General features: G+C 65.6%; 54 protein-coding genes and 1 tRNA gene (2 of these 55 only partly in view). 26 read left to right on the forward strand and 29 right to left on the reverse strand.

The genetic code is table 11. The annotated features are described in order from the left end of the window. Both ACERIM_RS07915 and ACERIM_RS07920 read left to right on the forward strand, forming a co-directional pair. Positions 1–699 carry the 3' portion of a phosphoglycerol geranylgeranyltransferase gene (locus ACERIM_RS07915; protein WP_006179938.1) on the forward strand. The gene continues 3 nt to the left of window position 1, outside the view, so only the last 699 of its 702 coding nucleotides appear in the window; its start codon lies off the left edge, out of view; it ends in the stop codon at positions 697–699. A gap of 73 nt (positions 700–772) precedes the next feature. Then, positions 773–1,423 (forward strand): helix-turn-helix domain-containing protein, encoded by a 651-nt coding sequence (locus ACERIM_RS07920; RefSeq protein WP_373631953.1) that lies wholly within the window; start codon positions 773–775, stop codon positions 1,421–1,423. Between the two features lie 17 nt (positions 1,424–1,440). Here ACERIM_RS07920 and ACERIM_RS07925 read toward each other — a convergent pair whose 3' ends face one another. Continuing rightward, a complete protein-coding gene (locus ACERIM_RS07925; RefSeq protein WP_373631954.1) occupies positions 1,441–2,247 on the reverse strand; it encodes an NAD-dependent deacetylase in 807 nt (268 codons plus the stop codon). 86 nt (positions 2,248–2,333) lie between these two features. Between ACERIM_RS07925 and aspS the strand changes: the two genes are divergently transcribed. Then, a complete protein-coding gene (aspS, locus tag ACERIM_RS07930; protein WP_373631955.1) occupies positions 2,334–3,638 on the forward strand; it encodes an aspartate--tRNA(Asn) ligase in 1,305 nt (434 codons plus the stop codon). A gap of 451 nt (positions 3,639–4,089) precedes the next feature. On the opposite strand, the gene ACERIM_RS07935 is transcribed toward aspS, so the two are convergent. Next, positions 4,090–4,923, reverse strand: a complete 834-nt coding sequence (locus tag ACERIM_RS07935) for an alpha/beta hydrolase (RefSeq protein ID WP_373631956.1) — start codon at positions 4,921–4,923, stop codon at positions 4,090–4,092. Between the two features lie 324 nt (positions 4,924–5,247). Between ACERIM_RS07935 and ACERIM_RS07940 the strand changes: the two genes are divergently transcribed. From ACERIM_RS07940 to ACERIM_RS07960, 5 genes are all read left to right on the forward strand, one after another. After that, a complete protein-coding gene (locus ACERIM_RS07940; protein ID WP_006649691.1) occupies positions 5,248–6,075 on the forward strand; it encodes a pantoate kinase in 828 nt (275 codons plus the stop codon). A 450-nt stretch (positions 6,076–6,525) separates the two neighbouring features. After that, positions 6,526–9,429 carry a DUF1508 domain-containing protein gene (locus tag ACERIM_RS07945; protein WP_373631958.1) on the forward strand — a complete coding sequence of 968 codons (2,904 nt, stop codon included), beginning with the start codon at positions 6,526–6,528 and terminating at the stop codon, positions 9,427–9,429. A 122-nt stretch (positions 9,430–9,551) separates the two neighbouring features. Continuing rightward, complete coding sequence (locus tag ACERIM_RS07950; protein WP_006649688.1) at positions 9,552–10,331, forward strand: 4-phosphopantoate--beta-alanine ligase; 780 nt, start codon at positions 9,552–9,554, stop codon at positions 10,329–10,331. Positions 10,332–10,556: 225 nt separating this feature from the next. Beyond that, positions 10,557–11,552 carry a tyrosine--tRNA ligase gene (locus tag ACERIM_RS07955; protein WP_373631959.1) on the forward strand — a complete coding sequence of 332 codons (996 nt, stop codon included), beginning with the start codon at positions 10,557–10,559 and terminating at the stop codon, positions 11,550–11,552. 97 nt (positions 11,553–11,649) lie between these two features. Further along, positions 11,650–12,588: a biotin--[acetyl-CoA-carboxylase] ligase gene (locus ACERIM_RS07960; RefSeq protein WP_373631960.1), complete on the forward strand. Its 939-nt coding sequence runs from the start codon at positions 11,650–11,652 to the stop codon at positions 12,586–12,588. Positions 12,589–12,645: 57 nt separating this feature from the next. On the opposite strand, the gene ACERIM_RS07965 is transcribed toward ACERIM_RS07960, so the two are convergent. Next, a complete protein-coding gene (locus tag ACERIM_RS07965; RefSeq protein WP_006649685.1) occupies positions 12,646–13,122 on the reverse strand; it encodes a universal stress protein in 477 nt (158 codons plus the stop codon). 156 nt (positions 13,123–13,278) lie between these two features. Here ACERIM_RS07965 and ACERIM_RS07970 point away from each other — a divergent pair, with 156 nt between their 5' ends. Next, positions 13,279–13,746, forward strand: a complete 468-nt coding sequence (locus ACERIM_RS07970) for a DUF5799 family protein (RefSeq protein WP_049966124.1) — start codon at positions 13,279–13,281, stop codon at positions 13,744–13,746. Positions 13,747–13,856: 110 nt separating this feature from the next. Here the strand turns inward: ACERIM_RS07970 and ACERIM_RS07975 are convergent, their stop codons facing one another. Next, positions 13,857–14,000: a hypothetical protein gene (locus tag ACERIM_RS07975; protein WP_006179925.1), complete on the reverse strand. Its 144-nt coding sequence runs from the start codon at positions 13,998–14,000 to the stop codon at positions 13,857–13,859. 124 nt (positions 14,001–14,124) lie between these two features. Here ACERIM_RS07975 and ACERIM_RS07980 point away from each other — a divergent pair, with 124 nt between their 5' ends. Next, positions 14,125–14,415 carry a hypothetical protein gene (locus ACERIM_RS07980; RefSeq protein WP_006179924.1) on the forward strand — a complete coding sequence of 97 codons (291 nt, stop codon included), beginning with the start codon at positions 14,125–14,127 and terminating at the stop codon, positions 14,413–14,415. Positions 14,416–14,497: 82 nt separating this feature from the next. On the opposite strand, the gene ACERIM_RS07985 is transcribed toward ACERIM_RS07980, so the two are convergent. After that, positions 14,498–18,943: a CARDB domain-containing protein gene (locus ACERIM_RS07985; RefSeq protein ID WP_373631961.1), complete on the reverse strand. Its 4,446-nt coding sequence runs from the start codon at positions 18,941–18,943 to the stop codon at positions 14,498–14,500. 409 nt (positions 18,944–19,352) lie between these two features. Between ACERIM_RS07985 and ACERIM_RS07990 the strand changes: the two genes are divergently transcribed. The 4 genes from ACERIM_RS07990 to ACERIM_RS08005 all read left to right on the forward strand — a co-directional run bounded on the left by ACERIM_RS07990 (position 19,353) and on the right by ACERIM_RS08005 (position 23,009). Beyond that, entirely contained in the window at positions 19,353–19,937 is a 585-nt protein-coding gene (locus ACERIM_RS07990) for a biotin transporter BioY (protein WP_373631962.1), read from the forward strand. Positions 19,938–19,956: 19 nt separating this feature from the next. Beyond that, entirely contained in the window at positions 19,957–20,661 is a 705-nt protein-coding gene (locus ACERIM_RS07995) for an energy-coupling factor ABC transporter ATP-binding protein (RefSeq protein ID WP_373631963.1), read from the forward strand. A gap of 49 nt (positions 20,662–20,710) precedes the next feature. After that, complete coding sequence (locus ACERIM_RS08000) at positions 20,711–21,415, forward strand: energy-coupling factor transporter transmembrane protein EcfT (protein WP_373631965.1); 705 nt, start codon at positions 20,711–20,713, stop codon at positions 21,413–21,415. 307 nt (positions 21,416–21,722) lie between these two features. Then, a complete protein-coding gene (locus ACERIM_RS08005) occupies positions 21,723–23,009 on the forward strand; it encodes a polysaccharide deacetylase family protein (RefSeq protein WP_373631966.1) in 1,287 nt (428 codons plus the stop codon). 51 nt (positions 23,010–23,060) lie between these two features. Here ACERIM_RS08005 and ACERIM_RS08010 read toward each other — a convergent pair. Both ACERIM_RS08010 and ACERIM_RS08015 read right to left on the reverse strand, forming a co-directional pair. Continuing rightward, positions 23,061–23,134: transfer RNA gene (locus tag ACERIM_RS08010), tRNA-Thr, on the reverse strand. Between the two features lie 92 nt (positions 23,135–23,226). Next, positions 23,227–24,216 (reverse strand): class I SAM-dependent methyltransferase family protein, encoded by a 990-nt coding sequence (locus tag ACERIM_RS08015; protein ID WP_373631967.1) that lies wholly within the window; start codon positions 24,214–24,216, stop codon positions 23,227–23,229. Positions 24,217–24,357: 141 nt separating this feature from the next. Between ACERIM_RS08015 and ACERIM_RS08020 the strand changes: the two genes are divergently transcribed. From ACERIM_RS08020 to ACERIM_RS08030, 3 genes are all read left to right on the forward strand, one after another. Next, positions 24,358–24,768 carry a Rieske (2Fe-2S) protein gene (locus tag ACERIM_RS08020; RefSeq protein WP_373631968.1) on the forward strand — a complete coding sequence of 137 codons (411 nt, stop codon included), beginning with the start codon at positions 24,358–24,360 and terminating at the stop codon, positions 24,766–24,768. Positions 24,769–24,842: 74 nt separating this feature from the next. Further along, the gene (gene dph5, locus ACERIM_RS08025; RefSeq protein WP_373631969.1) at positions 24,843–25,682 is read left to right on the forward strand and encodes a diphthine synthase; all 840 of its coding nucleotides are present in this window, start codon (positions 24,843–24,845) and stop codon (positions 25,680–25,682) included. A gap of 59 nt (positions 25,683–25,741) precedes the next feature. Continuing rightward, positions 25,742–26,578: a hypothetical protein gene (locus ACERIM_RS08030; protein ID WP_373631970.1), complete on the forward strand. Its 837-nt coding sequence runs from the start codon at positions 25,742–25,744 to the stop codon at positions 26,576–26,578. Positions 26,579–26,601: 23 nt separating this feature from the next. Here the strand turns inward: ACERIM_RS08030 and ACERIM_RS08035 are convergent, their stop codons facing one another. The 11 genes from ACERIM_RS08035 to ACERIM_RS08085 all read right to left on the reverse strand — a co-directional run bounded on the left by ACERIM_RS08035 (position 26,602) and on the right by ACERIM_RS08085 (position 38,690). Continuing rightward, the gene (locus tag ACERIM_RS08035; protein ID WP_373631971.1) at positions 26,602–27,687 is read right to left on the reverse strand and encodes an alpha/beta fold hydrolase; all 1,086 of its coding nucleotides are present in this window, start codon (positions 27,685–27,687) and stop codon (positions 26,602–26,604) included. A gap of 153 nt (positions 27,688–27,840) precedes the next feature. Next, positions 27,841–29,100, reverse strand: coding sequence for an MFS transporter (locus tag ACERIM_RS08040; protein ID WP_373631972.1), 1,260 nt, complete (start codon positions 29,098–29,100; stop codon positions 27,841–27,843). A gap of 48 nt (positions 29,101–29,148) precedes the next feature. Further along, positions 29,149–30,129, reverse strand: coding sequence for a 3-isopropylmalate dehydrogenase (gene leuB / locus ACERIM_RS08045; protein WP_373631973.1), 981 nt, complete (start codon positions 30,127–30,129; stop codon positions 29,149–29,151). A 92-nt stretch (positions 30,130–30,221) separates the two neighbouring features. Next, positions 30,222–31,136, reverse strand: a complete 915-nt coding sequence (locus ACERIM_RS08050) for a DMT family transporter (protein WP_373631974.1) — start codon at positions 31,134–31,136, stop codon at positions 30,222–30,224. A 176-nt stretch (positions 31,137–31,312) separates the two neighbouring features. Next, positions 31,313–31,948, reverse strand: a complete 636-nt coding sequence (leuD, locus tag ACERIM_RS08055; protein ID WP_373631975.1) for a 3-isopropylmalate dehydratase small subunit — start codon at positions 31,946–31,948, stop codon at positions 31,313–31,315. Then, positions 31,948–33,372, reverse strand: a complete 1,425-nt coding sequence (gene leuC / locus ACERIM_RS08060) for a 3-isopropylmalate dehydratase large subunit (protein WP_373631976.1) — start codon at positions 33,370–33,372, stop codon at positions 31,948–31,950. The genes leuD and leuC overlap by 1 nt, the downstream gene beginning before the upstream one ends. Next, a complete protein-coding gene (locus ACERIM_RS08065; protein ID WP_006649619.1) occupies positions 33,369–33,647 on the reverse strand; it encodes a hypothetical protein in 279 nt (92 codons plus the stop codon). The genes leuC and ACERIM_RS08065 overlap by 4 nt, the downstream gene beginning before the upstream one ends. Before the next feature lie 10 nt (positions 33,648–33,657). Next, positions 33,658–34,704: a ketol-acid reductoisomerase gene (gene ilvC, locus ACERIM_RS08070; protein ID WP_006179906.1), complete on the reverse strand. Its 1,047-nt coding sequence runs from the start codon at positions 34,702–34,704 to the stop codon at positions 33,658–33,660. After that, on the reverse strand, positions 34,697–35,356 hold the full coding sequence (ilvN, locus tag ACERIM_RS08075) for an acetolactate synthase small subunit (protein ID WP_006649618.1): 660 nt from the start codon (positions 35,354–35,356) through the stop codon (positions 34,697–34,699). The genes ilvC and ilvN overlap by 8 nt, the downstream gene beginning before the upstream one ends. Further along, positions 35,353–37,167 (reverse strand): biosynthetic-type acetolactate synthase large subunit, encoded by a 1,815-nt coding sequence (gene ilvB, locus ACERIM_RS08080; RefSeq protein WP_373631977.1) that lies wholly within the window; start codon positions 37,165–37,167, stop codon positions 35,353–35,355. The genes ilvN and ilvB overlap by 4 nt, the downstream gene beginning before the upstream one ends. A gap of 317 nt (positions 37,168–37,484) precedes the next feature. Beyond that, positions 37,485–38,690: a LeuA family protein gene (locus ACERIM_RS08085; protein WP_373632018.1), complete on the reverse strand. Its 1,206-nt coding sequence runs from the start codon at positions 38,688–38,690 to the stop codon at positions 37,485–37,487. A gap of 461 nt (positions 38,691–39,151) precedes the next feature. Here ACERIM_RS08085 and ACERIM_RS08090 point away from each other — a divergent pair, with 461 nt between their 5' ends. Both ACERIM_RS08090 and ACERIM_RS08095 read left to right on the forward strand, forming a co-directional pair. Beyond that, complete coding sequence (locus tag ACERIM_RS08090; RefSeq protein ID WP_006649615.1) at positions 39,152–39,607, forward strand: ferritin-like domain-containing protein; 456 nt, start codon at positions 39,152–39,154, stop codon at positions 39,605–39,607. A 265-nt stretch (positions 39,608–39,872) separates the two neighbouring features. Beyond that, a complete protein-coding gene (locus ACERIM_RS08095; RefSeq protein WP_006179899.1) occupies positions 39,873–40,163 on the forward strand; it encodes a DUF5779 family protein in 291 nt (96 codons plus the stop codon). A 31-nt stretch (positions 40,164–40,194) separates the two neighbouring features. Here ACERIM_RS08095 and ACERIM_RS08100 read toward each other — a convergent pair whose 3' ends face one another. Further along, positions 40,195–40,881, reverse strand: a complete 687-nt coding sequence (locus ACERIM_RS08100) for a VOC family protein (protein WP_373631978.1) — start codon at positions 40,879–40,881, stop codon at positions 40,195–40,197. A gap of 124 nt (positions 40,882–41,005) precedes the next feature. Between ACERIM_RS08100 and ACERIM_RS08105 the strand changes: the two genes are divergently transcribed. Both ACERIM_RS08105 and ACERIM_RS08110 read left to right on the forward strand, forming a co-directional pair. Beyond that, entirely contained in the window at positions 41,006–41,689 is a 684-nt protein-coding gene (locus ACERIM_RS08105) for a hypothetical protein (protein ID WP_006649613.1), read from the forward strand. Between the two features lie 53 nt (positions 41,690–41,742). Then, positions 41,743–42,165, forward strand: a complete 423-nt coding sequence (locus ACERIM_RS08110; RefSeq protein WP_006649612.1) for a hypothetical protein — start codon at positions 41,743–41,745, stop codon at positions 42,163–42,165. A gap of 68 nt (positions 42,166–42,233) precedes the next feature. Here the strand turns inward: ACERIM_RS08110 and ACERIM_RS08115 are convergent, their stop codons facing one another. Next, positions 42,234–42,365 (reverse strand): hypothetical protein, encoded by a 132-nt coding sequence (locus tag ACERIM_RS08115; RefSeq protein ID WP_373631979.1) that lies wholly within the window; start codon positions 42,363–42,365, stop codon positions 42,234–42,236. 126 nt (positions 42,366–42,491) lie between these two features. Further along, positions 42,492–42,701: a ribbon-helix-helix domain-containing protein gene (locus tag ACERIM_RS08120; RefSeq protein ID WP_006186097.1), complete on the reverse strand. Its 210-nt coding sequence runs from the start codon at positions 42,699–42,701 to the stop codon at positions 42,492–42,494. Between the two features lie 150 nt (positions 42,702–42,851). On the opposite strand from ACERIM_RS08120, the gene ACERIM_RS08125 reads away from it, so the two are divergent. Beyond that, entirely contained in the window at positions 42,852–43,181 is a 330-nt protein-coding gene (locus ACERIM_RS08125; protein ID WP_006649611.1) for a hypothetical protein, read from the forward strand. A gap of 95 nt (positions 43,182–43,276) precedes the next feature. Here the strand turns inward: ACERIM_RS08125 and aglJ are convergent, their stop codons facing one another. From aglJ to ACERIM_RS08160, 7 genes are all read right to left on the reverse strand, one after another. Beyond that, the gene (gene aglJ, locus ACERIM_RS08130) at positions 43,277–44,284 is read right to left on the reverse strand and encodes an S-layer glycoprotein N-glycosyltransferase AglJ (RefSeq protein ID WP_006179893.1); all 1,008 of its coding nucleotides are present in this window, start codon (positions 44,282–44,284) and stop codon (positions 43,277–43,279) included. Positions 44,285–44,514: 230 nt separating this feature from the next. Next, positions 44,515–45,855, reverse strand: a complete 1,341-nt coding sequence (gene aglM, locus ACERIM_RS08135) for a UDP-glucose 6-dehydrogenase AglM (RefSeq protein WP_373631980.1) — start codon at positions 45,853–45,855, stop codon at positions 44,515–44,517. 76 nt (positions 45,856–45,931) lie between these two features. After that, the gene (gene aglF, locus ACERIM_RS08140) at positions 45,932–46,663 is read right to left on the reverse strand and encodes a UTP--glucose-1-phosphate uridylyltransferase AglF (protein ID WP_006649609.1); all 732 of its coding nucleotides are present in this window, start codon (positions 46,661–46,663) and stop codon (positions 45,932–45,934) included. A gap of 75 nt (positions 46,664–46,738) precedes the next feature. Continuing rightward, positions 46,739–48,193, reverse strand: coding sequence for an oligosaccharide flippase family protein (locus tag ACERIM_RS08145; protein WP_049905712.1), 1,455 nt, complete (start codon positions 48,191–48,193; stop codon positions 46,739–46,741). A 169-nt stretch (positions 48,194–48,362) separates the two neighbouring features. After that, complete coding sequence (locus ACERIM_RS08150) at positions 48,363–49,160, reverse strand: hypothetical protein (protein ID WP_006649607.1); 798 nt, start codon at positions 49,158–49,160, stop codon at positions 48,363–48,365. Positions 49,161–49,413: 253 nt separating this feature from the next. After that, a complete protein-coding gene (locus ACERIM_RS08155) occupies positions 49,414–50,475 on the reverse strand; it encodes a glycosyltransferase family 61 protein (RefSeq protein ID WP_241429930.1) in 1,062 nt (353 codons plus the stop codon). A gap of 160 nt (positions 50,476–50,635) precedes the next feature. Then, complete coding sequence (locus ACERIM_RS08160) at positions 50,636–51,025, reverse strand: hypothetical protein (protein WP_373631981.1); 390 nt, start codon at positions 51,023–51,025, stop codon at positions 50,636–50,638. 649 nt (positions 51,026–51,674) lie between these two features. Between ACERIM_RS08160 and ACERIM_RS08165 the strand changes: the two genes are divergently transcribed. The 4 genes from ACERIM_RS08165 to ACERIM_RS08180 all read left to right on the forward strand — a co-directional run bounded on the left by ACERIM_RS08165 (position 51,675) and on the right by ACERIM_RS08180 (position 56,243). Further along, a complete protein-coding gene (locus ACERIM_RS08165) occupies positions 51,675–52,613 on the forward strand; it encodes a hypothetical protein (RefSeq protein ID WP_373631982.1) in 939 nt (312 codons plus the stop codon). A 141-nt stretch (positions 52,614–52,754) separates the two neighbouring features. Further along, positions 52,755–53,771, forward strand: coding sequence for a hypothetical protein (locus ACERIM_RS08170; protein WP_373631983.1), 1,017 nt, complete (start codon positions 52,755–52,757; stop codon positions 53,769–53,771). 102 nt (positions 53,772–53,873) lie between these two features. Further along, a complete protein-coding gene (locus tag ACERIM_RS08175; protein WP_373631984.1) occupies positions 53,874–55,004 on the forward strand; it encodes a glycosyltransferase family 4 protein in 1,131 nt (376 codons plus the stop codon). Positions 55,005–55,076: 72 nt separating this feature from the next. Beyond that, positions 55,077–56,243, forward strand: a complete 1,167-nt coding sequence (locus tag ACERIM_RS08180; RefSeq protein ID WP_006649599.1) for a glycosyltransferase — start codon at positions 55,077–55,079, stop codon at positions 56,241–56,243. 15 nt (positions 56,244–56,258) lie between these two features. On the opposite strand, the gene aglG is transcribed toward ACERIM_RS08180, so the two are convergent. Next, on the reverse strand, positions 56,259–56,743 hold the 3' portion of the coding sequence (gene aglG / locus ACERIM_RS08185; RefSeq protein ID WP_373631985.1) for a glucosyl-dolichyl phosphate glucuronosyltransferase. The gene runs 475 nt beyond the window's last position; only the last 485 of its 960 coding nucleotides appear in the window; the start codon falls outside the window, past its right edge; its stop codon occupies positions 56,259–56,261.

A 56,743-nucleotide genomic window follows, 5' to 3' on the forward strand; every position in this document is an offset into this window, starting at 1 on the left:
ACTGCCCCCTGGGACGATTGGAACCACGTTCTCAAGCTCGATCCGGACAAGGAGCTGCCCGAGGGCGTGACCTACGGTGACCTCTGTGCGACCGGAACGGACGCCATCGAGGTCGGCGGGACCATGGGTATCACTGAAGAGAACATGAGCGCCGTCATCGAGGCCTGTGCCGAACACGACGTTGCTCTCTATCAGGAGCCGTCCAACCCCGAAGTCGTCCTCGAGGACGACGCGCTGGACGGCTATCTCATTCCGACTGTGTTCAACGCCGGCTCGCCGTTTTGGATCACCGAAGCCCACAAAGAGTGGGTCCGCCTCGAGGGCGAACTCGATTGGGAGCGGACGACGACGGAGGCCTACATCGTGATGAACCCCGAGGCCGACGTCGCGGAGCTGACCGAGGCCAACTGCGACCTGGGTGCCGACGACGTCGCCGCCTACGCGACCGTCGCGGAACACATGTTCGGCCAGGAGATCGTCTACGTCGAGTACTCGGGCACCCTCGGCGACGAGGGCGTCGTCCAGGCCGCCGGCGAGGCGACCGACGAGTCGACGCTGTTCTACGGGGGCGGCATCCACGACTACGACTCCGCGTACTCGATGGCCCAGTATGCCGACGTTATCGTCGTCGGCGACCTCGCACACGACGAGGGGATCGAGGCGGTCCGCGAGACCGTCGACGCGGCCAACGACGCGTAACGACACACCGGACCGGTTGGTAAACCCGACAGTAGCCTCAACTGTTTTATCGCTTCGCGGTGGACGACCCCGCATGAGTCTCCACGTCGCCTTCGAGGCGTCGTCGCCGTCGCTGGTCCTCGGCCCGACCTTCGACGCCCTCCCCTCGCTCGAGGTCGCCCTCGAGCGCCAGTACGCGCTCGATCCCGCACGCCCGATCGCGTTTTGCTGGACTCGCTGTCGGAACCGAAAGCGACTCGAGCGGGCGTTGGCCGCCGACCCGACGGTCGCTCGGTTCGACAGGATCGCCAGCGGGGATGACCGCGACCTCTACCGATTACAGCGAAGCGAGACGAACGTCGTGGGGGCGTACCGCCAGTGGGTCGCTGCCGGCGGCGAGTTGCTCGAGTGCCGGGGCACGGACGGTCGCTGGAACGTCGAGATGCGGTTTCCCGACCGGGCATCGTTCGGCCGGTATCACGACTTCCTCGTCGACGAGGGCGTCTCCGTCGAACTCCGCCGACTCGCCGAGACCGACGCTCGCTCGCGGCGGGCCGGCGACCCCACGCTGACGGACCGCCAGCGGGAGGCACTGTCGCTGGCCCACGAACGCGGCTTCTTCGAGGTCCCCCGCGAGACGGACTTAGCCGAGATCGCCGCCCAACTCGAGATTTCGAATCAGGCGGTCAGCGAACGGCTGCGACGCGGACAGGCGCGGCTGGTCGAGTCCCACGTCGTCGACTGAGTCCGCCCGATCCCGGACTATTCGACGATCAGTTCCTGCAGGCGAGGGAGCGCCTCGGTCACGTCCTCGCGGACGACCGCGTCGGCGACGTCGTCACACGGGGTCGACTCGAGGTTGACGATCCCGACGGTCCCGCCGGTCGAGGCGGCAAGCCGGGGCAGCGACGCGGCGGGTTCGACGACCAACGAGGAGCCGATCGCGAGGAAGGCGTCGCTCTCCCGGGCGAGCGACCGGGCCCGCTGGAGGACCGCACCGGGCAACTGCTCGCCGAAGAGGACCACGTCGGGTTTGAATACGCCGCCGCAGTCGCAGGTCGGCGGCAACTCGCCGCCGGCCGCCCGCTCGAAGATCGGGTCGCCGTCCGTGCGTTTCCCACAGTCCGTACAGCGGACCCGCTGGGAGTTCCCGTGTAACTCGAGGACCGTCGGCTCGTCGGCCGTCGCGCGGGACCCGCCGTCCGCTTCGGCGTCGTTCCCCTCGCCGACCGCCGCCGCGGCGTCGCCGTGGAGGCCGTCCGTGTTCTGGGTCAGGACCGCCTCGAGGTGGCCGTCCCGTCCCATCGCAGCCACGGCCTCGTGAGCGGCGTTCGGCTCGAACTCGCCGTCGAACATCGCTCGCTGGAGGTCGACTCGATCGGCCCAGAACCCCTCGGGATCGCGCTGGAACCGGCCGTACGCGAACTGCCCCTGATCGAACTGTTCCCAGACGCCGTCGTCGCCCCGGAACGTGGGCACGCCCGACGGCGCGGAGATGCCCGCACCGGTAAAGGCGACGGCGGTGTCCGCGTCCCGAACCGCGGTCGCGAGTCGCTCGAGGTCGTCCATACGGGTCGTATCGTTTCCGATGCGGCAAAACGTTACCCTCGATCCGAACGGCTGGGCTTAAGTTGCGCCTGCGTGAATCGAGTGGTATGCAGGACAGAACCTACACGGCCGACGCCGAGCCGGGCGACCACGTCACCGTCGCCGGCTGGGTCCACGAGATCCGCGACCTCGGGGGCATCGCGTTCCTGATTCTCCGAGACAGCTCGGGCAAGATCCAGATCAAGTTCGAGAAAGACGAGATGGACGAGGAGTTAGTCGAGACGGGACTCGACGTCTCCCGCGAGAGCGTCATCAAGGTCTCCGGCGACGTCGAGGAAGAGCCCCGCGCGCCGACGGGCGTCGAGGTCACGCCCGAGTCGCTCGAGGTCGTCGCCCCCGCCGACCCCGAACTGCCGCTCGACCCCTCGGAGAAGGTCGACGCCGACCTCTCGACCCGGCTGGACAACCGCACCCTCGACCTTCGCAAGGAGGAGGTCCAGACGGTCTTCGAGATCCGTTCGGACGTGCTGCGTTCGGTCCGTGACCAGTTCCGCGACTACGATTGTACGGAGATCAACACGCCGAAGATCGTCGCGACGGGGACCGAGGGCGGGACGGAACTGTTCCCGATCACCTACTTCGGCGAGGAGGCCTTCATGAACCAGTCGCCACAGCTGTTCAAGCAGCTGGTCGCGGGCTCGAACGTCGAGCGGGTCTTCGAGATCGGCCCGATCTTCCGCGCGGAGGAACACAACACGCCGCGGCACCTGAACGAGGCTACCTCGATCGACTTCGAGGGCGCGTTCTGTGACCATACTGATGCCATGGACGTCGCCGAGGGCATCGTCAAAGCCGCCTACGAGTCCGTCCAGGAGAACTTCGGCGACCAGCTCGAGGAACTCGACCTCGCCGAGGACTTCGCAGTCCCCGAGGGCGACTTCCCGCGTATCAGCTACGAGGACGCCCTCGAGCGCATCAACGCCACGGGCGAACTCGACGAGCAGCTCGTCTGGGGCGACGACCTCTCGACGCCGGCCGAGGAGGCCCTCGGGCAGGACGTCGGCGGCCACTACTTCATCACCGATTGGCCCAGCGAGATCAAGCCGTTCTACATCAAGGACCACGACGACGATTCCGAACTGTCGACCGGCTTCGACCTCATGCACCCGCGGATGGAACTGGTCTCGGGCGGTCAGCGCGAACACCGCCACGAGAAGCTCATCGAGGGCTTCGAACAGCAGGGGCTCGACCCCGACCAGTTCGAGTACTACACCAAGATGTTCAAGTACGGCATGCCGCCCCACGCCGGCTTCGGCCTCGGCGGCGAGCGCCTGCTCATGACGATCCTCGGGCTGGACAACATCCGGGAAGCGGTGCTGTTCCCGCGTGATCGCCAGAGACTGAGTCCGTAGGACGACGTCTCTGGGAGCGCGTGGAAACCACGAGCGCGTAGCGCGAGTCGGTTTCCTCGAGATCGTCAGCGTTTGTCGCCGTAGGCGACAAACCTGAGAGCAAGCGGAACCCAAGCGGAAGCGAAGCACGGTTCCGCATGATCGCCAACGTCTGAGTCCGTAGGACGAAGACGTTGGGAGCCAGCGAGACGAACGGAGTGAGTCTCGCCGGACCGACAGCGACTCTCGCCGTAGTCGAGGTCGCTGTTCGTCGAGCGACAAGAACAGGGTGACGAACGACCCGTGTCTCCCCGACGCTGTAGACGATCGCTATCGGTACCGCCCGCCGATCAGTACCGATACGTGACGCTGGATGTGTCGGGAACACGCTTCGAGCGAGAGAACGGTCTCGGGTCCGTAGCCTCGGAGCCACGACTTCGTCACAGCCGACGACTCGTGAGTGCCAGCTCCACTAGTCGTCACAGGAGCCGCCGTTGATGGCAGCTGCCAGCTCCGAACCGACGGCGTCGTCGCCGAGATACGCGAGGTGACTGCCGACGCTATCGGTCACGTCGACATCGGTGTAGTTCGAGCCGGGATCACAGCCGGCTCCTTCGGTCCCAAGTGCGGTGTCGCCGAACCCACCGTAGGCCGAGCCGACGGTCGAGTCGTTCTGGGAGTGATAGTTCCGGACCGCACACGCGTTGCTGAGGCCGGGGTTCCACGGGTCGCCACAGATCTCGGAGCCGTCGGCGGCAGTGCCAAGGCCGGCGACGGTCTCGATCTCGTAGCCGTCCGAGAGCTTCGTCGCGGTCCAGTAGACACAGCGGCCGCCCAGTGAGTGACCGACCAGCCGGACGTTCCCGCCGCCGGCGTCGGAAAAGTCTTCGATGAGGCCGGCGACGACCTCGCCGACGTCCTCGGTATCGCTTTCGGCACCGAAGTAGTTGAGCGTGGTGGCGGGCCACTCGATTGCGACGGTTTCGTCGGGCGTATAGCCGCCGGCAACGAGCGAGTCCCTGACGTCGGCGGCCTGACTCGAGACGGTGGTATCGCCGAACCAGCCGTGAATGAACACCAGCAGTTCGTCCGTGACCGGCAGGTCGTCGTCGGCGCTCCAGCCGAACCAGCCGTCGTCGACCTCGATCGTGTCCGGGCCGAGGGACTGCGCGGACGCCGAGCCGGAGGCGGCGGTCAGTCCCGCACCGCCGATCAACGTCGTGCCGGTGGCCTTCAGGAGGGCCCGTCGGTCGGTCGTCGATTCGGTCACAGCTGGAACGTCATTGGACATGTCATTATTTGGCATGCGGACCGATCCTTCGACGAACCGATGATTGTAGTTTTCTTCTCCATACAGAGCGTATTCAAAACCGGGTAGACAGACGACTATCTCCGCGGACGATCGATACCACCGCCCGGGCCCGATAGCCTGACTCGCTCGAGGGCGGGCACAGCCCTCGCCTCGAGTCGGCCAGGCCATACTACTGAACCGGTTTCCACACCGTTCGAACGGCGGCTGTGCAATGACTTTCAATGGAACTCGTAGGGAGAGCGACGGACCGATTGGAATACGGCGCGTGCGGGCGCGAACCTGCAAGGTTATATCGTTCGGGCAGAAAGCGGGGGCGTAATGCGTGAGGAGGCGACGGCGTTCGTTCCCGGCCACGTTACGGGCTTTTTCAGCGCCCACCCGGACGACGACCCGACGAAGGCGGGCTCACGGGGCGCGGGACTGACGCTTACGGACGGTGTCGAGGTGACGGTCGAACGAGCGGCGGAGACGACGGTCTTCCTCGACGATGTCGAGATCGAGATCGAACCGGTCGAGACCGTCCTCGAGACGCTCGACGTGAGCGCTCGGATCGACGCGACCTCGGAGCTGCCGATCGGGTCCGGGTTCGGCGTCTCGGGGGCGATGGCGCTCGGAACGGCCCTGGCCGCGAACCGCGTGTTCGGCTGCAAGCTCTCGATGAACGAACTCGTCACGATCGCACACGGGGCCGAGGTGCAGGCCGGGACGGGGCTGGGCGACGTCGTCGCACAGGCCCACGGCGGCGTCCCGATCCGCCTCGAGCCGGGCGGGCCACACGACAACAAACTCGACGCCGTCCCCGCCCGGGCGCGCGTCGAGTACGTCACCTTCGGGGAGCTGTCGACGGCCGACGTTCTCTCGGGCGATACCGAGCAGTTGACCGCGGCCGGGCAGGAGGCGCTCTCCCGCGTCGTCGAGGAACCGACGCTGCTGTCGTTCATGTACGCTTCACGGCTGTTTGCCCGCGACGCCGAGTTGCTGACCGATCGGGTCCGCGAAACGATCGCCGAGGTGTCGGACGCCGACGGGCAGGCCTCGATGGCGATGCTCGGCGAAACGGTCTTCGCGCTCGGGACCGGCCTCTCCGATGCCGGTTACGAGCCCTCGGTCTGTGCGACCCACCCCGCCGGTGCGGTTCTGAAGTGAGCGGGTCCCGATATCGGTCGATTGTTGCCACTTTTCGGTGACTGTCGTGTCCACGAGAGACGAGCGCGTTCACGCGCCGTCGACAAGCGCCGGTGCCACGCGACAGATCCGGGGCCCGTCGCGTTTAAGTACGTCATACTCGTATCAGCTGGCATATGGATATATCGAGAAACCGCAGGACGGCGAACCGGATGCGTCTCGCTTTCCGCGATGAGCCGCCGATGGCCCGCTCGAGTTGCCGTTCGTTCCACTGCTATTTTTCACAAAGGTAATACAGAGGGTTCGTCTCGGACCGGTTACTGCCATCCCGTCGTTTCGAGAACGGATATTCGACGGCGGAAATCGACCGCCGGGTTTCGGTGAGAGAGCGGGGCGCTGGAAATACCAGAACCGAAAACATTGGCCAAAAATTTATTATGGTACGTTCGAGTTATCGGGCCAAGTTTCGAAATGGCTTCACGCACTGACATTCACCAAAACCTGTTTCAGTTGTACGAACACTACGTCGGGGAACCCGACTCGAGCAAGGACGTCTACGGTTACTGGCTGTTCATCGTCGGCTACGTCATCGGGGCCGCGGGCGTGGCGACGTTCGTCGTCGGGTACGCAGGCGAGGGGGAGCCGTACACGCTGATCAGGGCCTCCGGGATCACCGCTGCGACCGGACTCGCGCTCTGTCTGTTCGGGATCGTACTGATGTTACCGGTGCGGAAACGGGGAATCCAGGCGAGTTTCGTCGGTCTGCTCGTCTCGTTTGCGGGCGTCGGCTTCTTCGGGTGGGCGTATCCGAACAACTGGCGGGAACTGGGCGTCGACTACAGCGTCGAGGTGATCTCCGTCTACACGTTGGGGATCGGCATCATCGCGGGGGTGACGGCCCTCGTCCCTATTCTGACCGGCCAACGCGGCATGTTCGTCGAAGAGGAAGGCCAGACCGAGGACCCGCCGATCCTCACCGGCGACGCGATGGAAAGCGCCCAGTTCGCCGCCTTCCGTGACGACAACGGCGACTGGCAGTGGCACGTCCTCCACCTCGAGGCCCTGGCCCAGAGTACGGAGAGTGCGGTGACGCGGCCGGAGGCCACGGAGGGGATCGAGCGGGTGAAATCCCAGATCAGCTCCGCGGGGCTGATGGAGCTGACGACCTCCGCGTTCCGGCTCTACGAGGACCGCGACGGCACCTGGCAGTGGACGCTCGCGCGCGACGACGGTTCGATCGTCGGTGCCTGTGCCGGCGAGTTCGACGAGCGCGACGGGGCCGAGGAGTCGGTGAGCTTCCTCAAAGACGAGGGGCCGGACGCCGACGTAATCGAGATCGAGGGGGCGGCCTTTACCTACGAGGAGCGCCGCGACAAGTGGTACTGGCAACTGGTCGACGACGACCGCGTGCCACTGGCCTCGAGCGAGACGGGCCACTCGACCCAGGAACGGGCCGAAGAGGCCGCCCACACCTTCGCCGAACGGTTCGATCGGGCGCGGGTCCTCGACGTCGAGAACGTCGGCGTCGAACTCCGCGAGCGGGCCGACGGCTGGAGCTGGCGGATCGTCGACGCCGCCGACGACGTCCTCGCGACCAGTACCGACGCCTTCGATTCCCGGCGCGACGCCGAGGAGGCGGCCGAGGCACTCTTGCCCGAACTCGAGTCGGCGTCGGTCACCGTGGCCGGCGAGCCGACCTACGAACTCTACGAGTCCGGGCAAGAGTGGCGCTACCGGCTCGTCGACGAGACCGAACACGTGGTCGCGCGAAGCCCCGAGGGGACCGACGACCGTCTCGCGGTCGATACGTGGACCGAGCGGTTCGGCGACAACGCTGCCGACGCCGACGTCGTCGAGATCGACGACGCGGAGTACGAGGTCTATCCGGCCGCAGACGTCGACACCGGCAGCGCCGCCTCGACGCCCGACGACGACCTCCCCGCGGCAATCGAGGAGCCCGAACCGGCGGCCGACGGCGGGACGGCCGTCGACGCCCCCGACGCCGAGGATGCGAGCCCGTGGCACTGGCGGCTCGTCACCGACGACCGCGACGTCGTCGCCGCGAGTACCGAACCACATCCCGACGCCGAGTCGGCGACCGACGCCATCGAGCGGGTCCGCCAGCAGGCCAGCGAGGCGGAACTCATCGAGTTCGAGAACGCCGCTTTCCAGGTCTACGAGGCCGACTCCGGCGAGTGGCGCTGGCGGCTCATCGACGAGGACGGCAACGTCCTGGCCGACAGCGGCGCTGAACACACCTCCCGCGGCGAGGCCGCCGAGGCGATGATGACGCTCAAAGAGCAGGCCCCCGAGGCCGAGCTGCTCGAGATCGAGACCGCGGCGTTCGAACTCTTCGTCAACGAGGACGACGAGTGGGGCTGGCGGCTCATCGACGAGGCCGGTAAACTCGTCGCCGAGGACCCCGCGACCCACCCGACCCGCGGGGCCGCCCGCCAGGCGATGAACCGCCTGCTCGAGCATCTCGATTCGGACGTGCGGACGATGGATCGGGCGATCTTCCAGCCGTACGCGACCGAGGACTGGCACTGGCGGTTCGTCCTGCCGTCGGGCGAAACGGTCGCCGTCGACGGCGAGGCACACCCGACCCGTGATGAACTGGTCGACAGTCTCGAGGACGTCCGGACGGCGGCGGTGTCGGCCCGTCGGCACACGATCGGCGACGTCTCGATCCAGCTCTATGGCACCGACGAGTGGCGCTTCCGGCTGCTCGATCGCGACCGCGAGGAGATCGCCGACGCGACCGTCTCTTACGCCGACCGCGAGGTGGCGATGGACGGCGTCGAGGACCTCAAGCGACACGCGGGCGACGCGCCGATCTTCGCGATCGAGGACGCGGCGATCCGCGTCGACGACGCGGACGGCTGGTCGTGGGAACTCGTCGACGCCGAGCGGACCGTTATCGCCGAGGCCGTCGACTCCGAACCCGATCGCGAGACCCTGCTCGAGGCGATCGAGGAGGTCCGCCAGCTCGCGCCGATGGCCGGCCGCGTCGACTTCGACGTCGCCTCCTTCGAACTCGTCGCCGACGAGGAGGACCGCTGGCAGTGGCGACTCATCGACGAGGACGGCCGAACCGTCGCGACCGGCTCCGAGACCCACGAGACGGCCGACGACGCCCGCGACGCCCTCGCGGACGTCCGCGGGCTGATCGAGTCGGCGAGCATCCTCGAGATCGACAGCGTCTCGTTCGAACTCCACACCGCAGAGGACGGCTGGGTCTGGCAGCTGATCGACGAGTACGGCGCGACGATGGCCGAGAGTACTCAGACCTACGAGAACCGCACCGAGGCCCGAGAGGCGATGAACGACGTGAAGGCACAGGCCCCCGACGGCTGGATCACCTTCACCGAGTGACGGCGCCAGCGGCTCGCACCGACTACTGACCGGTCCGTTTCGCCGCGGGAACGCGGCGCTCGCTCGAGTCGACTCGGCGGGCGATCGGGCCGTTTTTTATCGACCGAACCCAGTGATCGATCGTGACCGATTACGACAGCGTCTCCGCCGACGTCGAAGACGAGGAGGAGATCCCGGCAGACCACCCCAGATACCAGGATCTGCTCACTCGTCACCGCATCGAGCGGGGCGTCGAGAAGGGGATCACCCACCTCCAGGGGATGCACGCGGAAGGGCGGGGCAGCGCCTTCGACTATCTGCTCGGCGAGGAGACGATACCCAGCGCCGACGCGGCCGAACGGGCGGCCGCGGCACACCTCCTGCTGGCCGACCGTCCCGTCCTCTCGATCAACGGCAACGTCGCGGCGCTGGTCCCCGGCGAGATGGCTGAACTCGCCGACGCAACCGGTGCCGACCTCGAGGTCAACCTCTTCAACCGGACGCCCGAGCGCATCGAGGCCATCGCCGACCACCTCCGCGACCACGGCGCGGACGACGTGAAAGGGCTCGAGGCCGACGCACGGATCCCGAACCTCGATCACCAGCGGGCGAAGGTCGACGCCGACGGGATCTACGCGGCTGACGTGGTGCTGGTTCCCCTCGAGGACGGCGATCGCGCGGAAGCCTTAGACGAGATGGACAAGACCGAGATCGTCATCGATCTCAACCCCCTCTCGCGATCACCGCAGGTGGCCGACGTCCCGATCGTCGACAACATCATCCGCGCGGTACCGAACATGACCGATCACGCGCGTGAGCTGGCCGACGCCGATGAGGCTACCCTCCGTGCGATTATCGAGGACTTCGACCGCGAGCGCGCGCTCGAGGACGCCGAGAAGCGGATCCGGTCGGGCGATCTCTGACCGCACGGTCGCGACTCAGTGGTCGACCGACACCATCGCTCGAGTCGGTCCTGAACACGCCGATCGGAACCGCCGTTCGGGTTCGGCGCGTCGACTCGAGCGCCTTTCATACGGGTTGTGTCACGATTTCTCGGTGGGACCGCAGGGTAGTCGCGGTCCCACCGGCAATGACTGACAGTAGACCGTATCAGGAGGTATAAATTCCTCCTCCGGTTCCCTCCGTACATGGACGCCTACGAGTTACTCACGCGAAACGCCGAGGAGGTCGTCACCGATGAGGAGGTCCGCGACCTCACGGAGGATCCCGAGGGCAAGCGGGCCTACGTCGGCTACGAACCCTCCGGCGTCCTCCATCTGGGGCATCTCCTGACCGCGAACAAGCTCATCGACCTTCAGGAAGCCGGCATGGAGGTCGTGATCCTGCTGGCGGACGCCCACGCCTACCTCAACGAGAAGGGGTCGCTCGAGGAGATCCGGGCGACCGCCGAGCGGATGAAGGCCCAGTTCCTCGCGTACGGCCTCGACGAGGAGCGGACCGAGTTCGTCTACGGCTCGACGTTCCAGTTCGACGAGGCGTACACCCGCGATCTCCACACCCTCGAGCAGGCGACGACGATGAACCGCGCCCAGCGCGCGATGGCCGAGATTCAGGGCGACGAGACGGCCAAGGTGAGCCACCTGGTCTATCCGCTGATGCAGACGCTCGACATCGAGTACCTCGACCTCGACCTGGCCGTTGGCGGGCTCGACCAGCGGAAGGTCCACATGCTCGCCCGCGAGAAGCTGCCGGAACTGGACTACGAGGTCCGCCCGGCGATCCACACCCCCATCCTCGCCGACCTCACGACCGGCGAGGGGAAGATGTCCTCGAGCGAGGGGACCACGATCTCGATGGAGGACTCGACCGCGGACGTAGAAGAGAAGGTCAATTCGGCGTACTGTCCCCCAACGCGGGATCCGGAGCCCGACGACGAGGGCAACGAGCGCGAGAATCCGGTCCTCGAACTCTTCGAGTACCACGTCTTCCCCCGCTTCGACGAGGTCGTGGTCGAACGCCCCGAAGAGTACGGCGGCGACCTGACCTACGAGGGCTACGAGTCGCTGGCGGCCGATCTCGATTCCGGCGAACTCCACCCCGCCGACGCGAAGGGGACGCTGGCGACCTACCTCGACGAACTGATCGCGCCTGGTCGCGAGAAGCTACGCGAACTCCGGGACTGACCGGGGTCGTCTCTCGTTTTTCGTCACCGCCGCGTCACCGCGATCACACGGCCGGCGATCCAGCCGATTGAAGTGATCGCGCCCCCCTCTCGAGGGTATGAACGACACGCGACGCGCGGTCCTCGAGGCGCTTGCCAACGGCCCGGTTTCGGGGCCGGAACTGGCCGACGCCCTCGACGTCTCGCGGGCGGCCGTCTGGAAGCACATCGAGGCGCTGCGCGAGGCGGACTTCGAGATCGAGAGCGGGCCGAACGGCTACGATCTCGGCGAGATCGAGGCGTACAACGCGCCCGCAGTCGAGTTCGGGCTCGAGGCCCCGTTTTCGGTCGAGTACCACGACTCCGTCGGGAGTACCAACGACCGGGCGCGTGAACTCGCGGGCGAGGGCGCGACCGACGTGGTCGTCCTCGCGGACGAACAGACCGGCGGCCGCGGCCGCCTCGAGCGCGAGTGGACGGCGCCGCCGGGCGGCGTCTGGCTGAGCGTCGTCACCCGGCCCGATATCGCGGCCGCGCAGGCCCCGCTGTACACGCTCGCGATCTCGGTCGCGACGGCGCGAGCGGCCCGCGAGGCGGGCGTCGATGCTCGAATCAAGTGGCCCAACGACGTGGTCGTCCCGGTCGGCGACGACGGCGACTTCCGGAAGCTTTCGGGGATTCTCACGGAGATGGAAGGCGAGACCGACCGCGTCGAGTGGGTCATCGTCGGGCCCGGCATCAACGCGAACATCGACGCCGACGCGCTGCCCGAGGGTGCGACCAGCATCCGTGAGGAGGCGGGTGACGTCGACCGCCGGCGGTTCGTCCAGCGCCTGCTCGAGTCCTTCGACGACCACCGCAACGACCTCGAGAGGGTCGTTCCCGCGTGGCGCGAACTGGCGTTGACGCTCGGCCAGCGGGTGCGGGTCGACCGCCCCGCGGGCGAGATCGTCGGGGAGGCGGTCGACGTGACCGAGTCGGGCGCGCTCGTAGTCGAAACCGACGACGGGCGGGTGACGGTGTCGGCGGGCGACTGCGAACACCTCCGTCCGGTATAGCGGACTCGAGCGGCGGCGGGGGAAAAGCGACGACTGCAGCGACTTCTGTCCCGATCCTCACTCGGCGGTGAGTCGCGGCTCCTCGGGCCGATCCTCGAGATCGTCGGGATCGACCTGTACTGTCAGGACCGGCACCGAGGCACGTCTGACGACCCGTTCGGTGACGCTACCAAGCAGCAGCCGGTCGATCCCCCCGCGGCCGTGTGTCCCCATCACGATCAGATCGCAGGCCTCGGGTCCGGCCTCGTCGACGATGACCTGACTCGGTGACCCCTCCCGAACCTCGGTTTCGACGGTGACGTCGTCCGGCGCGAGTTCCGCGACCCGATCGACCGCCGCCCGTCCCTCGCCCCGAAGCGCGTCGCTGACGCCCTCGAGTGCGGTTTCCATCGGCAGCCCGCCGTAGCCGGCGGCGTTCACGACGTAGAGCGCACGGATCGTCGCGTTGTGCAGTTGTGCGAGGTCGAACGCGTACTCGAGGGCCCGTTCGACCTCCCGGGAGCCGTCGGTCGGGACGAGGATGCAGTCATACATTATGCTATATGGTGCCATACAACAGACCACTATATGAGTGTTTTTCTGACAGGAACGACCATCCGTCGAACTGACGGGTTCGCGACCGACCGGTCCTGCCGTTCGCGGGCGAGAGGGAGGGAAACGCTGATACAGCGGCCGCGCCAACCGAAGGGCATGAGCGACAACCCGTGGACGGACCGGATCGTCGGCGAGCGGATGACCGTCGATCAGGAGTTTTCGGCGCGGATCGAGGAGTCGCAGTTCTCCAACCAGCAGTGGAGCCTGATCATGACCGCCACGGAGTTCGAGATCGAACACCCAGACGAGCCCGACCGAGCGCGGATCGTCGCCGACACCGACAAACTCGACGGCGTCATCCCCGAACTCGAGAACGTGCAGGCCGGCATGGGTGCGATGGCCGGCGGACCTGGCGGACCCGGGGGATCGGACTCGTCGGGCGGCGGGATCGTCGACTCGATCATGGGCGCGCTCGGTATGGGCGGGGACGACGGCTCCGCCGAGGCTGAGCAGCGGAAAGCGGCCGAGCGGCTCACCCAGGAGTACGCGGACGAACTCCAGTCACACCTCGAGTCGAAGGGCCGTTGGGAGTCGGTTCGGGAGAGCGTCGCCGACGGTCGCTGAGCCGACAATGCGGACACCGGTGGGACGCTCATACGGATTACTGTCGCTGGTTACCGGTGTCCCCGCGACCGTCCTGCGGGGACACCGGTACTGACTGACAGGAAACCGTATCAGTCACCGGCGTGAAACATCGTGTACTCGCTGGTTTCGTAGATGTTGATCAACTCGGTGACCAGTTCGTCGTAGGACTCGTCGTCGACGCGTAGCTCATCCAGCCGTTCGATCGTCTCCGCCTCGAGTTCGACGGATGGCATACCCGGTCGTTCGCCGCCGATCGGCAAAAACACCACGGGGGACCGGCTGTCACCGGAGGCCGCAGTGGCGGTGCATTCGCTGCAAGCCACAGCACCTTTAGGTGCGGTTCCCGACCGTAGGAGTATGACAGACGAAGTCGAGACGACGACCTTCTCGATCAGTTCCGAAGACGGCGCGACCGACGACGTGACGATTCCGTCGGGACTCGTCGACCTCGTCGCCGAGGGAGACCAGACCGACGTCGAGACGGTCGGCGACGTCATGCTGCTGTCCTTCGCCAGCCGCGCTCACCACATCGTCCATCACGGCGAGGACGCCGATCCGGAACTCGAGGCACAGGAGGAACGCGTAATGGACCTCTTCGAGGAGCGGTTCGGCGTCACGTTCGGCGAAGCGACCGGCCACCAGCACTGACCGCACTCGCGGGACCGGCACTGTTCTCTCGAGAGCTCACCGCGTAGCGGTCGAAACGCCCTCGAGAACGACGCGTCGGGGCCTATCCGGCAGTCTCGTTTCCGGCGTCTCCGGTCCCCTCGCCGCCGAGGGCCGGTCCGTTAGCTGACGGTCCGTTCGTCTCGGATCTCGGTTCTTCGGCCGCCTCCGGCACTTCCGCCGCCCCCGTCTCACCCGGCGGTCCGGACTCTTCGGACGACGGTTCGGTCCCCTGACCGGGTGCCGCTCCGCCGTCGGTCCCACCAGCAGCGCCAGTCCCCACATCGTCACCGGCCTCCGTCCCGCCGTCCGTGTCCGTCGTCGCCGGCGCGGCCGCCTCGATCACCACCGATGCCTCGTCGTCGGCGGTCGCGACCGTATGCGTCGACGTGCCCTCGGGTACCGACGACGTGAACGGGATTTCGGCCGACTGGCCGCCAGCGAGCGTCACGGTCGCCTCGGCGACTGGCTGCCCATCGACGCTGTAGGTCACCGTCTCCGTCCCCTCGAGATCTCCACGGTTCTCGACGGTCGCGGTCACCGTCACCTGCTGGCCGGGCTCGCCGCTTGCGGGTGCGGCAAGGTCGGTCACTGCGACCGTCGCCGGCGCACCGCTTTCCTCGACGGTCACAGTCGTCTCGGCGGTGTCGTTGTCGCTCGACACCGCGAGCGTGTACTCGCCGGGCTCGAGCGCCCCGGTTTCGGTGTCGAACGCGACCGACTGGCTCTCGCCCGGCGAGAGCGAGACCGATTCGGTGTCGACGACGGTCCCGTCGATCGCGAGCGCGACCTCTTGCGTGCCCGCCTCGCCGCCGAGGTTCTCGATCTCGCTTTCGACCGCGATCGCCTGTCCCTGCTCGACCGGGCTGGTTACCGACGCGATCGAGACGGCGAATGCGGCGGGCTCGGACGGCCGAATCTCGCCGGCGGGCGGCGTCGCGACGGTCACCGGTTCCTCGTAGCCGTGGTTCGTGAAATCGGCCCGCCAGACGAGGCGCTCGGCGTCGCTCTCTGGCGTCCACTCGACGGTGAACTCGTGTTCGCCGGGTTCGAACCCGCTCGGGGGCTCGTCGGTAGTCGTCCCCTCGACGAACTCGCTGTTCGCCGCGACCGCCGCGTCGTTGGGGTTCTCGTAGCCGAACGTCACGTTGATCGCGTCCCCATCCGCCGTGGGCTCGGTCTCCTCGACCGACAACGACGGGAGTTCGGGCCGGGCTTCGTCGTTACAGGCCTCGAGGTCGGGGTTCGGGTGATCGATCGACGCGAACGGGACCGCCTCGGGCGAACTGATCCCGGAGATGTAGGTCCCGAAGGTACCGTAGTCGGGAACCTCGACGGTCACCTCGTCGCCGTCGGTCGTGACGTTCCGTTCGTCGCCGATCTCGAAGACGATCGTCCCGTCGAAGGGGGCCTCGACGTTCTCGCCGGCGGTGACGAAGTCCTCAATGATGGTGTTGCCGAAGCCACCGGAGGTGTAAAAGCCCGTACTCGCCGCGACGCTCTCGCCCGCCTCGAGTTCGGCCTCGACGACCGCCCGCGAACAGTTCGTGAACTCGACGCCGAAGTCGGGGACCGCCCCGTCGACGGTATAGGCCACCTCGTCAGTCTCGATCGGCGTGCCGTCGTCGGCCGCGACGACCGACACCTCGAGCGTCGCGTTCTCCTCAAGGGGCGGCTCGAGGGCGATTTCCCGCGGGCCGATCGTCTCGTTGGCCGCGAAGCGCTCGGTCTCCGCGAGCCGACTTCCGTTCTCGTCGGCGACGGTCAGCGCGTACTCGACGGAGGCGTTGGCCGAGGTGATCGTCAGCGTCTCCCCGTCGCCGGTCTGGTCGGCCACCGAGAGGTTCGCCGTCGGCTCGCCGGGCTCGGGCTCGACGACCGCGTACTCGATCGTGTCGTTCGCCAGGATCGCGTCGTCCGCGGCCGCTCGAACGGAGACGTCGACGCTCGCGTTGTCCTCGAGGGGCGGCTCGAGATCGATCGCCGTCTCCGCGATCGTCTCGTTGGCCTCGAACGGTTCGCTATCGACCCGCTCCCCGTCGTACTCGGCCGTCAGGACGTACGGTACCGTCGCGCTCGCCGCGTCGATCTCGAGGGACTTGCCCTCGCCTTCCTGATCGTCGACCGACAGCGTCGCTTCGGTCTCGGTGGTGCCGTTCGCGACGGTGTACTCGATCGTCTCGTTCGCGAGCGTCGCGCCGTCCTCGCCGACGACCGCCACCTCGACGGTCGCGTTGTCCTCGAGGGGCGGCTCCAGCTCGAGCGTGTGGTTCGTCACGTTCTCACCGGCCGCGAACGGCTCGCTCCCGGCGGTTTCGTTGTCGTACGCCGCAGTCAGGACGTAGGGAACGGAGGCGTTCGCCTCGTCGATTGTCAGCGTCGTCCCGTTGCCCGTCTGATCAGCGACCGATAGCGTCGCTGCTGGCTCGGTGGACTCGTCGACGACGGTCACGAACGCGCCGTCGAGTACCGGCGCGCCGCCCGCGGAGACGTAGGGCACGTCCTCCTCGCCGTCGGAGTCGGCGTAGTCGAACGTCTCGTCCCCGTCGGTGTCGTGGTGGACGACCGCGACGAGCGGTCCGCTCTCGTTCAGCGACTCCTCGAGGTCGACGGTCACGTTCTCGTGATCACCGGCCTCGAGGTAGCTCGAGACGCCGACGATCGCGTCGGGATCGGCGTCGACGGCGACGCCCTCGTAGACGGCGACGAACCCGCCCTCCGAGAGCGAGACGTCGTCGATGGTGACCGCGTCCCCGTCGCTCTCTTGGTCGGAGAAATCGATCGACGCGGTGCCCTCGATCCGGTCGACCGTCTCGATGCGCTGCTCGACCTCTATCTCGACGTGCTGGCTGATCACCGTGACGTCGGCGGTATCCTCCGAGACGGCGTAGGCGGTCGCGTCGGCCGCGGCCTCCTGCGTTATCGTCTGGAGTTGCGTAATACTGATCCGCTGGGACTGGACGGCTCGAGCGGTCTCCGTCGCGGCACTGCTGGCAGCCACCTGGACCTGCGTGACCGACGCGTCCTGTGCCTGAACGAGGGCCCCGCTGGCACTGCCGTACGCGAGCCGCTGGACCTGCGTCACGTCGACGAGTTGCGTCTGGCTCACTGCACCCTGACCAGCACCGAACGCGGCGGCTTGGACCCCCTCGACCGTCACCGACTGTCGCTGCACGGCCGCCGTGACCGCGCCCTCCGCAGCCCCGACGGCCGCGGCCTGGATCTGTGTGACCGACACCGACTGTCGCTGGACTAAGACCCCGCCGGCGCTCCCGTCCGCGGCCGCCTGCACCTGATCGACGGTCGCGTCCTGACTCCCCGAGATCGCGCCTTTCGCGGCACCGAAGGAGGCCTCCTGTACCTGCGTGATCGAGATCCGCTGGACCTGCTCGATCCGGATCGACTGCACCTGCGTCAGCGATCCCCGACCCGCGCCCCGGGCCGCGGCCTGCGTTCCCTCGACCGACACCCGTTGTTTCTGGACGAGTGCGCCTTTCGCCGCCCCCGCTGCGGCCTTCTGTATCTGCTTGATCGTCACCCGCTGGCGCTGCTCGGCGTCGACGCGCTGGCCCTGTCTCGTCTCCGTCCGCTGCTCCTGTCGCAGATCGATTCGCTGGCGCTGCTCGAGGGCGGCGATCGTACTCCCCTCGAGCGCGCCGGCGGCGGCGCCGGCCGCGGCGTGCTGGACGTGGTCGAGGGTCACCCGCTGGCGCTGTTCGACCGAGATCGACTGGTACTGCGTCAGGACACCGTAGGCGGCCCCCTGTGCGGCCTCCTGGATCTTCGGTACCGCGCCGACGTCTTTCGCGCCCGCCTCGCTGGCTGCGCCAGCGGCCGCACCGCTGGTAGCCACCTGCAACTGCTCGACGCTGACGTACTGACTCTGGGCGATCGCGCCGTGTGCGCCACCCCAGCTCGCGCTCTGAAGCTGGGTCGCGTTGACCGACTGCGACTGCGAGAGCGCCCCGCCGGTCGCGCCGCCGACGGCGTACTGGATCTGCGTGACGTTGACCGACTGCGTCTGAATCAATGTTCCGTGAACGGCACCCGCCGTCGCCGCCTGGACTTGCTCGGCCTCGACGGTCTGGGACTGCGACACCGACTCGAGCGCGCCCTCGAGCGCCGCCGCTCGCTGTGCCTGTGTCACCTCGATCCCCTGCGACTGGACGAGGGCGATCCCCTCGCTGACCCCCTCTTCGACGGCCTCCTCGCGGTCGCTCTGTGCCGCCGCCGCGTTCGTCCCGCCGGCGTCCGCGTCGGTTTCCGTCTCCTCGGTCTCGGGCGACTCCAGCCGTATCGGATCGAACCCGTCTCCGCCCGCCGCGTCACTCCCGCTCTCGTTCTGAAACTGTGCCTGTGCCTCGGGACCGGGTGGCGACGCGGCGTCCGTCTCCGCTCCCGCGTCGGCCCCGCCGATCCCCCCGAGCCCCCCGAGCAGCGGCACGGCGACGACGCTTGCGACCATCGCGGCGGCGATCACCACGACCGCGGCGATCCGGCGGCGGCTCATCGGTTGTCCCCGCCGGTCGCCGACGCCACAGTCACCGCCGCCGTCCCGTCAGCGATGCGTTCGGTTGCCCACCACCCGTTACGGCCCCGCTCGGCGCTCGCAGTACGGACTCCCATCCCTCATCACGGGGTCGAAGCGAGCCATAAGCACGGCCGGTCGTTTCGGTTAGCACGGCGGCACAATTAGGGATTACCGCTCTCCGGTCCGCGAGAACCCACCGTAGGTAGCCTCTCTCACCGCTTTCTCCCACCTTGAGCGGTGTCCGGGACCGTCACGCGAACTGGAACGAAGCGCCCTGTTTCGGCCGGGCCGTCCCGGCTCGAACCGCCGCTCGAGCCGTTCTGTCACCGGCCTTACTGGAGATTTCGGAAACCGAAGTATTGATCCGGGTTTACGAGAGAGCGGGGGTATGGCAACGGAACGGAATTCGGTCGAGTTAGTCGGCGACGACGCCGTCCGCTCGTTCGCGCGGGCGGCCGTCCTCGCGGCACTGATGGGGGCCGCGGCCGTGGTGGGATCGATCCCGATCCCGTTGTCGCCGGTCCCGATATCGCTGGGGGTCCTCGTCGTCTACCTGATGGGGCTGTACCTCGGCCCGTACTGGGGGACGGTCTCGATCGGGCTCTACCTGACCGCCGGCGCGATCGGGATCCCGGTGTTCGCGAACGGGACCGCCGGGATCGGCGTTCTGATCGGTGAGACCGGTGGCTATCTCTGGGCCTACCCCCTCGCCGTGATACTGATCGGGCTCGCGGTTCACGGCACCGACGACCTCGCGGACCCCGCCGACACCTCGACGCCGGTCATCGCCGCGGTGTTGCTCGCGGCGCTGATCGTCATCTACGGCCTCGGGACCGCGTGGCTCGGGTACGTGCTGGAACTGGGTGCGATCGAAGCGCTCCAACTCGCGGTCGTCCCGTTCGTCCCGGGCGACCTGCTGAAGATCGTCGCCGCGATCGCGATTGTCAAGGCCGGTCGCATCGATCCGACGTGACCGTCCGGAGGGCGAGCCGATGATCGAGTTTCGGTCTGTCTCGTACGCGTTCGAGGACGTTTCGGTCCTCGAGGACGTCTCGCTGACGATCGAGGACGGCGAGTTCGGCCTGCTGGCGGGAGCAAACGGCAGCGGGAAGACGACCCTGTTGCGTCACTGCAACGGCCTCTTGACGCCCGACAGCGGCGAGGTACTGGTCGACGGCACGCCCGTTTCCGATGACCTGATCGCCGCGCGCTCGAGCGTCGGGATGGTCTTCCAACACCCCCGCGACCAGTTCGTCTCGGCGACCGTCGGTGCGGACATCGCTTTCGGCCCCGAAAACCTCGGCCTCGAGCGAGCCGAGATCGATCGCCGCGTCGACGCCGCCCTCGAGGCGGTCAACATGGGCGGCCGCGAGGACGACCGGATCGACGCCCTCTCGGGCGGCGAGCAGTCACGGGTCGCCATCGCGGGCGCGCTCGCGATGGACCCTTCCCACCTCGTCCTCGACGAGCCCTTCACCGGTCTCGACGAGCCCGCACGCCGCTCGGTCCTCGAGCGGCTCGCGGCCCTGTCGGCCGACGGCACCGGGGTCTTGCTCGCGACCCACGACTTGCGGGACGTACTGACATTGGCCGACCGGGTGATCGCGATGCGGGACGGACAGGTGGCCGTCGACGGCTCGCCCGACGACGCGCTCGAGGACCTCGCTGGCCTCGAGGTCCGCGTTCCAGACCGGTGATCACGATGACCGAACTGTTACTCCCACCACGCGCGTTCGGGGGCTGCCGATGCTGACCTACGAACCGGACGAGACGCTGGCCCACCGGCTCGACCCCCGGAGCAAGCTGGCGGTCCAGATCGGGTTCGCGGCGACTGCACTGGCCCATCCGACGCTTCGAGCGTTGCTGGTGCTATCGGCGGTGACCGTCGTCGTGCTGGCCGCGGCGCGTGTCTCGCTCCGCCGGACCGTCGCCGCCTACCGGTACGCGCTCGTGGTCCTCGCGATCGCGCCGGTGCTGGCTGGCGTCACGATCGGCTCCCCCTGGTTCGACCGCGCGGACGCCCTCACGTCGGGACTGGCGAGCTATCGGGTCCTCCTCATCTTGCTGGTCAGCGCGGCGTACGTCCGATCGACGCCGGTCCGCGACTCCCGGGCGGCGATCCAGCGGACGATTCCCGGCAAACCCGGCCAACTGCTCGGGATCGGGATCGCGCTCGTCTTTCGGTTCCTCCCCGTCCTACAGGGCGATCTCCGCACGATCCGCGAAGCGATGGCCGCCCGGCTGGGGACCGAACGCGGCACGATCGATCGGATCAGTACGGTCGGCATGCTCGGACTCACGCGGGCCTTCGACCGGGCCGACCGACTCTCGCTCGCGCTCCGCGCACGGTGTTTCGCGTGGAACCCCACGCTGCCGCCCCTCGCCTTTTCCCGCCTCGACTACCCCGTCCTCGCGTTCGCCCTCTGTCTCGCGCTGTCCGCGTTCTACTGATCCTCGCGCATTCGCGACCGCTCAGAACTGATATTTCCCCACTCGAGCCGTCGGTCGCGGTAAACACCGTCCTCGAGCCGCCCCGTTCTCCAGTGGCGGGTTCGGACCGTCTCGGTCCCACCATCATCGATTTGATATCGCTATAATTGGTTTATCCGCGGTCGGCAGTGGGGCGCAGATCCACCGACGGGCCGCTACCTGACCTCCCGGTCACCGACCACAGCCAGCACGTAATCCGTCGGTAGGATCCCGTTACGATGATATTCACTGCTCTTAACGAATACCCGCCGGCCCGCTTGAGACGGTAATGCGCCGCCGTAATCTCCTGATCGCCGGACTCGGCAGTTGCGTCGCGGGGTGTCTCTCGCGTGAGTCGACGAGTGCCCCGCGCAACGACTCGACGGGAATCGAACCGGACGGAAACGGACCGAGCGACGTCGACCCGGACGACGACCCCGCCGAGGACGCGGCATCCGACGCCGTCGATCCGTCCCCGCTCGAGGACTTCGAGGACCTGTCGCCGTGGACCAGCGACGGCGGAACGCTGACCGCTGACGACGCGACCTACTACAGCGGGACACAGGCCGCGCGGATCGATGTCCGACCGCGGGACAGGCGCGGCGCGATCCGCAGGTCGTTCGCGGAGCCGGTCGATCTGACCGGCGACGGGCTCTCGCTGGCGCTCCGTGCCACCGCAGCCATCTACCCTCGGATTCAGCTGTTCGATACCGACGGCAACCGGCTCGACCTCCGCGCACCGGTTCGTGCGGGAGTGCCGTTCCAGTCGTATCCCTTCGGGATCGATCACGATGGGGGCTGCGACCGCTCGGCCGTCAGCGAAATTCGGATCCTCACCTATACGGGCGGTGGCGAGTCGCTGTCGCTCTGGTGTGACCACCTCGCGCGGACGCCTCGCCCCGACACTCCCGTCGTTCTCTTCCAGTTCGACGACGGCAGCGTCACCGACTACACCCAAGCGGCACCGATCCTCGAGTCACATGGCTACCCCGCGACGACGTTCGTCAATCCGGACGCCATCGGGGGACGCGACGCGCTCGATCTCGAGCAACTCGCCGAGTTACAAGCCAGCGGGTGGACGGTCGGGAGCCACGCCGATAGCCACGACTCACTTTCGAGCCTCGAGCCGGCGACCCAGGAAGCGCGCATCCGCGAGGGCAAGGAGTGGCTCGTCGATCACGGGTTCGAAACCGGTGCCGAGTACTTCGCCTATCCGTACAGCGACTACGACGCCACCACGCTCGAACTCGTCGACGAGTACCATCGGCTCGGGTTCGCTGCCGGGTGGCCGGCGACCGGCCGGGTCCCCAACCGACTGCTGGCTCCGCGGCGCGGCGACCCCGACCCGGCCGAAGCCAGGCGGCTGCTCGATCTGACGATCCGTCACGACGGTGTCCTCACGCTGCTCTTTCACTCGATGGGGGACCTCGCCGACGCCGAGTACCACGTCGACGACTTCGGGGCGATCGTCGACTACGTTCACGAGAAAGAACGCAAGGGAGACCTCGAGGTGTGTTCAGTGGCGGAGTTCGAGTCGCGCCTGGTCGCTGCGGAGTCGCCCGCTCCCTACAGATAGCCGCGTCGTCGGTCAGCGGGTCGCTCCGGGCGTGACGTTCGTCGCAGAAAGAGCCGGAGGAGGGATTTGAACCCTCGACCTAATCCTTACGAAGGATTCGCTCTGCCAGTCTGAGCTACTCCGGCGCGCACTCGATTATAGGACCGATACCGATCATAAGGGTTGCGAATCGATCCGGTCATGGGAGGGAGTTACGCCCTCGAGCCCGTTACTCGAGTCACCGCTCGAGGCGCACGTCCAGACAGACGTTCAGCTCGTGGGGGGCATACGAGCGGACGGTGTGGCGGGTCTCGACGGTGACGTTGTACTCGGGTTCGGCGGCCGCACGGATCGCCTGCTCGCCGGGCCCGAACGGGTCGTCCTCGTGCTGGATGTCGTAGTAGTGGAGGGTACAGTCGTCGCCCGCGAGGGTGACGGCTGCCTCGAGGAACGCGTCGGCGCTGTGGGGAAGGTTCATCACGAGTCGGTCGGCCCAGTCCGCGTACTCCGTCGCGACCTCACGAACGTCCTCGTTGATGGCGGTCACCCGCTCTTCGACGCCGTTCCGGGCGGCGTTCTCGCGGAGATACTCGATCGCGTCGGGGTTGAGATCGACGCCGACACACGTCGCGCCGCGTTTGGCAAACGGGATCACGAAGGGGCCGACGCCGGCGAACATGTCGAAGGCTCGTTCGCCGCTGCTCACCTGTTTTGCCACGCGGTGGCGCTCGGTCGCGAGCCGCGGCGAGAAGTAGACTTGGGCGAGATCAAGCAGGAACTCACAGCCGTACTCGCGGTGGACGACCTCGGTGTTCTCGCCCGCGAGCAGTTCCCAGTCCCGGACCCGCGTCTCTCCCTTGACCTTCGAGGCCTTGTTCAGCACCGTCTCGACGGGGAGATCCGACTCGAGAACGGCGTCGGCGATCGCTCGCGCGCGCTCGGGATCGTCCTCGTCGATGAGCGTGGCCCTGCCGAGCCGTTCGTAGGTGGGGTCGAACGCGAGCAGGTCCGCGGGCGTCGTCTGCTGGTCGCGCTCGGCGACCGACCGCGAGACGACCTCGCCGTCTTCGAGTACCCCGGCCGCGGCGTCGGGATCGGCGACCGGGATGTAGAGGCGACCGTCCTCGACGGCGATCTCGTAGTCGTCGTCGATCAGGTCCGCGTCGGCCAGCGCCGACCGCACCGCTTCCCCCTCCTCGCGGGCGACGCGAACGCACGGGACTTCCATACCCGAACTGGCCGGCCGGTCGCCGTAACGCTGACGTTTTCGCCGACGATCGGCGGGAGGGTACTGTAAATCAATTACGGGTATATAGAACAGTGTGGTCGTCGGGAACGTTTTCCGCTCGCCGCACGAACGTTCCTCGAAATGGACGGGACGCGACTCACGACCGTGGAGACGGTCCACGAGAACCGATCGTGGCTGTTTACGATCCGCGATCAGTACGGCGAACCCGACGAAGCGATTCTGGTCCCCTGCGAAGAAGGGGTCGAAGCGTGGATCAATCGCTGTACGCACGAGGCCCAGCGACTCGATACGGGTCGCGGAGTGGCGATGCGTGACGGCCAACTCATCTGTCCGAAACACGGTTCGATGTTCGACAGCTGCTCGGGCTACTGCGACAACGGCGAGGCGGCCGACACGACCTTGCCCGCCGTCGACGTCACCGTCGAGGACGGTGTCGTCTATCTGACCGACGACGACTTCAGCTTCGCCCACGAGGGCGAAATCGAAGACGAGGACGACGGCCCGGCGTCGACCTCCCACATCGGGTTCTGACCGGTTCGTGCCGGCCCGCGACGGGCAGTCGTCGTCTCGAAAACGTATTCCGCGAGCTACGACTACGGCCTCGTATGCTCACGTTCATCGGCCTCGGCCTCTACGACGAGCGGTCGATCACCGTCGAGGGCCGGGAGGCGCTCCGGGCGGCCGACCGCGTTTACGCCGAGTTCTACACCAGCGAACTGATCGGGACGACGATCGAGGACCTCGAGTCCCACCACGACATCGAGATCGAAGTCCGTGACCGAGCGGGCGTCGAACAACACCCCGAGGACATGCTCGAGGCAGCGGCGACCGAGGACGTGGCCTTCCTGACCGCGGGCGACACGATGATCTCGACGACCCACGTCGACCTGCGCCTGCGGGCCCACGACCGCGGGATCGAAACGCGGGTGATCCACGGCGTCACGGCTCAGACGGCCACCAGCGCGCTGACCGGCCTCCAGAACTATCGCTTCGGGAAGGCGACGACGCTGCCGTTTCCCTACGCCCACGGTGCCGACGGCCTCCCCGCGAGCGTGACCGAAACGATCGACGCGAATCGGGCTGCCGGGCTTCATACGGTCGTCTACCTCGATATCAAGGTTGGACGAGGTCCAACCAGCAGTCAGAACGCGTCGCGTTCTGACGACAAGATCGGCCACGAGCGGACCGACGAGGACGAGTACATGACCGCCGACGTCGGCGCCGAGTTGCTCGCCGCGGCGTATCCCGACCTGGTCGGGGTCGTCGTGGCCCGCGCAGGTAGCCCCGATCCGCTCGTCGAGGCCGGCACCATGACCGAACTCGCCGACCGGGAGTTCGGCGACCCGCTGCATCTGCTCGTCGTCCCCGGCGAGTGTCACTTGCTCGAAGCCGACGCGCTCGAGGAACTGGCCGGTGCCGACAGGGATTCCCTCGATATCGCCTGACTGCGACGACCGGGGACGGACGCCGGGGGATTTACGGTCGGTGCGGGTAAGGATGGCCCATGAGCGGTCCGGCGGCCACGGACGACGGGCGCGACGCCGAGGAGTCGGCGGCCGGCGAGCGGGACGCCCTCGATCGGGAGACCCTCGAGTTGGCCCGGGAGGAACTCCGGTCGACGTTCGACTATCAGGTCGCACGCGTCCAGGAGATCGACGAGAAGGCGATCGAGATCCTCAAGGCGAACCTCCTGTTGGTCGGGCTCGTCGTCACCGGCGGTTCGATCGTCGTCCAGACGACGATCGATATCGCGCTGTTCGTCAACGTCTTCACGATCGCCAGTGCGCTCTTGCTGTTGATTTCGACAGGACTCGCGGGCGTGACCTACACCGCCTCGAACCTCCGGGGCGGGATCGACGGCGACGCGGTCGAGGCCGCACTTGCGACGGCACGGGCCGATCCGGCCGCCGACGCCGACCGGTTCGAGGTGCGACTGCTGCGCAGCTACGGTCGGTGGATCGAGTACAACGCCCGGGTGACCGCCGTCAACGACATGTTCGCGACGATCACCGTCCTCATGGTAATCGCCGCGTTCGTCTACGCCGTCGCCGGGATTCCGGTCGGCGTCGTCGACCCGTCGGCGCTCGTCTCGGCGCTTGCCTTCCTCGTACTGACGGCCGTCTTGCTGTGGCTCGGGGCGTTCGCGTACTACATGGACCACCTCGGCGCGAGCGACGACCGCTGGGAGGGGACCTTCGACGGCGTCAGGATCTCAAAGGGCGTCACCCGCAAGCGCGGCCTCTCGACGCTGCGGACGATGCGCAGCGCGGGCGCGACTGACGAACAGGAGGAAGCGGCGGCCGATGCCGACGCGATTTCGAAGCGGAACTCGAAGTCCTGACCCGTCACACCGCAGCCACTATCTCAGCCCCGAAGCACCGACTCGAGCCGATCGCCGAAGTCCCCCGGCACCTCGAGATGGGGAGCGTGGCCGGTGTTGCCGAAGACGATCTCCTCGAACTCGCCGCCGCGGTCGGCGTAGCGCTCGCAGACGGCGCGGGTCTGGTCGACCATCGGCTGGGGCGGGAAGACGTCCTCGCCGGGCCAGTCGGGGAGTTCGCCCATCCGGCCGAGCGTCCCCAGATCGAACAGCGAGGCGTTCGAGACGATCTGATCGGAGTCGCCGCGGATCCACAGCACGGGCGGCTTGGCATCGGCGTCGATCTCAGTGATTCCCTCGAGGTCGCAGTACCTGGGTGAGATGGCGTTGTTCACCCCGGTTTCGCCGGGAGCGATGCCGGGCCAGTTGTCGCTGGGGTTCGACGAGCCGGGGTAGTTCCCATCGCCGGTCGCGGTATCGAGCATCCCGGTCAGATACGACTCCTCGCGTTCGGCGTCGAACTCGTGGGTCGGATCGACGTAGTAGGTCCGCAGGACCTTCCGCGGTGAGGTCCGGCCCTCGACGCCACGGTCGCGGTCCGCCAGCCCGGCGACGAAGGCATCGTTGCCGATCCCGCCGCCGGAGCCGGCGTAGTCGTCGAAACACGGCGTTCCCTCGAGGTCTTTCGTCCCGCCGAAGCCGTACGGCGACAGCGGGTTGACGAGGACGAGGGCCGCGACCGCCTCGGGGTGGTCGATCGCGTACCGCATCGCGACCCCGCCGCCGTTGGACCAGCCCACGAGGACGACCGGCTCCGCGAGATCGAGATCGCCGAGCAGCGCGTGCAGATCCCGCTCGAAGTCGCCGAGCCCGTTCGTCGCATCGACCGGTTTCGCCTCCGAGTCGCCGTACCCTCGCAGATCGGGTGCGATCGCCCGGTGGCGGCCGGGGAGGGCCGCCATCACGTCCTCGAAGAAACGGGAGGACGACACGTTTCCGTGGAGGAACACGACCGTCTCGCCCGCGTCCCCGACCCGGTCGGACTCCCCCGACTCGAGGTAGTGGGTCCCCAGTCGCTCCGTTTCGATGAACCGTGAGTCGACCCCGGCGAGGGTGTCGTCTCGAGACATGGCCGCCGGTACCACGGCCCCCGTGATAACTTTCGGGCCGGAACGGGTTTCACACCGCCGTCGCGGCGGGCTCATACGGTTTCCTGTCAGTCAGTACCGGTGTCCCCGCGATCGTCCTGCGGGTACACCGGGAAACAGTGACAGTAATCCGTCTCAGTCGTCCGCCGTCACGCCGTCGGGGGACCGCCGACCGGAGCGACGGCGGAGCGTTCCGCCGATGAGGGCGGCGACCGCGGCACAGGCGGCAACGACGACGAACAGCACAGTCGGCGTCGATCGCGTCAGGACGAGCCCGGCCAGTGACGAGCCGACCGCGCCAACGCCGAAGATCGCCGTGTACGAGTAGCCAAAGGAGAGACCCCGCGCGTCGGCCGGTGTGTACGCCGAGATCGCCTCCTGATTGATCGGGGCGATCATGAAGGTGAGAAAGCCGAGGATTCCCCCGACGACCAGCAGCGGCGCGAGCCCCGCATTCGTCGACGGGATGAACGCGAGCGCGACGGCGGCGAGGGCCGCGTAGCCGCCCAGCAACACCGTCTCGAGTCGCGCGCGGTCGACGAGTTTGCCCCCGACGTACTGGCCGACCCCGCCCACCAGCAAGAGCCCGGAGTAGACGTACTGGCTCGGCTCGAACGAGCGGCCGCCAAGCGCCACTGGGTCGAACAGCGACAGATCGGCGAGGACCTCCGGCAGGAACGTAAACGCCGCGCGGTAGTAGACGCCGTAGAGGATCCCCGTCGCGAAGACCAGCGCGAAGCCAACGGTGAACAGCCGCCGCGAACTGGCGACGAACGCCGCCAGACTGCGCGGCTGCTCGCGGTCGCCATCGGGGGCAGCCGTGCCGCGGGCCGCGCTCCCGGCGGTCTCGTCGAACTCGAGTCGCCAGCCGACGGCCGCTGCGGCGAGAGCGGGAACGAGCAGCAGGGCGACGACGGCCCGCCAGCCGACGAACGCGAGCGCCACCGCCGCGAGCAGGGGCCCGGTCGCGACGCCGACGTTGCCCGCCGCGCCGTGATAGGCGAAGGCCGTCCCGCGTGCCTTCGCCCCGCGACTGAGCAGCGCGAGTCCGGCCGGATGGTACAGGCTCGCCGCCACACCCCAAAGCAGCAGGCCGACCGTCAGGGCCGCGAGCGTCGGCGCAACGGCGACGACCGCGAACGCCGCGCCCATGCCGAGCAAGCAAGCTAGGACGAGCGCCTTGGAACTGACCCGGTCGGCGAGCAGACCGCTCGGGAGTGCGCCGACCCCGACCAGGGCGTAGCTCGCGCCGACGACGGCCCCCAGCACCGCCGGCGTCGTCGCGAAGGCCTCGAGCCAGATGGCGACGAAGATCGGAATCACCAGCTCGTAAGTGTGGAACGTGGCGTGGCCGAGCATGGCGAAGGCCGTCACGGCCCGATCGTTCCGATCCATGCGGTGTTGGGCGACCCCGTGCTACTAAAAAACGGCGAGTGACCCCCGTTACAGGCGATCGATGATCGCCGCGGTCACGTCCTCGGTGGAGGCGTCACCGCCCAGATCCGGCGTTCGCGGGCCGTCTTCCAGCGTTGCCTCGACGGCCGTGTGGACCCGGTCGCTCTCGTCGTCGTAGCCCAGGTACTCGAGCAACATCGCCGCTGAGATGATCGTCGCTGCGGGGTTGGCGACGCCTTCACCGGCGATGTCGGGCGCGGTGCCGTGGACCGGCTCGAAGAGGGCGCGGTCGGGGCCGATGTTGGCCGAGGGCAGTAGGCCGAGGCCGCCGACCAGTCCCGCAGCGAGGTCGGAGAGGACGTCGCCCGCGAGGTTCGGACAGACGACGACGTCGAACTGTTCGGGGTCGAGACAGACCCGCGTCGCGAAGGCGTCCATCAGCACCTGATCGGTCTCGACGCCGTTCTCGTCGGCGACGCCTTTGACCGTATCGCGGAAGAGCCCGTCCGTCTCGCGCATGACGTTTGCCTTGTGGACGATCGAGAACCCGTCGTGGTCGTCGCCGGCGACGTAGTCACAGGCGAACTCGGCGAGCCGCTCCGACGCGGATTCCGTGACGACGCGGGTCAGCGTCGAGACGTCCTGTGTCAGTCGATTCTCGTGGCCCGCGTAGACGCCCTCGGTATTCTCCCGGAGGAAGATCAGGTCCGTCTCGGGGCGGACGGCGTCGATGCCGGGATACGCCTTCGCCGGGCGGACGTTGACGAACGAATCGACCGCCTCCCGGAGCGGCAGAATGACGTCCGCAGCGGTGTCGCCGGCCGCACCGAACAGCGTCGCGTCGGCCGACGCCGCCAGGTCATAGGTCTCCTGTGGCAGCGCCTCACCGGTCTCGTCTTTGACCGCGTCGCCGGCCTCGGCCTCGACGAACTCGAAGTCGGGCTCGAGGGCCTCGAGTACCTCGACGGCGGCCGGCGTTACTTCCTGTCCGATTCCGTCGCCCGGGATGACGGCGATCTCGTGTGTCATGCCCAATCATCGTCGCGGGGCCGAAAAGAGGGTATCGATACCGGTATCATGCCACTCGCGGCTCGAGCCGACTGTCCCGACCCACTCGCCAATCAGGGGCTTCCGACGCCCGTCGAGAACCCCACCGCGTCGGCGATCGCGCGCCGCTTGAGCAGGGCGAAGCCGACCGCGACCAGTCCGAAGCCGGCGACGGTCAGGATGCCGATCTCCTCGCCCAGCAAGACGACGCTCGCGACCGTCGCGACGATCGGGACCAGATAGCCGATCAGCGCCGCCTCGAACGCGCCGTGTTCCGCGAGGACACGGAAGTAGATCATGAAGGCGATCGCGGTCGCGAAGACCCCGAGATAGAGCAACGCGCCCATCGAGACGGGGCCGATCACATCGGTGCTGGGAAACTCGCCGACCGCGAGGCTGACCGCGTGCAAGACGAGGCCGCCGACGAGCATCGACCAGCCGACCAGCGGCAGTTGCTCGAGCGTCGGGCCGGCCCGCTGGATCAACACGCCACCGAGCGCGACGCTACAGACTTGCCCGACGATGAGCAACTTCGAGGCGGTATCGCCGGCGAGCAGGTTGGCCGGATCGGGCTGGATCACGAGGCCGACGCCCAGAAAGCCGATCGCCGCACCGACGGCTCCGAGCGGCGAGAGTCGCTCGCCCAGTAGCGGAATGGCCCACAGCGCGGTGATGATCGGCACCAGCCCCTGCAAAATCGCAGCGACGCCGCTCGGCACCGTCTGCTGGCCGAGAAAGAGCAGGCCGTTGCCGGCGATGAGGAAGACGCCGCCGCCCGCGACCGCGAGCAGGTCGTTCCGTGCGGTTGGTCGCCACTTCTCGACCCGGACGACGGCCGCGGTCAACAACAGGACCGCCGCGATGTCGTACCGTGCGGCCGCAAAGAGCAGCGGCGGGAGGTACTCGAGGCCGATCGAGATCGCCGGGAAGGAAAACCCCCAGAGAACGGCGAGTACCGCGAAAAGAGCGCCGTCTAGATATCGAGTCATACCACGCCGTAGTCGGCTAGAGCCGAAATATCCCGCGATAGCGGCGATCCCCTGCCGCTTTCAGTGTGTACTGTTTCGCAAACCGTGGACCGAGGTCGCGACGAACGGGACGACGACGTCGATCGAACAGTAGCCGAGAGTCGTGAAACGGTGGGAAAAACGACCCGAAAACGGCGTTATTCCGCTTCCGGGATCGCCGCGTCGTCGACGTAAGGCAGTTCGCGAGCCGTCTCGCGGACCGCGCCGGCGTTTGACTTCATCAACGCCGTCGTGTCCCAGACGCCCTCGACGAGGGCCTTGCGCTGGGCGTCGTCGACGGTGACGTCGATCGTCTCGTCGCCGTAGGTGACCTCTTCGGCCTCGACGTCGATGTCGATCTCGCCGTCGGGGTTCTCGTCGACCCAGTCCTGGAGGGCTTCGATCGTCTCGCTGTCGGCCGTGACGGTCGGGATGCCGAGCGCCAGACAGTTGCCCGCGAAGATCTCGGCGAAGCTCTCGCCGATGATGGCGTCGATGCCCCAGCGCATCAGGGCCTGGGGCGCGTGCTCGCGGGAGGAGCCACAGCCGAAGTTGCTGTTGACGACCATCACCGAGGAGTCCTGATAGCGGTCCTCGTTGAACGGGTGGTCCTTCTGGTTGTCGTCGTCGTCGAACCGCAGATCGAAGAACGCGAACTCGCCCAGCCCGTCGAAGGTGACGACCTTCATGAAGCGGGCGGGGATGATCTGGTCGGTGTCGATGTCGTTGCCCCGGATCGGGATGCCTGACCCCGAAACCGCGTCGACTTCGGGGATTTCGACCTCGTCGCTCATTATGCCGTCACCTCCGTCTCCGGCAGCTCGCGAACGTCGGTCACTTCACCGGTGATCGCCGCCGTGGCGACCATCTGCGGGTTCATCAGGACGGTCCGGCCGTCCTTCGAGCCCTGTCGGCCGACGAAGTTCCGGTTCGAGGAGGAGGCACAGGCCTCGTCGCCCTCGAGCTGGTCCTCGTTCATGCCCAGACACATCGAACAGCCGGCATTGCGCCACTCGAAGCCGGCTTCCTCGAAGGTGTCTTTGAGCCCTTCCTCCTCGGCGGCTTTCTGGACGCGCTGGCTGCCGGGGACGACCATCGCGCGGACGTCGTCGGCGACCTCCCGTCCCTCGACGATCCGAGCGGCGCGTCGCAGGTCCGGCAGTCGGGCGTTCGTACAGGAGCCGAGGAAGGCCACGTCGATATTGTAGCCCTCCATCGTCTCGCCGGGCTCGACGCGCATGTGTTCCTGCGCGCGTCGGGCGGTATCCTGTTTCTCCGCGGGCAGCGATTCCGGCTCCGGGATCGGATCCGTGATACCGATCCCCTGGCCGGGCGTGGTGCCCCAGGTGACGACCGGCTCGAGTTCGTTCGCATCGATGTGGACGACGTCGTCGTACTCGGCGTCCTCGTCGGAGCGGATCGACTCCCAGTAGGGCTTGAGTTCGTCGAACTTCTCGGGGTTCTCCCGGAAGTAGTCCGTCTCTTCCAGCCACTCGTAGGTGGTCTCGTCGGGGTTGACGTAGCCCGCGCGAGCGCCGCCCTCGATGGACATGTTACAGATCGACATCCGCCCTTCCATCCCGAGGCTCTCGATGGCTTCGCCGGCGTACTCGTAGACGTAGCCGACGCCGCCCTCGGTACCGAGTCGGCGGATGATCTCGAGGATGATGTCCTTGGCTTCGACACCCTCGCCGAGTTCGCCGTCGACCTGGATCTTGCGGACCTTCTGTTTCTCCATGGCGACGGTCCCCGTCGCGAGGACGTCGCGGATCTGGGAGGTCCCGATGCCGAAGGCGAGCGCGCCGAAGGCACCGTGGGTCGAGGTGTGGCTGTCGCCACAGACGATCGTCTTGCCGGGCTGGGTTAGTCCCTGCTCCGGGCCGATGACGTGGACGATCCCCTGATCGCCCGTCGTCGGGTCCGAGAACTCGATGCCGGCCTCGCGGACGTTTTCCTCGAGTTCGGCCATCATCTCCTCGGCTGCATCCTCCTCGTATGGGCGGGACTGGTCGGCCGTCGGGACGATGTGGTCGACCGTCGCGTGGGTCAGTTCGGGGTAGGCGACCTCGAGGTCGCGCTCGCGGAGCATCCCGAATGCCTGCGGGCTCGTGACCTCGTGGATGAGGTGGAGCCCGACGAACAGCTGGTCCTGTCCGGTCGGCAGCGTGGTGACTTTGTGTCGATCCCAGACCTTGTCGTACAGTGTGCCCTCGCTCATTCCTCGTCCTCTACGGGCTGTGTTCGGCCGCGCTCGAAGACGCGGTTCGCGTCCGCGGCGTCCCCTGGCGGCGTGTGGTCGACGTCGCGCATCGTCTCTTTCGTGTCGGTCCGTTCGTCGGCCTCGTCAGTGTCGGCGGGTTCGGTCGCATCGGGCGTCCCACCGTCCGCTGCGACGATCGGGCCGCGGTTGAACAGGCGACCGGCCGTCTCCCCGGTGTAGGGGTTGGTGTGGCTGATCTCGGCTATCGTGTCCGTGTTGTCGTTTGCTGTCATGGGTTTGCTTTCAGTCGTCCGCCTGCACCTGGACGGACTCGTCTTCGGTGTCTTCCTCTGCCCACGCGAACAGGTCCCGCAGGCGCTCGCCGACCTGCTCGATCTCGTGGTTCTTCTCGGCCTCCCGGAGCTGGTTGTAGCTCGGGCGACCGGCCTGGTTCTCGAGGATCCACTCGCGGGTGAACTCGCCGTTCTGGATCTCCTCGAGGGTCTCCTCCATGTTCTCGCGAACGTTCTCGTCGACGATGCGGTCGCCACGGGAGAGGCCGCCGTATTCGGCGGTGTCGGAGACGGAGTCCCACATCTCGGCGTGGCCACCTTCGTACATCAGGTCGACGATCAGTTTGAGTTCGTTGAGACACTCGAAGTAGGCGATCTCCGGCGAGTAACCGGCGTCGACCAGCGTCTCGTAGCCGTGTTTGACCAGCGAGGTGACGCCGCCACAGAGGACGGCCTGCTCACCGAAGAGGTCGGACTCGACCTCCTCCCGGAACGTCGTCTCGATGACGCCGGCGCGGGTACAGCCGATCCCTTTCGCGTACGCGAGGGCCCGTTCGTCCGCATCGCCCGTCGTGTCCTGATAGACCGCGAGCAGACCGGGCGTCCCCTCGTCGTTCTCGTAGTTGCGGCGGACGAGGTGGCCCGGGCTCTTGGGCGCGACCATCGTTACGTCGACGTCTTCGGGCGGCTCGATCTGGGCGTAGTGGATGTTCAGCCCGTGGGCGAACTGCAGCGTGTCGCCGGCCTCGAGGTTCGGTTCGATGGCGTTCTCGTAGACGTCCGCCTGAACGGTGTCGGGCACGAGGACGGACACGTAGGAGGCCGCTGCGACCGCGTCGGCGGGCGTCTCGACCGTGAGCCCGTCGGCCTCGGCGGCCGAGCGCGAGGACGAGCCCTCGCGGAGGCCGACGATCACGTCGACGCCGCTGTCGTGGAGGTTCAGCGCGTGGGCGTGGCCCTGGCTCCCGTAGCCCAGCACGGCCACGGTCTCGTCGTCGAGCGTCGATACGTCTGCATCATCGTCGTAGTAGATGTCGGTGGTGAAGTCGTCAGTCATCGTCTGCTGTGTAGGGTTCGTCGTGGTTCGCCTCGTCGGCGGGCTGTGCCGTTGCACTGGCCGTCCCTGTCGGGTCGGTTCCGCGGGCCAGCGCCGTCGTCCCGGTCCGGGAGATCTCCCGGATCCCGAACTGACTGAACGTCTCGATCGCGGCCTCGATCTTCTGGCGCGCACCGGTGACCTCGACCGTCGCCGTCTGCGGGCTCGAGTCGACGGTCTTGCCGCCGTACATCTCCGCGACGGCGGCGATCTGTGCGGGGTCGGCGGCGTCGACCTTGATCAGCGCGAGTTCCCGGCGCATGGCGTCGGGCTCGAGTTCGCGCACCGCGATGACCGGCACGAGCTTGCGCAGTTGCTTCTTGACCTGGTCGATGCCCGGATCCGGCTCCTCGACGACGATCGTCATCCGCGCGCGATCGTCGTCCTCGGTCGGGCCGACGGTGAGGCTCTCGATGTTGAACTGGCGGCGCGAGAACAGTCCCGAGACGTCCGAGAGGACGCCGGGCTCGTGTTCGACCAGCGCCGAGATGACGGTCCGACGGGGTTCGTGGGTCGCTTCGACCTCGGGGTCGATGCGGATGCCCTGCTTGTTGCGCCGTCCCGCGGGTGTCGGTCGGTCCTCCGGTGGTGGGCCCTCGAGTCCCTTCTTCATAGCTGGTCCTCCGTGAGTGCGAACTGGCCGTTGTCGCCGCCGCTTGGCACCATCGGGTAGACGTTGGCGTCGGGATCGATGTGGACGTCGATCACCGAGGGGCCGTCGTACGCGATGGCGTCCGCGACGGTGTCGGCGACATCGTCGTAGTCGTCGATCCGGTACCCCTGCGCGCCGAAGGCCTCGGCGAGCTTGTCGAACTCGGGCATCCAGCCGTAGTCCGAAGCGGCGTGTCGGCCCTCGAAGAAGGCGTCCTGCCACTGGCGGACCATCCCGATGTACTCGTTGTTGAGGACGGCGACCGTGATATCGAGGTCCTCGCGGACCGCGACCGACAGCCCCTGCATCGTCATCAGGAACGAGCCGTCGCCGTCGATACAGACGACATCCTGGTCGTCGTCGGCCGCCAGTCGCGCGCCGATCGCCGACGGCAGGCCATAGCCCATCGCACCGAGCCCGTGACTCGAGACCCAGGTGCGGGGCTCAGTGTAGGTCCAGTACTGGCAGGCCCACATCTGGTGTTGGCCGACGCCGGTCGTGACGATGGTGTCGTCGTCGGTGGCCTCGTCCAGGGCCTCGACGACGAACTCCGGCTGGACCGGCTTGTCCTTCGGCGCGTCGTAGGCCATCGAGTAGTCGGACTTCCACTGCTGGCACTGAGCGCGCCACTTTGTGGCTTCCGGCGAGTCGTCGACCGCCTCGTCTAACTGCTCGACGACGGTTTCAGCGTCGCCGATCAGCGGGTAGTCCGCGTGGATGTTCTTCGAGATCTCCGCGGGATCGATGTCGACGTGGATGACCTCCGCCTCGGGCGCGAAGGTCTCGATGCCGCCGGTCAGGCGGTCGTCGAACCGGGTACCGATCCCGATCAGGGTATCACAGTGGGTGATCGCCATGTTGGCGTAGCCAGTGCCGTGCATCCCCGCCATCTCGAGTGACAGCTCGTGGTCCTCGGGGAAGGCACCGATGCCGGGCATCGTGGTGATGACCGGGATCTCGTGTTCGATCGCGAACTCGCGGCAGGCCTCGCTGGCTTCGCCCTTGATGACGCCCCCGCCCAGCAGGAGGGCGGGCCGCTCGGAGTTCTCGATCCGTTCCGCGGCGGCCGCGACGATCTCCTCGTCGGCCCGCTCCTGGACCTCGTAGGTTTCGGGCACCGTCGGCGCGTCGGGCTCGCGGTCGGTCTCCCCGTTGGTGACGTCTTTGGGCAGGTCGACCAGGGTCGGCCCCGGCCGGCCCTCACGGGCCAGCGCGAAGGCCTCGCTGACGTCGTTGCCGACGGTGTCGGAGCCGCTCGCGAAGGTGTTGTCCTTCGTGATCGGCGTCGTGACGCCGGTCGTATCGGTCTCCTGGAAGGCGTCGTTGCCGACGAACTCCGTCGGGACCTGTCCGGTCAGCGCAAGCATCGGGTCCGAGTCCATGTCGGCGTCGGCGATGCCGGTCACGAGGTTGGTCGCGCCCGGCCCCGACGTGGCCAGACAGACGCCCGGCTCGCCCGAGACGATGCCGTAGGCGTCGGCCGCGTGGGCCGCGCCCTGCTCGTGGGCCATCGTCACGTGGTAGATGTCCGAATCGTACAGCGCGTCGTAGACGGGCATGATCGCCCCGCCCTGTACGCCGAAGGCGTACTCGACGCCCGCGTTCTCCAACGCGCGGACGACGGCCTCGGCACCCGAGGTGACGGGATCGGTCGTCGTCTCGGTGCCGGCCGCCGGCTCCTCGGTGGCCGCATCGGGCGCGGCGCTGTCGGTGATCTGCTCGTCGTCCTGTTCTTCGTCGGTCGGTGTGACCTTTGCTGCGCGTTCGCTCATCGGTTGTCTCCCGCCGTTTGCTGGCGATCGAGTGGTGTACGGTAGTGTGTCATCTGGTGGGTCGCTGATCGCTCGAAGAACGATGCGGCGAATTCGGGTCTGAAGCGACGAAGTACTATATGAGGGGCTATACTGCCCCTACAATACGAATCGAACCGAACGCGCTGCTGTCGACCGCGTTGGCGGACATCGACAGGGAAGCGCGGACCGTCATTACTGTCTACGTAGCTCCCTCGAGGGATATAACCCTTACGAGTGTGCCCGATCGAACGCGACAGCCGCTGCTCGCGGCGGGTGGCAAACGGGGAGGACATCGCTCAGATCCGCACCTCCTCCTCGTTCCGGCGCTCGACGCCGGCCTCTTCGGCGAAGCGCTCTAAGTCGTCGACGGTGACTCGGCGCTTCTCGGCCCCGTAGTCTTTGACGCGGCGGGTGACCGCCTTGACCTGCTCGTCGGTGGGCTCGAAGCCGCGCTCGACGAGTCGCTCCCGGACCGAGTGGGTCCCGGTGTGTTTCCCCATGACCAGTCGGCGCTCGGCACCGACCATCTCGGGGGTCATGACGCCGGGTTCGAAGGTGTCGGAGTTCTCGATGACGCCGGCGGCGTGGATGCCGCTCTCGTGGGAGAAGGCGTTGGCACCGACGACGGGCTTGTTGCCCGGCGTGTCCATCCCGCTTTTCTCCTCGACGACGCTCGAGAGTTCGGTGATGCGCGTCGTGTCGATCCCGGTGTCGCACTGGTAGAGCGACTCGACGGCCATCACGTACTCCTCGTAGGCGGCGTTGCCGGCCCGCTCGCCGATCGAGTTGACCGAGACCTGCGCCTGTGCCGCGCCGGCTTCGATGCCGGCCAGCGCGTTGGCGGTGGCCAGCCCGAAGTCGTCGTGGGTGTGGACGTCGACCCGCGCGTCCGTGTGGGCACAGACCTTCTCGATCATGGCCCGGAATCGGGTCGGTGTCGCGACCCCGCAGGTGTCGGGGATGTTGATCCAGTCGGTGCCTGCCTCGGTGACCGCTTCGATCACGTCGATCAGGTACTCCTCGTCGGTCCGGGTCGCATCCATCGGCGAGAACATGCAGGTCACGCCTGCCTCTTTGATGCGTTCGACCGACTCGACTGCGCGCTGTACGACTTCCTCCCGGGTGGCATGCATCGAGTCCTCGATCTGGACGTCGCTGGTGGAGACGAACGTATGCACCATCTCGACGCCGGAATCGAGGGCCGCTTCGATATCACCGTCGACGACGCGGGCTAAGCCACAGGTCGTCGAACTGGTTGCCGAAGCGATATCACGAACGGCTTCGAACTCCGCGTCGGAGTTGACGGGGAACCCGGCTTCGATAACGTGGGTTCCCATCTCGTCCAAGATGGACGCGATCTGCCGTTTGTCGTCGTAGGAAAACGATGTGCCGGGCGACTGTTCGCCGTCCCGGAGGGTCGTATCGAAGACACGTGCTGACTCTATTTCGTCAGTGGAATCTAACGTGCCCTGGAAGAACTCGACCCCCCTGACTGTTGTCAGAGGATGGGCTGTCTTGTGAAGACATTGTATCTCAACCCGAGGTGCGACGAGGTATATAAAACTACCGCTGCGGACGGAGCCGTCGGCGGACTGAACGTTCTCGATCGATCGTGAAGAATCGAAGAATCGCATGACGGCAGCGGCATATTATCGACATATATGACCTAGTATAGTATGTGGTATTCCGTCCGATCGGCCCGAACGAACCGCGATCGCCCCCGTTTCGTCGCCGATCGGGGCCGGTTCGTCGCTCGCAAGCGCTGGCGCGCGCTCCGCGGTGAACGTTCGGGCAGCCAGTATCGTGTTCGTTCCAGAACGTTAGATGTAGTCCCACAACAGCCGTAATAAGTGCGTGATCGTCCACTTTCATCCGACTCGTCGTCGATCCTCGAGGGCGGTCGTCGTGGCGGGCAGACGCGCGGATGAACACTTTATACCCTCTTGTGGTAGGGACCGGCGGCATGACGACCGACGAGATCACCGACCTGCTGACCGGCGCATACATCGACGAATTCGAGACCGTGATGAACTACCAGACCAACGCGATCGTCCTCGATGGCATCCACGCCGAGGAGGTCAAGACGAGCCTCGAGGAGGACATTCAGGAGGAACTCGACCACGCCAGAATACTCGGCGAGCGGCTGAAACAGCTCGACGAGTCGCCGCCGGGCTCGGAGTCGTTCGAAGCCAACCAGCACAGCCTCCAGCCGCCCGAGGATACGACCGACGTCCAGTCGGTCATCGAGGGAGTCCTCGAGGCCGAAGCGGACGCCATCGAGACCTACCGGTCGCTGATCGAGGCCGCGACCGAGGCCAACGATCCCGTTACGGAGGACGTGGCGGTGACGATCCTCGCCGACGAGGAGGCCCACCGCACGGAGTTTCGCGGGTTCCAGAAGGAGTTCCCGATGGACTGATCTGCCCGACTTGATAGCCACCGCGAACGGTTGAAGACCGCGAGCGAACGGGTGCGCGGCGCTATGCGCCGCGGGAAGGCGAACGGCTCTGCCGTGAGCCAGTGAGCGAGCGGGCCGAGGAACCCTCGAAGCCGCGTCGGAGGCGCGGCTAAGGGGGTGACGAAGGCTTTTGATCGACATTTTGCCGCGGGTGCGCCTCCGGCGCGCCCGCAGAGCAAAAGGTCGATGGCGAACGTTTTTCTCGTCGCGCTGCCATCCACGGCGCATGAGCGATTTCGACCTCGACCTCCGGACCGTCGAGGAACACATCGACGACGAACTCGAGATCGAGGGCAGCATCGTACTGGGCGTCCTCGACGGGGAAACCCCGGCCGAGGAGTGGCTCGAGACGATCTCGAAGGGGAACGTCCTCGTGTTGAACGTCGAGGGCGATGTCAACGAGCTGGCCGCGGGGTTCGCGCGGGACGTCAGGGAGGAGGGCGGCAACCTCGTTCACTTCCGGGGGTTCCTGCTGGTGACGCCGCCGGGCGTGGACGTGAGTACCGAGCGACTCTGAACCTGTTCTCGAGACCACGTGGTCGGCCCACTCAGCCGCTGGTGAACGTCAGGACGTGCCCGTCCGGATCCCGGACGACGACCTCGTCATCCGCCTCGCGCTCGAGCGAGCCGGTCCGGTCCCGGACGGCGGCGAGTGCCGCGGCCGGCTCGTCGGTCTCGAACCCGAGGTCGACGTGGACGCCGCCGCGGGCGTCGGCGAGGCCGAGGTGGGGTTCCCACAGTTCCAGCGCCATCGGACCCTGCAGCCGCACACGCTTGCGGTCGTCGCCCTCGTCGACCGTCTCGAAGCCCAGGGCCTCGTAGAACCGGTGGGCGCGCTCGAGGTCGCGGACCTCGAGGACGACCTCGAAGAGCCCGTCGATGCCCGGCCCAGCCACGTCCTGTTGCCCGAGTTCGACGCAGTTGCCGTCGGAATCGTACAGATACAGCGATCGAGCGGGCCCGAACTGCGCTTCCTCGAGGTCGTAGCCCTCGCTCAGTCGCTCCCACCAGTCGTCGTACTCGGCGTCGGGAATCGAGAACGCGAAGTGGGTATGGAGCCCGCCCCGCGGAATCCCGTCGGGCCGGCGACAGACGAGATCGGTGTCGCCGGCCGCGAAGACGACCTCGCGGGGGCCGCGCTCGCGCACGGTCAGTCCCAGTGCTTCCTCGTAGAACGCCGCTGCCGGCTCGAGGTACTTCGCCTCGAGCGCCAGCCAGGCCAGCCCGGATAGCATGGCCGACCGTACGGGCGACGGGCGCATAGAAGCGTCGCCGCGTTGCGCTTGGGCTGTCGACAACGACGGCCGTGTGAGACGGAGTTTACCGACGTTTATGCGTCGGTGGCCCATAACACACGACATGGGTTTTCGCGCCGACGAACGAGCGACGGAGTTCCGAGAGATCGACCGATTCGACGGCGGCGTCGGCTGGATCGCCCACCCCGACGAACGGATGCAACGGGCCAGCCACGCCCTCGAGATCGACGGCGAGGTCTGGGTGATCGACCCGGTCGACGCCGAGGGGCTCGACGATCTGTTGGCCGAGTTCGGCGACGTGGCCGGCGTCGTCGTCGGACTCGACCGGCACAAACGCGACGCCGCGACGATCGCGAACCGCCACGACGTTCCGGTTTACCTCCCGGAGTGGTTCAACGGCGTCACCGGCGACATCGACGCCGCGGTCGCCCGGTTCGACGACGAACTCTCCGACACCGGGCTCCGGGCGATCACCGTCGTCGACAACCGCTTCTGGCAGGAGGTGGCCCTCTATAATCCAACCGACGGAACGCTCATGGTCCCCGAGTCGGTCGGATCCGTCGACTACTTCCTGACCGGCGACGAGACGCTCGGCGTCCATCCGGCCCTGCGACTGAAACCGCCCCGGTCGGCGCTTCGCGGTGTCGCTCCCGAACGCGTTCTCGTTGGCCATGGTGCCGGCGTGATGGAGAACGCGGCGACCGTCCTCGAGGCCGCGCTCTCGAGATCGCGAAAACGGGCCCCGCGGCTGTACGCGGGGACCGCCTGGGAGATGTTGCCGTTCTGAACGAGGGTCACGTCGGGGAATACATCTAACTAGCAGCACCCCATAGGACGCCTGTGGTCTACGTCACTCGCGGTCTCGTCGACGTCCTGCTGGATCTGGCCAGCGATGCGGACCCCGACGAGCTGACGACCGGCGTCTCGGTCTCGCCGGCCGGCGACCTCGAGGGAGCGGCCGACCTCCCGCCGGAGACGCCGGTCTTTACCGACTTCTTCCTGCCGGACCCCGGCAACGCCGTCAACGCCGTCTTCGGCGTGAACCTGTCGACGCCCGCCCGCCAGACACAGGGGCAGTTTGTCTCCCATCCCGTCGGCGAACTCGCAGTGACCCGCCGCGACGACCTCGCGGAGATCGTCTTCGTGGCCGTCCCGCCGTGGAAGCCCGACGAGAACTCGTTCGCGGCGTTCGACCGCAGCGGCCGCCGCAAATCCCTCGAGATCGTCGACGCCACGCCGCCGGGGAAGTCACTGACGGACTGACACACGCGGTCGGTTCGAGCGGCGTCGACACCACGGGCGGAAAAACGAAGCGACTGGTGGCTTGAGCGTCAGATCCCGGTCGTGACCGGCAACTCGCCGTCATCGATGATTCGGTCGATGATGCTCCCCGGAGTCCGTTCACGCCGTTCGTCCTCGGACTCGTCGGTATCCTCGGATGGGAAGTTCGGAACGTGTGGCATCGGTCTCCCTCCAGTCGACGCTAGCGCCCTCGAGCGGCAAAAACGCTACCCCGCCGTCGCCGGATCGAAGCGGCTCCGACCCGGCCGGTCGATCCACACGAAACGATGCGACCGGGGAGCCACGGTCTACTCGAGGTAGCCGAGCCCGCGGAGCTGTTCGGTGATCTCTTCGAACTCCGCTTCGGTGAGTTCGCCCTCCTTCTGGTGCTGGATTACGATGCTACGAAGCAGGAACCGGACGAGGTCGCTCGTACTCTGAAAGCTCGTGCCCTCGATGGTCTCTTCGACGCGGTCCGCGAGGTCCTTCGGGATCGACACAGTGGTGTATTCGGTCATACGCCATACTCCGTCGCGGTCCTCAAAGGCGTGTCGACGGGCGACGTTCGTCGGTGACTCGTCCCGTGGTCGTCCCCCGGCCGATCGCCGTCGACCTCGACCGTCTCCACAGCCATTTTTATATCCGGCTCCGTATCGAGAGGTACAGGTATGGGAGTCCGGCCACCATCGAGCGGCGACGACGAGGAACCCGACAGCATCGAGTTCGGCATCGCGGCCGTCGACGCCCGCCTCAAGGACGCCGAGCTGCGCTTTCCGGCCACGAAAGACGACGTCAACGCGGCACTCGGCCACGAGCGCATTCCCTACGACGTCCACGGCAACGACGTGGCGCTGTCCGAGATGCTCGAGCGGGTCCCGGCCCGACAGTTCGAGTCCCGGCAGGAACTGCTGAACGCGCTCCACGAGCCTTTCGAGGAGTATCGGCGGAACCGTTCGGGTGGGGTCGTCGCACAGGTCCGTTCACTGTTGCCTTTCTGAACGAGTTGCTCGAACCGTCGCGGTGCGTTATCGACCACGAGAGCGATAGCCGGGGGCGTCTCGACGCCCGCTCGGTGACGCCGCTCGAACGGCCGTTACTCCTCGGGCTCGTCTCGAGCGATCCGCTCGAGGCGGCGACGTTGCTCGCGGTGGAGCGTGACGAGCATGTCCGAGAGGACGCCGAACATGAGCAGTTGCACGCCGAGGATGATAGCGGCCGCCGAGACCAGTGCGATGACCTCGTGGCTCTGCTGGTACTGGATCCATTCCCAGAGGACGTACATCGCGATGAGGCCGCCGGAGACGATGCCGGTGACGCCGAGGCTCCCGAAGTAAAACAGCGGATTGTTCGTCTTGGCGAGCGAGTACAGCGCGAGCAGGATGGTGCCGCCGTCTTTGACCGGGTGAAGGTTGGTTTCGGACTCCTCGGGACGGGCACTGTAACTGATCGGAACGACGGTCGTTTCGATCCCGTGTTTGACACACTCGACGGCGAGTTCGGTCTCGATCGTAAAGCCGTCCGAGTCGAGCGACAGGCGCTCGAAGGAGTCGACGGTAAAGGCTCGGTACCCCGACAGGATGTCCTCGTAGTTCGCGCCGTGGACGAACCCGAACGCGCGGTTTATCACGCGATTGCCGAACCCGTTCAGCGCCCGCATCGCGTCGTCGTCCATGTCTGCGAATCGGTTACCGATGACGTGTTCGTAGCCCCGGGAAAGCGGTTCGATCATCCGATCGGCGTCGGCCGGATCGTAGGTCCCGTCGCCGTCGAGCATCAACACGTACGGAACCGTGATGTACTCGAGGGCCTCGCGGACGGCCTGGCCCTTTCCGCTGCCCGACTGGACGATCACCTCGGCACCGTGATCACGGGCGATCTCGCGGGTCTCGTCGCTCGAGTCACCGTCGATGACGACGACGTTCGTGTATCCCTCGTCGTAAAAGCCCTCGATCACGTCGCCGATCGTGGCCGCCTCGTTGAGCGTGGGAATGAGGATACAGACCTCGTCGGGGGCGATCTCGCGGGAGTCATCGGTCATCGCGACGATCCCCCCGCCGTCCGGCTGGAGGGCCGAACCCGAACGTACCACGTCATCCTCCATCGGTGACTACTCCCCGGCGTAACTGCAAAAGGTTGCTGATTGATCACTGGCGGGCTTTTAACTGATCCCAACACCGTGGCGACTCGTGTAAGGCGACGGGCGATTCGACTGTGACCGGGGCGCCGTTCGATCGGCGGGCGGCCCTGCTCTCGCTCGGGCGATCATCGCCGACGCGAGCATTACGGGGACGGAACGGCGGCTGACTGAGACCCAATTCCGTGATCAGCGGGCTACCAGGTCAGCCCCTCGTAGACCTCGAGTGCGTCCTCGTCGATGTCGATCCGGCGGCCATCGACCACGACTCTGCGAGCCATGCCATCGAACGAGAGCCTGTCGAACTCCGGCCACCCAGTGGCGACGACCGCGCCGTCCGCGTCCGTGAGCGCGCCCTCCGCCGAGTCGGCGTACTCGATGTCGGGATAGTCGGCCCGGACGTTCTCGATCGCGACCGGATCGTAGGCGACGACGTCCGCGCCCCGTGCCGTCAGGGCGTCGATCACGTCCAGCGCGCGGGACTTGCGTATGTCGTCAGTCCCGGGCTTGAACGACAGTCCGAGTACCGCGATGCGGGCTCCCTCGAGGGGGACGTGATCCGCGAGGAGGTCGACGAGCCGCCGCGGTTGTTCGTCGTTGACTGCGACGGTCGCATCGAGCAGTTCCGGCTCGTACCCCTGTTGGCGAGCGCCGGCCCGCAGGGCGTTGACGTCCTTGGGGAAACAGGAGCCACCCCAGCCCAAGCCGGAGCGCATGAACTGCTCCGAGATCCGGTCGTCGAGCCCGACCGCCTCGAGGACCTCGTAGGCGTCCGCACCGTAGGCCTTGGCGACGTTGCCCAGTTCGTTGACCAGCGAGACCTTCGACGCGAGAAAGGCGTTGTTCGCGTACTTGATGAGTTCGGCCTCGCGGATGTCGGTCTCGACCAGATCCGTCCCATCGCGCGCTCGCGGTTCACCACCGCTCGCGTTATTCGAGGCGCGTAGCGCCTCGCCCTCGAGGATCGGGGCGTATAGTTCACGGAGCGTCGCGGCGGCTCCGTCGCTGGCCGTGCCGAAGACGACCTTGTCCGGCTCGAGGAAGTCCCGAACCGCGGTTCCCATTCGGAGGAACTCGGGGTTCATCGCGACCTCGATCCCCTCGCCGATGGGGGTGCCCGACTCGGCCTCGAGGATCGGTGCGACGACGTCTTCGGTGGTCCCGGGCAGGACCGTACTCTTGACGACCACGAGGTGGTCGTCGTCCTTGCCCGCCAGGGCGCGGCCGAGCGACTCCGCCCCGGCCTCCATGATCGCGAGATCGAGACTGCCGTCGTCGGCCTGAGGCGTCGGGAGACAGAGGAAAGTGACGTCCGTTTCGCGGACGGCATCGTAGTCGGTCGTCGCACGGAGGCGGGTGCCGGCGTGGTCGGCAATCCGCTCGGCGAGCCCGGACTCGTGAATCGGTGCCTCACCGGCGTTTATCGTGGCGACGATGTCCTCGTCGATCTCGATGTTGATTACGTCGTGGCCGAGATCCGCGAGACAGGCGGCGACGGTCGTACCGACGTAGCCGCTGCCGACGATAGAGACGTTCATGAACGGTGTGTCGAGCAGTATCGATTAGTGGTTTTTGGGTTCGAGACGACGGACGATCGATCGTTCGGTCGTCCCGTTACTGGTCGTCGTCGTTCTCGGGTTCGGCGAGTCGTTTTTCTGCTCTCTCTCGATCCTCCGGATAGCCGACGTCGATGCGCCAGCCGTCCATCCGGATCGCGTCGATCGTCCGTCCCGACTGGATCAGCAGGTCGATCGCGTCCGGCAGTTCGTACTCGCCGCGGTCGGAGGGCTGGACGAGATGGCAGGCGTGGAAGATCTCCGGCGTGAACGTGTAGAACCCCGTCATGACGAGGTTCGACGGCGGGTCATCCGGCTTTTCCATTACCTCGACGATCTCGCCGTACTCGTTGGTGTCGAGGACGCCGTATCTCGAGGCTTCCTCATAGGGAACTTCTTCGACGAGGAAGGCAGCGTCTGCCCGCTCCTCCCGCTGGCGGTTGATCACGTCCCCGAGGTTCGCTCGGAAGACGTTGTCCCCGAGCATGAGCATGAAGTCGTCGTCGATGTGGGGTTCCGCCTGCAGGATGGCGTGAGCGAGTCCGAGTTGCTCGCGCTGGTGGGCGTACGTGATCGGAACGCCGCGGTACTCGTCACCGTAGCGCTCGATGATCTTCTCTTTCATGTAGCCGACGACGAGGACGAACTCGGTCGCACCGATCTCGATGAGGTTGTCCATGACGTCCTCGATGAGTGGGTTGCCGTCGACCTCGACGAGGACCTTCGGCTTGTCTTCGGTGAGCGGCCGGAGGCGGGTTCCCTTGCCCGCGGCCAGCACGACTGCTTGCATACCGAATGGGTCGAAAGAGCGGGACAAATACTTTGGGAGATAGCAGCAGTCGTGGCCGGTGGCAACTACGTCCGACTAGCCGCTCGAAAGGACTGGGAGGTTGAACGGGACGTTCTGGTCGACGACCGTCCGGAACTCCGCCGAGATTGCCAGTAGCACAGCGAAGTAGACGCCGGCACCGAACCCGACGAGCAACACGACGGTCGCGACGTTGTGGTTGAGTAGGCCATAGGTCGCCTCCGTCCGGAGTCCGGCGTGTACCACGCCGGCCATGAGGACGGCAGCGAACCACTGTTTGGCGATCTCACCCGTCGGGACTGCGAAGTCGATGATCGCGTCCACGTGGTAGTACGCCAGTACGAGGCTGGCCGCAACCGATACCGTCGTCGCAGCCGCCGCGCCGAGCCAGCCATACAGGGAGATCAACACGACGTTGAGCGTGACGTTGAGGCCGACGAACACGACGTTGACCCTGAAAGCGAGGTCGGGACGGTCGATCGCGTTGAGGGTGTTCAACAACTGGTTTTGATACCCCATGAAGAGGTTCGCGACGATCAGCACTATCAGGACGGTCGCTCCCTTCGGGAACTCAGGGCCGTAGATCCGGAGAATACGCTCACTGAGCAACGTCCCGCCGAACAACCCGGGGATCAGAAAGAGCCCGCCGAACGAGAGCGACTGTTCGACGATTCGTGCGACGGCCTGTGGATCCTCCTTCGCTGAGAGCGAACTCATTTCGGGAAACAGGGTCGAACTGAGCGCGCCGCTAAACAGGATGAGAAACTCCGCGATGTTCCAGGCTGCCGCGTAGACGCCGATCAGCCCCGAGGACACGAACGCCCCGAGGACGATGATGTCGGTGTAGCTAAACATCTGTGACTGGAGGCTCCCGAGCCAAGAGAACTTCGCGAAGTCGACGAGCTGTTCGAAATGTCGGCGTTTGGGTCGGGAGAGGTCCGGTACGTTTCGTGCAATGAAGTAACCGCCGACACCAATGACGAGACAGTACCCGACGATGTGCCCCACAAACAGGCCGGCCGTGCCCGCACCGGCGGCGATGAGTGCGATTTGAAACAGCGCTCGGCTTCCCGTCCGCACCGGGGATAGAACGCCACTTACGTGTACTAAATGTAACCCGACGAGGAGTGAGTTTATAAGACTATTGAGGAGAACTACCAGCAGGATCAACGCGATGTATCCCGTGGCCGGATACCCGACGTAGTCGACAATCTGCGTTCGGAACAACACAAGTACACACGCAATAAGCACGAACAGACTGAAGATAATCGTCGCTCCCGCGAGTGCGTACTCGCCCCGATCTTGTCCCTCCGAAACCCGCTTCGAGACCGCTCCGGACAGTCCGACTTTCCCCGCGATAGCGAGCCACGACACGAGGCCGATGGCAACGCTATAAATGCCGAGCGGACCCGCACCGAGCATTCTGGCGATATAGATGGTTGCCAGAAATCCGAGTCCCGATGCGAAGAATTTCGAAATAAAATATATGATGGAGGTTTGGCCGAGACGCATATGTGGTCACTGAGAGGGCGTTGATTCGATCTATCCGCGCATGGGTTCTTCGATCCGTCGATTCGAGCCGAACTGATGAGTTCTCACGAGGCCGTCGTGACGGACCCGACCGCCGACCGGACCGGGACCGCTCTGGTGGTGTGCCGTCGCCGCTATCGAACCCGCGCCGCTAATCAGCGTACCCTAAGGCTTCCAACCGGTCCGCTATCTCGTCGTCGTCGAGATCCCTCTCGGATTCGATGGGGTCCGAACTGCGGATCTCGCGGCGGTCGTCCGCCTCGATGACCAGCCACGGGACCTCGCGGAGCGTCGGCGTACTGAACCCTTCCATGTGACCCCAGACACGGCTCGTGAACGGGAAGACCCGTTCGCCGAGCATCTCCCCGTGATCAGCGGTGACAACGGACTTTCCGGAAACCTTCTCGAGCAGTTCTTCGACGTGATCGAGCGCTATCTCGAGGCTCTCCGTGTACGCGTCACGGATCTCCTGAAACGTCACGTCTCGTTGTTTGACTGCGCCCCAGATCTGAATTCCCTCGTCGTGTCGGCCGTACCCTTGCAGGTCCAATCGACGCCGTAGTTCATCAGCCGTCTCCCCGAGATACGGCCGATGAGGTTGCATGAAGTGAACGATGAGCCGCTTGTTGGGGTACTGTTCGTGGGCTTCGATCGCCGCGCTGACGACATCGTCCGGCTGGACCGTTCCGATGTCTTCGTCCCATCGATCGGCGTGCAGGTGATCGATGTGATAGAACGTGTCCTCGTCGAGATCGGTCGAAAACGGATTCGCCGTCACGTAGACGGTATCGTGAAACGCCCCGACTGCGAAGTTTTCCCGCATGAAATCCCAACTTTTCTTCCCTTTCGACGACGCCTTGTAAAGCGTCCCGTCGATCGTGTTGAGACGCTCGAAATAGTCGTACCGACAGGCGTCGAGAATGAGCAGGTTGTCCCAGTCCTCTGCCATCACGTCGAGCCCTTCCCCGTATTTTCGGTCGGTGTATTTACCGTAGCCCTCGTGTACCGGCCAGCTAGCCAATCGAACGGCCTCTCGGCCGATCAGAACCGGGTTTCGTATCGCCCGCTTCAAATTCTCGAGTGTATAGTGATTATTCATGCTACTGGTGTATACGGATGTCTGAATGGATGCTGCCCCTGTTCAAGGCACTTTCGTCGTTCCAACATCGTCCCCTTTGCGGCCGACAGCCGATAGGAAGACGCTACTGGCACCGTACTTCTCGAATCGTTTCTTCCAGCGCCGTGGTGTCGACGACGATGTCGGTCGACGCCGCCCGACAGTACATCGGTTCGTACGAGACGCCGAGCGTCGCCGCCAGCAACCGGTAGGGCTGTTTGACCTTGTCGCCGAACAGTTCTACGAGCGTACAGTCATCGGCGAAGACGATGTCGGTGAGGCCGGCCCCGTGGGGACCGACGACCACGTCCGCGTCGGCGAACAGCCGCGCGTTCCGCTCGAGTGACCGTTCCTCCAGCCGATAGCACGAAAAGCCGAACTGCGACAGGACATCCATGACCTCCGCTTCATTTACCACGCGACGTTCGACGGCAGTGGCACGCGAGACATAGACGTTGTCGCCGCTCTCCGGCGTCGTCTCGGGTGCGCGGTCGAGTATCTCTCCGCGGAGCCACGCGAAGTCGTCGGTACGCCGCTCCGGGAACGACGGAACGACGAGGCGCGAGATGTTGTATGCCGGTTTCGTCGCAGTCTGGATCCGCGACTGGGGCCACTCGAGTAGTTCGAGCGTTTCGTCAACGAACGGCGGCGCGCCCGGTGGTATCAGCAGTGTCACGCGCTCGCCGGTCGCGTCCTCGAACGCTCGGATATAGCGGAGCTTCGGAACCGTCTCGACGATCCAGTGGTAGTAGTTCGGATACCGTGGGATAAGCGGCGCCGCGGTGTCCAGCGAGTCGGCCCCGCGGAAGTCGCGACGGCGATATCCCGATAGCAGGCCACGGAGCGGGGCGTCGCCGTAGAACAACTGTCTGGAGAGCATCGCCATCATCGCCTGCTGAGCTTGGTCCGGCGCGGCGGCACTTTCCTCGACAATCTCGCGTTGCGGGGTCAGTGCCAGTCCGGTTTCCGAGAGGACGCATCCGTTCTCGACGAGCGCGACGAACGGGGGTGATTGCTCACCGTCGTCTCCCGGAACCGTGATGGTTTCACTCGCGATCGACTCGAGGGCGTCCCGGGAGACGGTCCGAACGACGCCGCGTTCGACGAGCGGATCGAAGACGGGCCGACCAAGACGTTTCCGGGTCAACAAATCGCCGGCTGCGACGATCGACTCCCTGGTTCCGTCGGCCGCGAGCTTTCGTGTTAGCTTTCGAGGGCTGAACTCGGTCGGAATCATGTTCCTGTGAGCGAATCCGCTATCGGTTTCGGTGGGACCGATCGCCGTCGGTGCTGGACGAGATATCCGGTCATCGATACCCCAACGCCTCGAGACGCTCGTCGACGGTTTCCTCATCGACGCTTTCCCGCTCGACAGGCGGTTCCGATCGGATCTCCCTGCGGCCGTCGCCTTCGACGACGAACCAGGGGACCTTGACCAGTTCCTCGGCGTGGACGCCGTACGGATGCCCGTACTTTCGGCGGCTCGGGATCGGCGACAGCCGCTCCCCGACGAAATTGCCGTGGTCGGCCGTGATTACCGACTTCCCGTCGAGCGTCTCGAGCAGATCGGCGACCTCTTCGAGGACGACGTCGAGGTTCTCCAGATACGCCTCCCAAACTGTCGCTACGTCTAAGTCAGCGGTGCCGTCTCGGAGGTGCTTCCAAATACCCGGTTCTTCCTCTACGTCGAGATCCATTGTCCATCCGCCGCCGACCATGTTCCGACCGAGTTCCCCGATGAATGGCGTGTGTGGTTGCATGAAGTGGACGATCAGCCGTTTATCAGGGTAGGTTTCATGGGCGTCTTCCGCCGCTCGTGCGACGGTTTCCGGGGTTACGGTCTGTAACTCCGTATCCCAGTCACCCAGACAATCGACGACGGCATGAAACGTGTCTTCATCGAGGTTCAGACGTGGAACGTACGGATTCGCATTCACGTAAACAGTATCGTGAAACGTCTCGGACGTGAAATTTCGTTCCAAAAACTCTTCACTACTCGATCCTAGTGAAATCCGTGACTCGAGTTCGCCATCGAGACCGATTCGATCCGCGAACATGTCGTAGCGACAGGCGTCTAGAATTAACAAATTGTCCCAATCTTCAGACATGACATGGGTTCCGTTTCCGTGTTGAAGGCGGAAGATGAGATTATTGAGTTCGATAGGAACGTACCGTAACACGCTCGTAGAGGTTTGAAGCAACCCTCCGCTGGCGTAGAGTTCCTTTGCTTTGCGGAGATGGTGACGCATACGATGTGGGACTTTCTTCTGGGGAAATAACGTTTCGGTTCAGCAAGCGAACCGGTGAGCGGTACAATCAAGCACTTGGAATTGGTGTTTTCAGACAATGCCAGAGCGATATACTCTCGAGAACTTTCGGAAGTTATTGCACGAACCGGAGTACGTTCTCTGGGAACTCCAACGGAAAATATTTCAGTTCCGGTTTGGGGACGGAATCGATGTAATGTCGAAAGACTGGGATAATCTTGTTCTCCTTGATGCGTGCCGTTATGACTCGTTCGAAATGGAAAACACGATAGACGGGGAGCTAACAGCAGTCGTCTCAAAAGGAGGGTCGAGTTGGCCGTTCATGCAGGCAAACTTCGCCAACCGAGATCTCCACGACACCGTCTACGTCACGGCGAACCCCCATACGGGAAAACTCTCGGATGACGTGTTCCATGCCGTGAAAATGCTTCATCTCGAAGCGTGGAACGATGAATACGAAACTGTCCTTCCCGAAGATGTACTCACTGCAGCGATAGACGCACACGAGGAATATCCGAACAAACGACTGATCATCCATTTCATGCAACCACACCGGCCATTTATCGGGCCAACAGGACAAGAATTGAGGGAAGAGTACAACCTAGGAGGATATAATAGAACGTTGGTCTACGAGGAATCGAATGGTGAGCGAGAGGAGACGGACTTCACTGCACGCGTTGAACGGGGCGAACTTTCCCTCCCACGGATACGTGAAGCGTATCGGGAAAACGTAGCGACCGCGGTTGAATATGCAGAGAAGGTATCGAACGCGCTCCCCGGAAAGACCGTTGTGAGTGCCGATCACGGCGAACTACTCGGCGATCAGTTTACGAGGTTTACAAAACCAAAATATGGACATTCATGGGAACATCTAAAGAACAAGGAATTGTACGTCGTACCGTGGCTCGAGATTGAGACAGACGATCGAAGAACCATTACAGCTGATAGTCCCACTGAGATCAACCGGGGAAGCGAAGCGGAGGTTGAGGATCGACTACGATCACTTGGGTATCGATAAGATCCTACATAGATGGTTACGAACACCTATTAATGTAAAATAATATATTTGTATCTATAGATAGTACTTTAGTCGAGTTCTCTCCCGGAATCAGCAGGTTTCATCGCAAATATTATCCCTGCCGTCTGCTACTTCAGACCAATGCTGCGGCACGAAGTGAGCGTCGACAATATTAAGAAGGCTTTGAAGAACCCCGATCAGGCCGTTGACGAGACCCTCTACGAACTGTTCTATCGAATTCCAACAACGTATGCGAATACGGTAACGACTATCGGAACGAACGTCTTCACACGAGAGTGGGACGTTCTAATCCTGCTGGATACCTGCCGCGTCGACGCGCTTCGCGCGGTTGCCGACGAGTACGAATTTATTTCAGCGGTTGACAGCATCCGTTCGGTCGGCGGTCGGTCTCCCGAGTGGATCGCCAAGACGTTCGTCGACGAATACGAGGAGACGATCCGGGAAACAGCGTATCTCACCACGAACGTCTTCACGGAGCCGATCCTAGACACTGCAAGCCCCGACGCCGGATCGTTAGCCGAGAAAAGCTTCACATACGATCTGTTGGATAGGATTCCGACCGTTGACGTAGAGACGCTGGGGAAGTGCGAGTACCTGTTCGAATACGAACCGGTTGGAAAATCGGGACCACTGGGTCACACTGACGGCGGAACACCGCCTCGATACGTGACTGACAGGGGTATCGATGTCGCCCGAAGCGAGGACTTCGACCGCCTGATCCTGCACTATCTTCAGCCACACCCACCCTACATGGCGCGGGCGCTTGAGGAAGACCGCCCGTTGCACAAACACGAACGGGACTGGTGGGGATACATAGGGGAGACGGGCGATAAAGAAACGATCTGGGAGACGTATCTGGACGAACTCCGATTCGTCCTTGACGATGTCGAACTGCTCCTGGAAAACATGGACGCCGAACGGGTCGTTATCTCGTCCGATCACGGGGAAGCATTCGGCGAGTTCTGGGAGTTCGGACATAAAACGGGTAGTATACATCCGAAAGTCCGAAACGTGCCCTGGGTAGAGACATCCGCAACTGACACTGGTTCGTACACGGCGGAGTTCGAAGCGCCATCGACGAACGAAACAGATGACGACCTCGACGAACAACTCGAGGCACTGGGATACAAGATGTGATTCGTAACTCATGGGTCCGAGCGAAAAGAAGTGGTATGAATGATGAAGTATGAGAATGCTTTCCATGATCCGCTCTAATCGAAGGGCAACGAGATGTCACGAATGACACGAATCTCCCTCGTCACCCCACGATACCCACCGACCCACGCCGGCGGCGGTGAGATTAGTGCCCGACTGCTCGCCGAACAACTCCACGCTCGAGACGCCGTCGACGAAGTCGTCGTCTACTCGTTCGACGGCGAGTCGACGGAGACGGTCGGGGGGATTCCGGTCTTCCGGCTCGCGGACGTCCCCCAGTACCCCTACAGCCTGCCGAACGAGATCGCCTACCGGAAGCTCAGGGCGGTCGGGCCGGACCCCGACGTGATCCACGCGTACAACATGCACCTCCATCCCGCCGTGGGACGGCTCTCCGCGACGCTCGACGTTCCCGCGGTGGCGACGCTAAATGCATATCCGCTCGTCGACTGGGCCGAGGTGAACGTGACCCCGTCGCTCAAGCGCCGAGTGTACGAGCGGACACTGTTGCGTCTCGAACGGCCCCGCCTGCTGGGACAATTGTCGAACATCGACCTGTTCCTGCCGCTCAGCAGCGCCGTCGAACGGGTCTACCGGAACAACGGCCTCGAGGACGCCGACTACGAGGTGATCCCGAACATGCTCGATCCGTCGTTTTCCGTCCCGGACGACGGCTCCGAAGAGACGGACCGGGTCCGGTTGCTGTACGTCGGCTATCTTCGGGACACGAAAGGCGTTCGGTATCTGATCGATGCGATGGACCGGCTCCCCGAGCGGGTCGAACTGACGGTCGTCGGCGACGGTCCGGAGCGGGACGCCCTGACGGAGCGGGCCGCGGGTACCGCCGCGGCCGACAGAATCGAGTTCACCGGTTCGGTCCCCTACGAGGAGGTCACACGGGCGTACGCTGACGCGGACGTGTTCGTCCACCCCGGCGTCTGGCCGGAGCCGTTCGGCCGGACGATTCTCGAGGCGATGCAGGCCGGATTGCCCGTCGTCGCGACCGATATCGGCGGCCCGGCCGACACCGTCCCGCAGTCGGAACTACTGGCGACGCCCGGTGATCCGGCAAGTCTGAGCGAGAGCATCGAATACGCCGCTGCAAACCGTGACCGGATTGGCCGGGAAAATCGGCAGTTCGTCGACGACCGGTATCACCCCGATGTCGTCGTGCCACAGTTTCATGAGGTATACGAGCGAGTTCTGCGTGACTGACGGCGAACGGCGCCCCCGCAGCCACCGATCAACCCGTGAAGGATATGGCCGTCGGTTTAGAAGACGGGTGTAATGATCGATTTCGGACCTGGCGGCCGAGGACTGGCGGTCGCACACTGGGGCGAACACGCCAACGGTGGCGGTGATCGCCTCGCCTGGGAACTCGCCCGCGTCTTCGAGGACGCACCCTTTTATGTCGGCTGGCGTGACGAGTCGATCGAGCCGACCGATATCGAGGCCGAACAGCTCATCCAGGGCCGGTTACTGAACCGGGCCCTCGAGCGGGGCGGGCTGGCGCGACAGCTCGCGCATCTCGTGGGATGGCAGCTCGCCGAGCCGCTCCGGGAGTACGACGTCCTCGTCACCAGCGGGAACGAGCCGCTGTTTTACGTCGCCCCGACCGAGCAGACCTGGGTCGCCTACATCCATCACACGAACCGCAGACAGTCCGACCAGATCACTGCGGTCGAATCCGCTCGGTTCCCCCGGCTCCGACTGCTCCTTCATTACGCGATCCGGGTCCTGTTCGACCACAACACCCACCGTCCCGATCGCTACGTCGTCAACTCCGAACTCGTCAAGCGCCGCCTCGAGCGCTACTGGGGCGTGCCGAGCGAGAAGATCAGCGTCGTCTATCCGCCCGTCGATACCCACGAGTACGATCCGGACGACGAGGAGACCGGCGAGTACTACGCGACCCTCTCTCGACTGGACTGGCACAAGGACGTCGACGGGATCATCAGAGCGTTCAACGACCTCGAGAGTCGATTGCTCGTTGCCGGCGACGGTCCCGAACGCGAGCGCCTCGAGCAGTTAGCCGGCGACAACATCGAGTTTCTCGGTTACGTCGACGAGGCCGAGAAACGACGTCTACTGTCGGGCGCGAAGGCCTTCGTGTTCAACGGCCGCGACGAAGACTTCGGGATCGCCCCGGTCGAAGCGCTGGCGGCCGGCACGCCGCTGCTCGGCGTCGAGGAAGGGATGACACAGTTCCAGGTCGTCGACGGGAGGAACGGCTACTGCCACACGCGAGCGGGCGAAGCCGGGCCCTCGCTGGCCGAGACGATCCGCCGGTTCGAGACGGAGGGGGTCGAGTGGTCGCCGGCGGAGATCGCCGCCTTCGCCGACCGGTTCTCCGTGGATGCGTTCCACGAGGGGATGCGGGAGGCAGTCGATACCGCGGTTGCGAGCGCCGATATCACGCCCGATTGGTACGAGTCGTACGAAACCGGTGATTGAGTCGACTGCAGGCAGTCACGCGCCGCTCGGCGTGTCACGCTCGGCGGTCAGTTCCGCCCGATCCACTTCCGCAAGCCCATACAGGTAGCCGAAGCCGACCGCAGCGGTGAACACGAAGATCGTAACAAGCTGTTTGACCTTCGCACTCGACGGGCGTCGCAAGAGGTCGGATAGCCGCTCCGGAACGAACTCGAGCATGAGCTGTTGCAGGTACTCGTTTTTGTCGCCTTTCGCCTCGGGTAACAGCAGATCCATGATCCGTTTCGAGTAGCCCTGCCAGAAGGCTCGGAACACGAGCCACTGGAAGTCGCCCCGATAATCGAACAGTTTGTGGTGAACGACGGCGTCGGTGTTGTAGATCACGCCCTTGCCGTACGCGTTCGCCATCCGGATACAGACCGGCGCTTCGTGGGCTTGGATGTGACGGTCGCCTTTCCGGCCCGTATTTTCGTCGTAGCCGCCGACGGCGAGAAAGACGTCCCGCCGGTAGGAAATGTTCG

Origin of the sequence: Natrinema sp. H-ect1, from assembly GCF_041821105.1 — an archaeon.
Lineage (GTDB): Archaea > Halobacteriota > Halobacteria > Halobacteriales > Natrialbaceae > Natrinema > Natrinema thermotolerans.

Bases quoted from the DNA above. Each gene is read 5' to 3' on its own strand.
- ACERIM_RS08115 (WP_373631979.1), bottom strand. From the start codon at position 42,365: ATGCCACACGTTCCGAACTTCCCATCCGAGGATACCGACGAGTCCGAG.
- leuD (WP_373631975.1), bottom strand. From the start codon at position 31,948: ATGAGCGACGAGGTCGAAATCCCCGAAGTCGACGCGGTTTCGGGGTCA.
- ACERIM_RS08030 (WP_373631970.1), top strand. From the start codon at position 25,742: ATGAGCGGTCCGGCGGCCACGGACGACGGGCGCGACGCCGAGGAGTCG.
- ACERIM_RS07925 (WP_373631954.1), bottom strand. From the start codon at position 2,247: ATGGACGACCTCGAGCGACTCGCGACCGCGGTTCGGGACGCGGACACC.
- ACERIM_RS08165 (WP_373631982.1), top strand. From the start codon at position 51,675: ATGCCAGAGCGATATACTCTCGAGAACTTTCGGAAGTTATTGCACGAA.
- ilvN (WP_006649618.1), bottom strand. From the start codon at position 35,356: ATGAAGAAGGGACTCGAGGGCCCACCACCGGAGGACCGACCGACACCC.
- ACERIM_RS08040 (WP_373631972.1), bottom strand. From the start codon at position 29,100: ATGGATCGGAACGATCGGGCCGTGACGGCCTTCGCCATGCTCGGCCAC.
- ilvC (WP_006179906.1), bottom strand. From the start codon at position 34,704: ATGACTGACGACTTCACCACCGACATCTACTACGACGATGATGCAGAC.
- ACERIM_RS08175 (WP_373631984.1), top strand. From the start codon at position 53,874: ATGACACGAATCTCCCTCGTCACCCCACGATACCCACCGACCCACGCC.
- ACERIM_RS07920 (WP_373631953.1), top strand. From the start codon at position 773: ATGAGTCTCCACGTCGCCTTCGAGGCGTCGTCGCCGTCGCTGGTCCTC.
- ACERIM_RS07985 (WP_373631961.1), bottom strand. From the start codon at position 18,943: ATGAGCCGCCGCCGGATCGCCGCGGTCGTGGTGATCGCCGCCGCGATG.
- ACERIM_RS08125 (WP_006649611.1), top strand. From the start codon at position 42,852: ATGGGAGTCCGGCCACCATCGAGCGGCGACGACGAGGAACCCGACAGC.
- ACERIM_RS07980 (WP_006179924.1), top strand. From the start codon at position 14,125: ATGACAGACGAAGTCGAGACGACGACCTTCTCGATCAGTTCCGAAGAC.
- aglJ (WP_006179893.1), bottom strand. From the start codon at position 44,284: ATGGAGGATGACGTGGTACGTTCGGGTTCGGCCCTCCAGCCGGACGGC.
- ACERIM_RS08090 (WP_006649615.1), top strand. From the start codon at position 39,152: ATGACGACCGACGAGATCACCGACCTGCTGACCGGCGCATACATCGAC.
- ACERIM_RS08120 (WP_006186097.1), bottom strand. From the start codon at position 42,701: ATGACCGAATACACCACTGTGTCGATCCCGAAGGACCTCGCGGACCGC.
- aglM (WP_373631980.1), bottom strand. From the start codon at position 45,855: ATGAACGTCTCTATCGTCGGCAGCGGCTACGTCGGTACGACCGTCGCC.
- ACERIM_RS08020 (WP_373631968.1), top strand. From the start codon at position 24,358: ATGGACGGGACGCGACTCACGACCGTGGAGACGGTCCACGAGAACCGA.
- leuC (WP_373631976.1), bottom strand. From the start codon at position 33,372: ATGAGCGAGGGCACACTGTACGACAAGGTCTGGGATCGACACAAAGTC.
- ilvB (WP_373631977.1), bottom strand. From the start codon at position 37,167: ATGAGCGAACGCGCAGCAAAGGTCACACCGACCGACGAAGAACAGGAC.
- ACERIM_RS07945 (WP_373631958.1), top strand. From the start codon at position 6,526: ATGGCTTCACGCACTGACATTCACCAAAACCTGTTTCAGTTGTACGAA.
- aspS (WP_373631955.1), top strand. From the start codon at position 2,334: ATGCAGGACAGAACCTACACGGCCGACGCCGAGCCGGGCGACCACGTC.
- ACERIM_RS08180 (WP_006649599.1), top strand. From the start codon at position 55,077: ATGATCGATTTCGGACCTGGCGGCCGAGGACTGGCGGTCGCACACTGG.
- ACERIM_RS08050 (WP_373631974.1), bottom strand. From the start codon at position 31,136: ATGACTCGATATCTAGACGGCGCTCTTTTCGCGGTACTCGCCGTTCTC.
- ACERIM_RS08065 (WP_006649619.1), bottom strand. From the start codon at position 33,647: ATGACAGCAAACGACAACACGGACACGATAGCCGAGATCAGCCACACC.
- ACERIM_RS08015 (WP_373631967.1), bottom strand. From the start codon at position 24,216: ATGGAAGTCCCGTGCGTTCGCGTCGCCCGCGAGGAGGGGGAAGCGGTG.
- ACERIM_RS07995 (WP_373631963.1), top strand. From the start codon at position 19,957: ATGATCGAGTTTCGGTCTGTCTCGTACGCGTTCGAGGACGTTTCGGTC.
- ACERIM_RS08160 (WP_373631981.1), bottom strand. From the start codon at position 51,025: ATGGATCTCGACGTAGAGGAAGAACCGGGTATTTGGAAGCACCTCCGA.
- ACERIM_RS07990 (WP_373631962.1), top strand. From the start codon at position 19,353: ATGGCAACGGAACGGAATTCGGTCGAGTTAGTCGGCGACGACGCCGTC.
- ACERIM_RS08005 (WP_373631966.1), top strand. From the start codon at position 21,723: ATGCGCCGCCGTAATCTCCTGATCGCCGGACTCGGCAGTTGCGTCGCG.
- dph5 (WP_373631969.1), top strand. From the start codon at position 24,843: ATGCTCACGTTCATCGGCCTCGGCCTCTACGACGAGCGGTCGATCACC.
- ACERIM_RS07965 (WP_006649685.1), bottom strand. From the start codon at position 13,122: ATGTATGACTGCATCCTCGTCCCGACCGACGGCTCCCGGGAGGTCGAA.
- ACERIM_RS08000 (WP_373631965.1), top strand. From the start codon at position 20,711: ATGCTGACCTACGAACCGGACGAGACGCTGGCCCACCGGCTCGACCCC.
- ACERIM_RS08145 (WP_049905712.1), bottom strand. From the start codon at position 48,193: ATGCGTCTCGGCCAAACCTCCATCATATATTTTATTTCGAAATTCTTC.
- ACERIM_RS08150 (WP_006649607.1), bottom strand. From the start codon at position 49,160: ATGGCAGAGGACTGGGACAACCTGCTCATTCTCGACGCCTGTCGGTAC.
- ACERIM_RS07975 (WP_006179925.1), bottom strand. From the start codon at position 14,000: ATGCCATCCGTCGAACTCGAGGCGGAGACGATCGAACGGCTGGATGAG.
- ACERIM_RS07955 (WP_373631959.1), top strand. From the start codon at position 10,557: ATGGACGCCTACGAGTTACTCACGCGAAACGCCGAGGAGGTCGTCACC.
- ACERIM_RS08100 (WP_373631978.1), bottom strand. From the start codon at position 40,881: ATGCTATCCGGGCTGGCCTGGCTGGCGCTCGAGGCGAAGTACCTCGAG.
- ACERIM_RS08095 (WP_006179899.1), top strand. From the start codon at position 39,873: ATGAGCGATTTCGACCTCGACCTCCGGACCGTCGAGGAACACATCGAC.
- ACERIM_RS07940 (WP_006649691.1), top strand. From the start codon at position 5,248: ATGCGTGAGGAGGCGACGGCGTTCGTTCCCGGCCACGTTACGGGCTTT.
- ACERIM_RS07960 (WP_373631960.1), top strand. From the start codon at position 11,650: ATGAACGACACGCGACGCGCGGTCCTCGAGGCGCTTGCCAACGGCCCG.
- ACERIM_RS07970 (WP_049966124.1), top strand. From the start codon at position 13,279: ATGAGCGACAACCCGTGGACGGACCGGATCGTCGGCGAGCGGATGACC.
- ACERIM_RS08035 (WP_373631971.1), bottom strand. From the start codon at position 27,687: ATGTCTCGAGACGACACCCTCGCCGGGGTCGACTCACGGTTCATCGAA.
- ACERIM_RS08170 (WP_373631983.1), top strand. From the start codon at position 52,755: ATGCTGCGGCACGAAGTGAGCGTCGACAATATTAAGAAGGCTTTGAAG.
- leuB (WP_373631973.1), bottom strand. From the start codon at position 30,129: ATGACACACGAGATCGCCGTCATCCCGGGCGACGGAATCGGACAGGAA.
- ACERIM_RS07935 (WP_373631956.1), bottom strand. From the start codon at position 4,923: ATGCCAAATAATGACATGTCCAATGACGTTCCAGCTGTGACCGAATCG.
- aglF (WP_006649609.1), bottom strand. From the start codon at position 46,663: ATGCAAGCAGTCGTGCTGGCCGCGGGCAAGGGAACCCGCCTCCGGCCG.
- ACERIM_RS08105 (WP_006649613.1), top strand. From the start codon at position 41,006: ATGGGTTTTCGCGCCGACGAACGAGCGACGGAGTTCCGAGAGATCGAC.